The sequence below is a fragment of the Candidatus Alistipes pullistercoris genome (assembly GCF_027665465.1).
Lineage (GTDB): Bacteria > Bacteroidota > Bacteroidia > Bacteroidales > Rikenellaceae > Alistipes_A > Alistipes_A hominis.
In genome coordinates this window covers 1-57,671 of record NZ_JAQDED010000005.1, presented here as the reverse complement: position 1 = coordinate 57,671, position 57,671 = coordinate 1, and the positions used below count along the sequence as shown (strand labels likewise).

Below are 57,671 nucleotides of genomic sequence, written 5' to 3'. Positions count from 1 at the left end.
TGAAATCGGAATACAAGAACGTAACCATTCCCATCAACATCATATTATACATAGAGTCCGTGGACAACTACGTCAAGGTGCATCTTGCCGACGACTCATCGGTGTTCTCCAAGATTCCCCTGCGTGGCATGGAGGAACAGCTTCCTCCGGGAGAGTTCGTCCGCATCCACCGCTCCTTCGTGGTGGCACGCAACCGCATCGCCCGTTTCACGCACTCGGAAGTGACGCTGTCGAAGACGGGCAAGATCTTGCCCGTGGGGAAGAAGTATGCGGAGGAAGTGATGGCGATGCTGGGCGGGAATGGGTAACGAAGCAAGCAGAGCATTACGTAACGTCTCTCCCAATCTCTTCCTATATTGTGCGGGGGAAATGCCCGCCTGCGACTTAAAGAACTTGCCGAAAACGTCAACATTCCGTTTTTCGGATTTTTATTGTTACTATTACAGACATGGAAGCGTTATTTGAAAAAAGCAATATTGAGAAACCCGATGAAGTCTGCAAGTTGGTAAATCGTAACCCAATAATAGAGATTTTCACTGTAAATCACTATCTATCAATGGCTAATTTGTTTTAGTACGTTTTTCAAATAGAACAGGACTTTGAAAGTGCTTCTTGCCATAACTCTAAAGACTTTTTGCAATGATACATGACTTAGAGTTATTCGAGGTTATGAAAAACGATGCAAGAAACGGAAACCCAATACATTAAAAACAAGGTCCGGAAAGAGATTGCGGTAACGATTTGGCAACGCAACTCCTTCCGAATTTTGTCTTTTCACGCGGTTTTAACGCTTGACTATTTTTTGTTAAATATCGTTAAACAGCAGTAATAGTGTTGTTTACACTATTTCATACTCACCCTGTTTTTTAAGGAGACCCGGTTTGGTTATCCCGATAAAATGCCGTAATATTGTATGATAAAACTGCAAAAAGCATATGAACAACAACCGATACTGCATCATCATGGCCGGAGGCGTCGGCAGCCGTTTCTGGCCGATCAGCCGCCGTTCGACACCGAAACAATTCCTCGACATCCTCGGAACCGGAAAAAGCTTCATCCGGCACACCTACGAACGGTTCGCCCGAATCATTCCGCCGGAAAATTTCCTGGTCGTGACCAACAACAGTTATAAAGAGCAGGTATTGCGGCACATTCCGGAAATCGGAGAGCGCCAGGTGCTCGGCGAACCGGTGGGACGCAACACGGCCCCGTGCATCGCCTATGCCGCCTGGAGGCTGAAAACGGTCAATCCGGATGCGACGATGATCGTGACGCCGGCAGACCACCTGATCCTCAACGAGGACGAATTCCGCCGGGCGATCGTCGAAGCGGCCGAATTCGCCGAGAACAGGCGGGCAATGATGACCATCGGCATCCGGCCGAACCGCCCGGACACCGGATACGGTTACATCCAGGTCGACAACCGCTCCGAAACGGACGGCTCGCCGATCTTCAAAGTCAAAACGTTTACCGAAAAGCCGAACCTCGAACTGGCGAGAACATTCGTCGAAAGCGGCGAATTTTTCTGGAATTCGGGCATTTTCATCTGGAAGACCGAAACGATCCTCGAAAATTTCAGCGCCTTTCTGCCCGACCTGCAACAGACGTTCGGGTCAATCGGGGCCTACTACAATACCCCGCAGGAACAGCAGCACATCGAACGCATCTACCCCGAATGCCGCAACGTTTCGATCGACTTCGGCGTGATGGAAAAGGCGCACGACGTTTACGTCCGCTGCAGCGACTTCGGATGGTCGGACATCGGAACGTGGGGATCGCTGTACCAGCATTCGCCCAAAGACGAGAAAGGGAACGTGGAAAGCCGCTTCTGTATGCTGTACGACACGGAAGGATGCATCGTCAAAACGGACACGGATAAGTTGACCGTCATCGAAGGGCTGAAGGATTACATCGTGGTCGACCACAAGGACGTCCTGATGATCTGTCCCAAAGCGAACGAACAGAACATCAAAAAATTCATCGACGACACGAAATTCAAGATCGGGGACGAATTCATTTAAAAACGACCGAAACCGGCCGGTCTTTTACGGAACGGCGGCCGGAAAACGCCGAATCTCAACCGGAAACGACTTCATGGAACTTTACGACTTATATTGCAAATTCCCGCGCATCTTGACCGATAGCAGGCAGGTCGTCGCGGGAGGAATTTTCTTTGCGCTGCACGGGGAAACGTTCGACGGCAACCGCTATGCGGCGGCGGCGGTCGGAGCGGGAGCGGCGGCGGCGGTCATAGACGACCCGGCGGTAACGGACGGAATGTCCGCGGCGGAAAAGGCGAACTATTTCGTCGTACCCGATACGCTGAAAGCATTGCAGGAACTGGCCGCACGCCACCGCCGGCAACTGGGGATTCCGATCCTCGCGATTACGGGCAGCAACGGAAAAACGACGACCAAAGAACTGATCAGCCGGACGCTGAAACGGAAATACCGCGTAGCGGTCACGCAGGGAAATTTCAACAACCACATCGGAGTGCCGCTGACGCTGCTGGCGATGGACCGTTCGGCGGAATTCGGCGTCGTGGAGATGGGTGCGAGTCATTGCGGAGAGATCGCGCTGCTGTGCTCGATCGCACAACCCGATTTCGGACTGATCACCAACATCGGCAAAGCGCACCTGGAAGGTTTCGGCGGCATCGAAGGGGTTATGCGCGGCAAAGGGGAACTGCTCGACTACCTACAGACGCACGGAGGAACGGCGTTCTATTCCAGCGAAAGCGAATACCTCGCGCAGATGATCGGGAAACGAAAAGGATTGCAGGCGGTTCCCTACTCTACGGCGGGGATGACGGCAGCCGAAAAGGGAAACTACCTGACGGTACGGAAAGGTGCGACGGAAATCCGGACGCATCTGGTCGGGGATTACAACATCGGCAACGTGGCGGCGGCCATCGCGGTGGGCGGCCATTTCGGAGTCCCGGAACAGCAGATCGTAGCGGCTATCGAAAGCTACGAACCGGACAACAACCGGTCGCAACGGAAAGCGGGAGCGCGCAACACGCTGATTATGGACGCTTACAACGCCAATCCGTCGAGTATGCGGGCGGCGCTCGCCAATTTTGCGAAAGAACCCTCGGAACAACCCAAAGCGGTCGTGCTCGGAGACATGGGCGAGCTGGGAAAATACGCGGAAGCCGAACACGCCGGGATCGTGGAACTGTTGCAGCAACTCGGCATCGGCGAAGTCTACCTCGTGGGAAAGCTCTTTTCGGAAGCGGGACGCGGAATATACCCGGCTTTCGCGGATGCGGCGGCGCTGAACGAATACCTGCAGGAACATCCGATACACGGCCGCCTGATCCTCGTAAAAGGATCGCGCACGATGAAGCTGGAAAGCGTGGCCGAACGCCTTTAGCGAACAAGGAAAGCGCGCGGGTCGTTGAAAAATACGCAGAAGACGGGACGGTCAAACGCGCGGCCGGCGCAAATCCATATAAAACGCCTGCGCCGCCCGGATAATCCGGGCGGCGCAGGCGTTTTCGGCGGGAACGACTATACCGGAAGCGTCTCTCTTCGCCCCTACTCCGCCTCCCAATCGAAACCGTCTTTGCGGTCTTTGACCTTGATGCCGATCGCGGCCAGGCCGTCGCGGATCTTATCCGACGTGGCCCAGTCTTTGGCGTTCTTGGCCTCCATCCGGATATTCAGGATCATGTCGACCACCGAAGAGAGCATCTGCGAATTATCGCCGGCCAGATCGTCGCGCAACCCCAGGATATCGAACACGAACAAATCAACGACCCGTCGCAGTTCGGCCAGATCGGCGGCGGAAATCGTCTGCTTGCCGTCGTAAATCTGATTGATCGTCCGAACGCAGTCGAACAGTTCGGAAATCACCATCGGCGAATTCAGGTCGTCGTCCATCGCCGCCGTACAACGGGCTTCAACGTCCGAAATATCGACGGAAGACGCTTCCGACGGCTTGATCTTTTTCAAAGTCGAGACGGCTTTCATCAGGCGTTCGTATCCCTTTTCGGCTGCTTGCAACGCCTCGTTCGAAAAATCCAGCGTGCTGCGGTATTGCGCCTGCAGGATAAAGAAACGGATCGTCATCGGGGAGTAAGCCTGTTCGAGCAGCGGATGGGCGCCCGTAGTCAACTGCTCAAGCGTGATGAAGTTGCCGAGCGACTTGCCCATCTTCTGTCCGTTGATCGTAATCATGTTATTGTGCATCCAGTAACGGGCCGAATCGTGACCGCAGGCGGCCGTGCTCTGCGCGATCTCGCATTCGTGATGCGGAAACATCAGATCCATACCGCCGCCATGGATATCGAACTGTTCGCCCAGGTAGCGGGTGCTCATCGCCGAACACTCCATGTGCCAGCCGGGAAAACCGTCGCTCCACGGCGAAGGCCAGCGCATGATGTGTTCCGGAGCCGCCTTTTTCCACAGCGCGAAATCGAACGGATTGCGCTTATCGCCCTGCCCGTCCAGGTCGCGCGTATTGGCCATCATGTCTTCCAGTACGCGGCCGGAGAGCTTCCCGTAACGGAACTTCCTGTTATAAGCTTCGACGTCGAAATAAACGGAGCCGTTGCTGACATAGGCGTAACCGCGATCCAGAATCGTCCGCACCATCGCGATCTGCTCGATGATATGGCCCGAAGCGCGCGGTTCGATGCTCGGCGGCAGGACGTTCAACTGACGCATCGCATCGTGATAACGGTCGGTATAGTACTGAGCCACCTCCATCGGTTCGAGCTGTTCGAGCCGGGCTTTCTTGCTGATCTTGTCCTCGCCTTCGTCGGCGTCGTTCTCAAGATGTCCCACGTCGGTGACATTGCGCACGTAACGCACCTTGTAACCGGTCGCCCGCAAGTAGCGGAACAACAGGTCGAACGTAATGGCCGGACGGGCGTGTCCCAGGTGCGGATCGCCGTAAACGGTCGGGCCGCAGACATAAAGTCCCACGAACGGAGCTTTCAGCGGCACGAAGGCCTCTTTTTTGCGTGTCAGGGTATTATGGATAGACAAATTCGATTTCATGGCTGCGTTTTTTAACAACGCAAAATTAAAAACTTTCTCCGATAGTTCAGACTAAATTGCGGTTTCTTCCGTTATTTTTCTAATTTTGCAAGGATTATACGTTTTCCCGAAAAACGGCATTGAAAAAATAACCGACAGAAATCTGATGAACAATTCCTTTAAAAAAATCAATGTGATCGGAGGCTGGTTCTGCTTCGTCTTCGCGTCGATGGTCTACCTGCTGACCATGGAGCCGACGGCCAGTTTCTGGGATTGCAGCGAATTCATCGCAACCTCGTACAAACTCGAAGTGGGACACCCTCCCGGAGCGCCGCTGTTCATGATGATATCGCGCTTCTTCACGATGTTCGCCGGGCCGCAGCATGCAGCCCTGATGGTTAATGCGATGTCGGCGCTGGCCAGCGGAGCCACGATCATGTTCCTTTTCTGGAGCATCACGCACCTAGCCCGCCGGGCGATGCGTAAAAGAGAAAACGAACTGTCGATGCCGCAGACGATCGCCGTGATCGGCGCCGGACTGGTCGGCAGCATTGCCTATACGTTCACCGACACGTTCTGGTTTTCGGCCGTCGAGGGCGAAGTGTACGCGCTATCGTCGTTCTTTACGGCGATCGTATTCTGGGCGATCCTGAAATGGGAAAACGTCGCCGACGAACCGCATGCGAACCGCTGGCTGATCCTGATCGCCTACCTTACCGGGCTGGCCATCGGCGTACACCTGCTGAACCTACTGATCATTCCGCCGATCGTACTGATCTACTATTTCCGCAAATACAGCGTGACCAAATGGGGAGTCGTCAAGGCGCTGCTGGTTTCCGCCGCGATCCTCGTGGCGGCCATGTTCATCATCATTCCCGGAACGATCCAACTGGGCGCACTGTTCGACAGGCTGTTCGTCAACACGTTCGGTCTGCCGTTTAACAGCGGAATCACGGTCTACGCTTTCGCGCTGTTCGCCGCGCTGGCATGGGGCGTTTATCTTACGCATAAAAAAGGAAAGGTGCTGGCCAACACGATTCTGTTGTGCGTGACCGTAGTGATCCTCGGATACAGTTCGTACGCTTCGGTCGTGATCCGGTCGGCGGCGAACCCGCCGATGAACAGCAACGCGCCGAACAACCCCTACGGGCTGCTGTCGCTGCTGAACCGCGACCAGTACGGCGCAAGACCGCTGGTCAAAGGTCCCTACTATTCGTCGCCTCCGATAGCTTACAAAGAAAAAACGGCCTATTACAAGGGAGACAGCGGGAAATACGAATCGGCGCAGACGTTGGGCGGATACGAATACGATCCGCAGTTCGAATTCTTCTTTCCGCGCATGTACTCGGAAAAACCGTCCGACATCAAGGCTTACCAGAACTGGGTGCAGATCAAAGGACGTCAAATCCCGTTCGGCGATGAAACGATTACCGTGCCTACGTTCGCAGAGAACCTGAAATTCTTTTTCGCCTATCAGATGAACTTCATGTACTGGCGGTACTTCCTGTGGAATTTCGTAGGACGCCAGAGCGACATCCAGTCGACCGGCGAAATTACGGACGGCAACTGGCTCTCCGGGATCAACGCCGTCGACGAACTGTTCCTCGGCCCGCAGGACCACCTGCCGAGCGAGAAAGCGGCAAACAAAGGACGAAATACCTACTATTTTCTACCGTTCATCCTCGGTATCATCGGGCTGATCTACCAATTGAACCGAGACGGCAGAAACTTTACGGTCGTCATGGCCTTCTTCATCATGACGGGCGTGGCGATCGCCGTCTACCTGAATTCGCCGCCGGCCGAGCCGAGGGAACGGGACTACGTTTTCGCGGGATCGTTCTACGCGTTCTGCATGTGGATCGGATTCGGCGTACCGGCCCTGTACGAAGCGTTCAAACGCTGGTTCAAGAGAGATCACGTCTACACGGCCGTAGCGGCAACGCTGATCGGCGCAATCGTACCGGCCCTGCTGGGCGCTAAAAACTGGGACGACCACGACCGCGCCGGGCGTTTCGTAGCCCGCGACTTCGGGATGAATTACCTGAAATCGGCCCTGCCCAACGCGATCATCATGAACTACGGAGACAACGACACCTTCCCGCTGTGGTACGCACAGGAAGTCGAAGGGGTGCGCACCGACGTCCGCGTGATGAACATGAGCTACCTGGGCGCCGACTGGTACATAGACCAGATGAAATTGAAGAGCAACGACTCCGATCCCGTGCCGTTCACCCTGCCGCGCGACAAATACACCTACCGGAACGATTACCTGCCGATCAAAGAACGATTCAAATCGGCCACCGCGAAACAGGTGATCGACGAATGGATCAGGCTCGACGATCCGGTCACCAAAGTGACCACGCCGTTCGGAACGGAAGGGGACTACATTCCGACGCGGAAAATCGCGATCCCGGTCAACAAAGAGAACGCGATCGCCAGCGGCATCGTTAAACCGGAAGACGCGCACCTGATGGTCGACACGATCTACCTGACCCTGAAAGGCAGCATCGTCACGCGCGACCAGCTGATGCTGATCGATCTGCTGGCGCACTTCGACTGGAAACGGCCGATCTATTTCACGCAAGCCATTTCGCCCGGAGAACTCGGACTGAGAGATTACCTGCAGGTCGACGGATTCGTGTACCGGCTGGTGCCGATCGCAACCAAAGGGGACTATCTCAACATCGGACGGGTCGATGCGGATTACTTGTACGACAAGCTGATGAACGAATTCTCCTACGGAAACATCGACGATCCGAAGGTCTATGCCGATTATACGGTACATAACAATTTCTACTCGACGCAGGCGCGGACGCTGTACGCCCGGCTGGCGAAGGCCCTGCTGGAAAAGGGCGACACGACGCGGGCGATCGAAGTGCTGGATACCGGCATCCGGAAGATCCCGTTCAGCCAGATCCGGCACAACTACCTGTCGACCGTTCCGATCATCGAGGCCTATTATATGGCCGGAGCTTTCGACAAGGGAAACGAGGTGCTGGAAGAATATGCGAAAAACCTGGAGGAAAACATTACCTATTACCTGCGCTTTACAGGGAAATACAAAGACCTGACTCTACGGGACGTGAAGGAAAACGCAGAATACCTCTACGACCTTTATCAGATCGCGGGCATGTTCGGACAGACCGGGCAAGCCCGGCAGATCGAACAGTACCTCATCGACAAAGGAATCGTGGAAGATAAAAAGCAGGAAACGCCAACCGTTACGCCCATCGACACGGACAACGGGACGCTACTCCAATAAACCTACCGACCGCCGAGGGAGATGCTGAAAACCTGCTCACAGCACGAACTGGTCGAGGCCGGTTGCGACGAAGCCGGGCGGGGGCCGCTGGCAGGACCGGTGGCCGCCGCCGCGGTTATCCTGCCGCCGGAATGGAACCATCCGCTGCTGAACGACTCGAAACAGATGAGCGAGAAAAACCGCTACTTGTTACGGGACGTTATCGAACGGGAAGCCGTAGCCTGGGCCGTAGAGATGGTTTTTCCGGAAGAAATCGACCGGATCAACATCCTGAACGCTTCGTTCGCGGCGATGTCCCGCGCCGTCGAACGACTGTCGGTGAAACCGCAGTTGCTGCTGATCGACGGAAACAGGTTCCGGACAACGCTGGATATTCCGTACCGTTGCATCGTCAAAGGCGACGCGACGTATGCGTCCATCGCTGCGGCCTCGGTACTGGCCAAAACCTACCGCGACGACTACATGATGCGGATCGCCGAGGAATATCCGGTATACAACTGGCAGAAAAACAAAGGATATCCGACCCGGGAACACAGGGAAGCGGTCATGCGATACGGTCTGTCGCCATACCACCGCATGTCGTTCAACCACGAATTCGAACAGTTGCGACTGTTCGAGCGACCGGCCGAAAACCAAAAATGAACAACGATAAAATGTGAAACGACTATCGAAAGATTCAAAAATTGATCTTTTTGCCGATTTTTTTATTTCAATAATTAATTTCTTCACACAGAATAAAAGCAACTGATTAAACGCATCTTACATATCAAATAAAAAACCGGAGCCTCTCTAAAATTCCTGTTTTTTTGAAAAAAACGCCGTCTCTCTCTTGACAAAGGGGGAGGCGGCGTTCTATATTTGTACAGCGACGGCCCGGACCGGGCACTTTTCCGAACGGAAACGGCAAACGCGCCGGTCGGAGGAACGGAGAACGAAACGCCGCTCGCTTATTCCATATTCTATCGAATTATTTATTAACATTTCGGGGAGTTATCGATTGCAATTCGGGACATTTCGTTTCAGGTTATGAACACTCTTCACCGGTTCTGTCCCGCACAGTCTGTCGATAACCCGAATCAAAACCATCAGAAACCCATGTCGCAAGCAGTCCGAACAACCGGATCGGAAGCCGGAATCAGCCAACCGATCGAATCGCAACCTATTAAAAACAAAACCGATACAGATTCATATCGACTGATGACCGAAGCAATCGACTCTATCCGGCAGGCGGAAGAAGCCGTCGAACGGCTGGCCCGTTTCCGGCTGCAACAGAAAATGTCGAACAACCGTGCAAAAAGCGTTGTCCGGGAGTTGAAAGAGCTGGAAAAAGTGCTGTCGTTGTATATCAGCTAACCGTCTATTAACAGATTATACACACTAAAAACGGAGTTATCGACACATGACCACCGTAACGATCGACAATCGGAGCTATCCGTGCCCTTCCGCATGGAACGAAATCGGCTGGGAACAGTTTTTTACGCTGGCGGAATATGCTGGGCAGACGGTCGGCACTTCTGCAACGGAACGGAAAGCGGAGCGGGTACTGGAGCGCATTTGCGGAGTGGATCCGGGAACCGTTCGGAAGATCGACGGCCGGCAGCGAAAACAGTTCGCCGACTGCCTGGGCGAACGTTTTTTCGGGTTTCCGCCGCCATTTCCGGAGAATCCGGACGGAAACGACAGTACGGACGGTTTCGATTGGAACGGAATACGGATGCTGTTTCCCGCTCCGGCAGTCGATCCCGACGGCAGCGTCGTACCGCTAGCGCATACGACGGCCGTCGAACTGTGCGAAGCGACCGACCTGTACCTGTGCGACAAATGGCGGTACGCCCCGCTCGTCGTCGCGATACTCTGCCGTCCCGAAGGTGAACCCTACCGGGAACAGACATGCCGGCATCGGGCCTGGAGCATGAAAAAACTGCCGATGGACATCGTTCTGCGCCTTTACGACATGCTCCGGCAAGCACACCGCTACCTGAAACGCAATTACCCGCTCTGCTACGAAACTCCCCGGACGAACGGGGAAAAGACCGGACGCGAAGGACCGACCTGGAACGAGCTGCTGCTGTGGGCGGGACATTTCCGGATCGACGAGATCGAGCCGGTACGCCGAATGAATTGCCACGATTTTATGGATCTCGTGCAGAGCCGCATTAAAATGAACGGATAAACGGCTCTTTTCCGGACGATTTCGATGAAAAAACATCCTGTAAAACAAACTCAAAATGCCCAGAAATCAACTTTCGGCCCTGATCCGAAAAACCGCCGAGAAACTCGGCTATCACTTTTACGAAGGCTTCGAGTACCGCATGAACGAATGCGCGCTGAAATTTCCGGCCGTATGGCTGTCGCCGCCGAAAACGAGCCGTGTCGAAGGAAGGCGGGAACGGAAGATTACCTACCGCGTCGTACTGCAGCTGATGCAATGCAACCGCAAATTCGACGAATCCGCAAAAAATAGGGTATGGGACGGGCTGGAACGGGATGCCCTACGGCTCACCGACCGGCTGACCCCGCAGCAAAACGTCTTTTGCACGGAAAACATCTCGATGGCTCCGGCCGAATTCACGCTGACCCGACAGGGAGAACTATCGCTGCGGGTGGAATTCGACGTCCGCACGGACGATTGTCAAACCTCAACCGACGAATCCCTATGAAAATCACCAAAATCCCCGCGCCGTACTCCCCGGCTTACCGGGACGCGCTGTTCCGGATTTCGGCAACGGCCGACGAAATCGTGGAGCTCGACATTTTCGACCACGCAGGTACCGGAATCATCGGCAGAAAAAGGCTTTACGGGTCGACTGTATACGACGTGAACGTAGCCGGCTACGCACAGGGGCAGTTCGAAGTGGCCCCGCTGCGAACCGTGCAATGCACGTTCGTCGCCCCGCCGAAACGGATCGTGAACCTGACGGTCGGATCGGGCAGCACGCGCAGCACGACCCGGCTGAACGCGGGGATACGAACGATCTATTCCTACGAAAAACTATCGGCGTCGCCGGAAACCCGGACGATCGGGCCGGAAGAGAGCGACGAAATCGCCGTCATCGCGGAAGGCGGAACGCTGAAAGCGGTCGCGGTCGTTGCGGGCACTCCGGCGACGCCGGTCACGCTGGCTACGAAAAACGATGCCGACGGGTTGCACGTATTCGGGTTGAAAATGGCGGACATGCGGGCGAAACTCAGGGCTGCCGGACTGAGAGAACCGACCGAAGGAGAAATCGTAACAGTCCGCATCCTGGACGGCGAGGACGAAGAGATGGCCTGCCAGCGGTACCGGGTAGCGCCGACCGGCGAACAGAACGTCCGAATATGCTGGTGGAACGGATACGGCCAGATCGACTACCATACGATGCGGTGCGTCCTGAGCAACGGATACGACATCCGCAAAGAGCGCGTATACACGGCCGACGGCTACCGCACGACCGGTTGTAGCCGGGAAAACAGGCTATCGCTGGCCTCCGATTTCGTCAACCGCGAAACGATGGAATGGCTGAGCGGAATCGCCGTAGCGCCCGGAGTGTGGATGGAGCAGAACTATGCGTTCGTCCCGCTGGACGTCCTGACCGAAACGGTAACGACCGTGTCCGAAACGCTCTCGCAACTGCAATTGACCGTCCGCAAAAGCGCCCGGGAAATCTACCAACACCAGTAAACCATGATGAAACTGTTTATCGACGGCAAACAGGCCGATACCGACCAGACGACCGCCGTGTCGATTTCGCTCGGAATCGCCTCGATCACCAAAATCGAAACCGGAAGGACGGGATACTCGAAAACGATCCGCGTGCCGATGACCGCACGCAACCGACTGCTGTTCGGCAACCCGGAAGAGATACACGCGGCCGAGCAGTTCAACCAGCAGCCGCATACGGCACGCATCGAAGCGGACGGCTGCATGGTACTCGAAGGCTCCCCGATGATGACCCGGTGCGAAAGTACGCCGGCAGGAGAAGGATGGTACCGAATCAACATCATCGGGGCCGGCAAAGAGTGGGTGCAAAAAGCGGCGGCGGAGATGTTCAATGAAATCGGGATCGCTTTTGAACATACGATCACGGCGGACATGGTCAAACAAAGCTGGACATGGGACGAACCGGTGCGTTTTTTCCCCGTGCAGCGCGACCGGTTCGCCGTAGCATCCGACACCGTTCAGCAGGGCGTTCGGATGCTGACCTTTACGGACTACCATCCGTTCTTGAACGTACGGGCGCTGGTCGATGCGATCGCAGCCGCAGGAGGTTATACGGTCGCGTCGACGTTCATGGACAGCGCATTTTTCCGGGCGCTGTACATCAGCGGGCGCTATCCGGAAAAAGAAGTCGAACCGCTGGCCGAACGGATGGGATTCCTCGCCGGACGGTTCGCCGATGCAACGGCCGTAGCGGACCGGTTCGGCAGGGTTTACGCCGATCCGCTGACCACGATCTCGTCGGTCGGGAACATCGTCGACACGGCCGATCCGGACGACATCTCCGACGGAGTTTCCGTGGCGGGCGTCTACAACCGCAACGGCTGCTTCCGGAAAGACGGGCAGCGGGCGGCTTATTACCCGACGGAGAGCGTAGCCGTAGGATTCGAATACCGGCTCCGTTACCGTTCGGACTACCGGATCGCCAGCCGGACGGCCCTGAAATGCTTCGACCGGGTCTACCTCGACGACAACATCGAACACCGCTACCAGGTGACCAACCGCAACGAAGACCGGCGAGAAACGTATCGCGACGGATGGAGCTACCGGCTGATCGTCTTCGACCACGCCGAAGCGAACACATACCGGTTTACCCACGAACTCGCAACGGACGGAACAACCTCCATCGTGAAAACCTTTTCGTCGCGGAGCACCCTAATCGAACCGCAAACCGGACAGACGATATCCAATCCCCGGTTATGGATCCAGTCGGGCGGCACCTACCTGCCGTTCACCGGGGACTGGGCGCTGTACGACGGCTATGTCGCCGAAACCGGACAAATCGACATCGAACTGACGGTCAGAAGTTCGGCAGCGACGGCATCTCCATCGAACCCCCGCTATTTCCACCGGTTCCATTTCGGCGGAGCGGACGAAGGCATGGAGCTGACACTCGGCCGGGAGACGACGCTCAGGCCCGTTTTCATGCCGCATCCGTGCGAAGGGACGACCATCGGATTTGCCGACGTCGCGGCGCACGAGATCCGGCAGATCGCGCTGATCAATGCATTGAAACAGTTGTTCAATCTCTATTTCTACTCCGACACGCTGACCAGGACGCTCTATGTGGAACCGCGCGAAACATTCTACCGGAACGACGTCGTCGTGGATTGGAGCGAAAAAATCGACCGCAGCCGGCCCGTCGCGATCGAAGAACCCGGCGCAGACCTGGCGCAGCGCTTCACGCTGCGTTACCAGCCAGGAGACGGCAGCGCAGCCCGGTGGGACGAGTCCCACAAAGAGATCCTGGGACGCTGGAGCGCGCCGATCCTGAACCGGTTCGCCAAAGAAGGTGAACAAATTTACAGCAACCCGATCTTCACGCCGACCCTGAACAAAACCGGCGAGTATCCCGATGCGCCGGAAGCTTCGCTCGCCCAGGTCGGCGACCGCGACCGCAGCGGTAACGCGGAAGAGAATGAAAACCTGAATTTCCCACCGAAAATCGTCCGGTACTACGGTATGACCGCGCTGGACGGACATCCGTGGGGATGGCCGTCGTACGACAGCCAGTACCCCAAAATCGCGTTCCACGATCCGCAGGGGGAACAGCCGTTCACACTCTGTTTCGAAGACCGGGACGGAGCGGACGGATTGCACCGATATTACGACAAAACGGTGGAGCTATACAACCGGGGACGGAGAATCACGCTATACCTGTATCTGAAGCCGGAGGACATCGAACCGCTGATCGTTCCGAATACGCTGTGTCACGATTTCAGAGCCCTGTTCCAGCTGACGATCGCCGGGGAAACGCTGCTATGCCGGCTCGAAGAGATCTGCGACTACAATCCCGCCGGAGGACAATCTACGAAATGCATTTTTCTAAAAAACGTATAATCCATGAACACAGAACCCTATCGAATCTTCTGGGACGACGAGCTGTGGCTCGCCCGGCGGCTGCGGGAAGCGTCGGCAGACCCGGCCGGCGAAGACCGACGGCAAACGGCATCCGGAAAAAAAGACAGCGGCATCTCGCGGATAACGGACAGAAAATCTCCGAACGGGGAAAGCCGCGTTCCGCAGCCGTTCGCCGGAACGGAAGTTCCCGGTGAAAAGCGACTCCCGGCAGCGATTTCCCGCCAAACCGATCCCGAAACGGAAACGGCTTTCAACCCCGCAGGTCCCGAAACGAAGCATTCCGGATACGGACAGGCGACGGCGGCTTACGCACCTGCGACCGAACCGTTTCCGGCAATCCAGAAACCGGTCGATCCGACCCGTCGGCAAAACGGGTCGGAATACGGATCGCAAAACGAAACGTCACCGTACCCGCAACGAAGCGGGAACGACGATGAGCGCGGTTCCTCCCGGCTGTCGGAAGAGTCGCGCCGCGCAATCCGCGAAACCGTAAACGAACGGTTGTCGGAATTGAGAGTGTACGTGCTCGAATCGGACATCACCGAAGCGCAGCAGGCCGTTAAAAGCGTCGTGGAACAAGCATCTTTCTGAAAGCCATAAATCCGAAAATATGACACGTTACGAAAAAGAACTGATCCGCATGATCGGCATGCGGTTCGGAGAGCTCGCTCCGCAACAATTGGTCGAGAAACTGACCAGAATCGGCGTGATCGACATCACGCTGTGCAAAGTACTGACGATCCGGGAATTCGTAGCCGCACTGCAAAAGAACGGGATGAAAAAGATCGACGCGATGTGGATGGCGTCCGAACAATTCGCCTGCACCTACGAATACGTGCGCAAATGCATGTACTACTATACCGACGTAAACCTGTAACGAAAAGTCGGTTTTCGTAGAAAAAATTTCCGTGACGAACCGCGTACCTTCGCAGCACCATACAAACCACCAAACAATCAACCATGACAACGATCCGAGAACAATGGAACGCCCTACTGGGCAGGCTCGGCCTCGCTTCCGACACGGAGAACGGGGTGAGCGACAAACAACTGGAAACGCTGAACGAAGCGTTGGCGGAACCAGCCGACACGCCGGCCGAAGAGACGGCCGCCGGACAAACGGTAACGGCGACCCGAACGCTTCCGCACGAAGACCCATCCCCGACGGAAACGCCCCGTTCGGCCAACCAGGCGGCCTACGACAGCGATCTACGCAATTTCAGACGATAAGGCCGGACTGCGTAAAGTAATATTTACTTTATAAAAGAACACTAAAACATTTTTGTAAACTATAAAAATTATGGCAAAAATCGAAAACCCTAAAAACTACACCGGACGCGACCTCGAAACGATCTTTTTTCGGCCGATGCTGAGCGGGTCGGACGCCGTCGACCTGGGCATCAAAATCCTGTACAACACCCCCGTTCCGACGACGCTCCAATTCTGGAAACGGGCGGGGGACATCCTGCAAAAATACACGGCGAGCGGCTGGAACGGAGGAGAAAGCGCAACCAAATTTCAAAAGCAGATCCAACTGTCTAAAGTAAAGGCGGAAGTCGGATACTCGGCCGACGACTACTTCAACATGGTTTACGAAACGATTGCCGGACGCAGCGACGTCAACCTGGACGACCTGTCCGGGACGGAACTGGAAGCCGCCGAAACGTCCCTGTTCCGGGAAGCCGTCGCGGAAAGCATCCGTGCGACGATGTGGCTCGGGGACACCGAACGCAACGGGCAGTTGGCAACCTTCGACGGATTCGTCAAACGCCTGCTCGCGGACAGCGGGCCCGGTGAAAACGACGTACCCTGCTTCTACCTGCCGGAAAATTTTGCCGGCAACAGCGAAACCGACGCTGCCGAAAAAGTGTTCAAGAAGCTGTGGGAAGATGCGCCGGAAGTTCTGAAAGCGTTCAAACCGCAAGGCAATCTGGTTTATCTGGTAACGTCGGATATTTATGCCAGATACGAGGAAGAACTCGATAACGTGGTACTCGAATCGGCTTATCTCGCCAAGCAAAACGGACGCGAAGCGCTCTCATACCGAGGGATACCGGTAATCGACATCCAAGTAACGCCTTACCTGAAAACGTGCGGGGACATGCCGCAGACGTTCGCGCTGCTCACCGACCGTAGAAATCTGGCGATCGCGGTCAACACGGCCGACTTCCCGGGAACCGAAATCCGGATGTGGTACAATCCCGATCAGATGGAAAACCGACAACGGGCCATCTTTATGGCCGGATGCGACTACCTGCTCCCCGAAATGGTTTCGATGGCGGTCGGAGGCATCTCCGCGACACTGTCCTCGGACGGCATCGACGCTTCGGGCGGAGCGGTCAGCATCACCGTAAAAGGATACCGCGCCGTGAACAGCCTAACGGCGCAGGGACTCGCAAACGACGACAGCCCGGTAGGAGAAGCCGTCCCGCTGACCGGGGAACAGGGCGTTTTCGGCGGAACGCTGACCGGAAGCGGTATTGTCAAAATCCGCTGCACCGTCACCTACCTCAACGGGGAGAGCGGAGAATTCATCATCCAGTAATCAACCGATAAAACAGACCGATTATGTCATTGTCAAATTACGCCCGATCCAGAAGCCGACGAAACGGAGGGATCCGCCTGATCGGACTGGTCGAACAGAGCGACGTGGCCGAAGTGACCTACGCGAGCGCGGAGAAAGGATACTCCGCGATCCGGCTCGACGAAGACTGTTATTTTTCGAAATACGAATTCCGGGAAGATGAAGCCGAATACCGGGAGACCGTTTCGGTCGTCAACGGGGCGCAGGTCGTCACCCACGAGCTGATCTTCACGCTCGATAAGATGGGCAACGACAGCTCCCCGGCGATCACCTCGATCGCCGACGCCGCACGCAACGGGCTGATCGCCCTGCTGACGACTCCGAACGGGGATTCGTTCTTGGTGGGCTACTCCGTCGAGTTCGAAAAAGAACGGCCACTGAGACTCGTTTCGGCCAACGGAACGACCGGAAAACAGCTTGCCGAAGGAACGAACGAAGTCATCACGCTGCGCAGCCAAGACGTTTCGAAAGCCAAACCGTTCTTCGGGGATATGGAAACGCTGTTCTCCGCAGCCGGATAGCAATCGAAACCAACGGGAAACGGGAGCCGGCAACGAACGCTCTCCTGTTTCCCGTTGAAAAAAACTCATTCCGATGAAAACGAAAAATACATCCAGAAACCTGTATGTGCGCGGGAATACGGTCAATCCGTTCGCAGCGGCCGGCCCCGACAAGGCGGGAAACGAACGTTACTGGCGATGGGGATCGGACAACCTGTTCCCGAATGCCCTGGCGCTGATGTCGCGCCGGTCGCCCACACACCGGAGAATCATCAACGACAAAGCGGATTACATCTCGGGCAAAGGATTCACCTGCGATCCGGAACGCCGAACGCTGGCGGCCATCGCGGAACGGGCGAACGGGGCCGGAGAATCGCTGCGCGTGATCCTCAATAAACTGGCATTCGACAAATCGCTGTTCGGAAACGCATTTCTCGAAATAGCGACCGACCCGGACGAAACATCCCTGTCGCTGTTCCACCAGGACGCCTCGCGGTGCCGGGTCGCACGGGACGGAACGCACATCTTGCTGCACCACGACTGGACCGCATTCACATTGCAGCAGGCCAAATCGCTGCCGCTCTACCCGATATTCGAACCGGCCCCGGACGGGACGCTGCGGTCGATCGTTCATTATAAAGACTACGAACCGATGTTCGAACACTACGGACTGCCAGCCTACATCGCCGGACTGAACGTATCGGCGATCGCCTACAAGACCGACCAATGGAACATCAGCCGGTTGGACAACTCGTTCCAACTGTCGGGTATCATGGTGCTGGACGGAGACGTGGATAACGAACAGGACGCTTACGACATCATCTCGGCCGCAGAAAAACGATTCGCCGGAAAACCGGGACAGGTGATGTTCATGGTCAAAAACACCGAAGAGACGGACAACTCGAAATTCGTACCCATCGCCTCGGCCAACGAGGGAGACTGGAAACTGCTGCACGACCAGGCTACGTCGGACATCGTGGTCGCACATTCGTGGTTCCGGTCGCTGAGCGGACTGGACTATACGACCGGATTCAACGCCGAACGCATCCTGCACGAATATGAAATCGCCCTGAACACGCTGATTCTCGGAGAACAGCAGGAACTGCTGGAACCGATCCGGACGGTCATCGAACGCTGTCTGCACTGCGAGGCGTCGTCGTTGCAAGTCATCAACCGCCCTCCCACCCGATCGAAACCGCTGTACATGAAAGTGTGGGAAGCCCGCAAAAACGACGGGCTGAGCTACGACCCGGACGATCCGGAACAAAACCTCTACCTGGCGCAGATCACCAAATACGCGCTCCGCAACATCGACTAAACACGCAAAGACATGACCGACTTACTGATTACCGCCGCCGAAGTGCTGGAAACGGCCTTCCCGTCGAACGAATACGTTCCGGAAGGGATGATCGTCCCGGCCCGAATCGAAACGGCGCAACTGGGATTCCTGCGCCCGGTATTCGGCAAACTGTACGACAAACTGGGCGAAGAACCGTACGCGGCTTTTTGCCGGACGTATATAAAGCCCGCGCTGGCTTACTACGTACGCTACCTGATGGTAGACGAACAGTGCGCCGCGATCGGTGCGGCCGGCGTCCGGCAGAACAAATCCGCCTACACGGAAGCCGTCCCGGACAGCCGGCTGCACCGACTGCGCAGGCAGGCGCGCAACGATGCCGACACGCTGCTGGACAAGGCGATCGACTACGTGGAAAACAATCCGGCGATGTTCCCGGAATACGACCCGAAAGAAAATATCCGCCGCCGGGTCTTGATAAAAGGCGGATTCATTCTGTAAAAACGCCTCATATGAAACAAATGATCGGAACGATCTCTTCGGTCGCGGCCCTGTTCGCGCCGGTGCAACCGCTGGTATGCTGCGCGCTGGCATTCGTATGCGTCGATTTCGCAACGGGCGTCGCGGCGAGCTACAAACGCGCCGGACGCATGAAACGCCCGTGGGCCTTCGAAAGCGACAAGGCATGGAGAACCGTCTACAAGCTGGTCTTCGTCACGGTAGGCATCGCGATGACGTGGCTGATCGACACCTGCATCCTCCCGTTCGCAGGGCTGCGCCTGGCCAACCTGTTCACAGGATTCGTCTGCGGCGTGGAGCTGTGGAGCTACCTGGAGAATGCAGCCGAAATATCGGAACACCCGCTATTCCGGAAACTAAAAAAATACATGAAACAGGAAATCGACCGAAAACTCGAAAAAGATTCGCTATGATCTACGAAAACAAAGTCCCGCCGGCATTCGCCGGTAAAGTAAAACAAATCGCGGCCCGACTCAGCGTCAACCCGGATCACCTGATGGCGATCATGTGGAGCGAAAGCCGCCTCGATCCCTCGGCGCGGAATCCGCGCGGCGGGGCCGTCGGGTTGATCCAGTTCATGCCGGCTACGGCGGAAGGACTCGGAACGACCGCAGAAAAACTATTGAAAATGACCGGGGAAGAACAGCTCGATTACGTCGAACTGTTTTTCAGGCCCTATGCCGCACGCTGCCGGACGTTCGCAGACCTCTATCTGGCTTGTTTTTTCCCGGCCGCCATCGGCAAACCGGACGGATACGTCCTACAGACCCGGCGGCTGCCGGCCCGTGTGATCGCCCGGCAGAACCCGATTTTCGACACCGACGGAGACGATAGGATCACCGTCGGCGAATTCCGAGCAAAACTGAAATCGCTGATTCCCGATGCGCTGCATCCGTACCTTTTTTAAATGCGGTCTGCCGGTACTGCTGACGGCGACGGTCGCAGGGAGCGGCTGCAGGACAAGCAGGAACCTGCAATCGCACGACCGGCAGTCGCTGCGCGACACGACGGCGACCGTCCGATCGGAAAAAGACAAGGTTGCGGAACAACTGACCGACGACTGGGAAAACTGGGAGATCGTCCGTACCGAATACGTTTTGAAAGGCCGCGACACCGTCCCCGATACGATACGACGGATACCGGCGGGAATCAAACGGGTCACCCGCGTACGAGGTATCAGACACAGCACCTCGGTCAATAAAAAAGAAGAACAGGAAAAAACGGCGCAATCCGTACGACTCCGCCGGACGGAATCGCAAACGGAGACTGCGAAAACCGTAAAAAAATCCTCCGCCGGACGAATTGCACTGTATGCGATCGGGCTGGTCGCACTGTGGCTGGCGCTCCGTTCGATCGGAAAATGGTTATTGTAAAACCGGATCGAAATTCTAAAGCAAGCGATTCTCGGCAAAATACCGCCAAAGCGGAGCCGCATGCAACGCTTGTTTGACCCGGTCGGTCAACAGCAGATCACGGACCTCGTCCTGTGAAAGCAAGTGCACGGTCAGGTCTTCGGTCGCTTCGAGATGCTGCTCCGAAACGGGTTCGACATCCTCGGCGACAAAACAATGGGTCAGGTTGGTATGCGTAGACGGATTGGCCGAAACGGTCATCAGCTCGCGCCACGTTCCACGGCCGTAACCGGTCTCTTCAAGCAACTCCCGTCGGGCGGCGGCGAGCGGCGAGGCATCCTCCGGATCGCAAACCCCGGCACACAGTTCCATCAAGGCGCATCCCAGACCGTGCCGGTACTGACGAATGAAAACGAACTTCCGATCGCGGGTAATCGCAATCGTATTCACCCATTCCGGATATTCGAGAACGTAGTATTCGGGAACCGGATTCCCGTTAGGCAGCACGATGGATTCCCTGCGCACCGTAAGCCACGGACGGTTGAAAAGATACTCGCTCTGCAATACTTTCACTTTTTTCTCTTCGGACATTTTACACTCTTTAAACGCAACGGCAAGTTTACTCAAAATTTTCCGGGCTGCAAAACGATTTCAGGAAATCGGACAGACACCGGTAAGTCCGGAACAAAAAACGTGATACTGAGAGGAAAACCGCGACAAAAACAAAATTTGTCGCGGTTTTCCATTTATTTACGTATCTTTGCCGCAAATTTATGATTTGTCACTTGTATCGGAATTGCGTCGCCCTGACGCCATGACCTAAAAAATTTACATGTCGGTCATATTTTACACCACAATAACTATACATATACATGGTTCAATTAGAAGAATTCGGAGCGCTCGGACTGACCGATGTCACCCTCGAAGCCATTAAAGCGAAAGGCTTCGAAACCCCGTCTCCGATCCAGAAACTCACGATCCCCGTTCTGCTCGACGACGAAAAAACAAACGATATCATCGCACAGGCCCAGACCGGCACCGGTAAAACCGCCGCTTTCGGCCTGCCAATCCTCGAACGACTGCGCCCGCAGAAAGGAGCGACCCAAGCGCTGATTCTGGTTCCCACCCGCGAACTGGCCCTGCAGGTTACCGAAGAAATCCTGTCGTTCAACGCCAAACGCAAACTCGTCATTTCGCCGATCTACGGAGGAGCTTCGATGACCGAACAACTGCGGCGTCTGGGCAAAGGCATCGATGTCGTAGTCGGCACGCCCGGCCGCATCCTCGACCACCTGCGTCGCGGAACACTGGACATCAAGGCCCTGAAATACCTGATCCTCGACGAAGCGGACGAAATGCTCAATATGGGCTTTATCGAAGACGTCGAAGAAATCTTGTCCAATACGAACGACTACCGCCGCATCCTGCTGTTTTCGGCGACCATGCCCGAACGGATCATCCGCCTGTCGAAAAAATACATGCGCGACGTGGAAATCCTGCGCGTACCGGCACAAGAAGTCACCACCGAACTGACCGACCAGATCTACTTCGAAGTGCGCGACAGCGACAAATTCGACGCGCTGACGCGAATCATCGACGTCGAACCCGAATTTTACGGGATCGTCTTCTGCCGCACCAAGATCGGCGTGGACGAAGTGGTCAACAAGCTGACCGAACGCGGGTATGCGGCCGAAGGACTGCACGGCGACGTTTCGCAGGTACAACGCGAAAAAATCCTGAAACGATTCAAGAAAAAGCTGGCCAATATACTGGTAGCCACCGACGTGGCGGCGCGCGGGATCGACATCAACAACCTGACCCACGTGATCAATTATTCGCTGCCGCAGGACACTGAATCCTACGTGCATCGGATCGGCCGCACGGGCCGCGCCGGCAATACCGGTACGGCGATCACGTTCATCTCGCATTCGGAATACCGGCAGTTCAGTTCGCTGAAACGGGAAATCAAAGTGGACATCAAGAAAGTCGCCCTGCCGTCGGCGCAGGACGTCGTCGAGATCAAAAAGACCAAGATCAAGGACGACCTGATCGAAATCGTCGAAAGCGAGTCGTACCGCAAATATACCGAAATGGCCGGCGAGGTGCTGCAAAACCTCGACCCGGAAGTGGCGCTGGCGGCCCTGCTGAAACTGGCGTTCAAAAACGAACTCGAAGAGAGCAGCTACCCCGAAATCCGTTCGATCAACGTCGACCGCAAAGGAACGGCGCGGCTGTTCATCTCGATCGGCAAAATGGACGGTTTCGACGCCCGCAAACTGACCGACATGCTGAAACGCGAGTGTCGGCTGCCGGACAACAAGATCGACGACGTACGGGTGATGGATAGCTATTCGTTCGTAACCGTACCGTTCTCGGACGCCCGGCAGGCGATCCGCCAGCTCAACGACATCAACCGCGGAGGACGCCCGATCGCGGAACTCGCCAAAGACGGCGATTCCGGCGAAAACAAGGAACGTTCGGGACGGGACTTCCGGAAAGAGAAGCGCAAAGGCGCGCGGAAAGAGGATCGGAAAACGGAACGCAGGGACGCCGCCCGCAAATCCGGCGGAAATCCGAGAAAAAACGACTTCGACTGGAACAACGTCCAGTGGGATGCGGTCAATCCGGCAGCCGGCTGGGGCGGCAAAGCGGGCTTCGACAAACGGGCCGGCGGTAAGAAACGCGGCAAACGGTAACGCGCATACCGAAAACACACGGCCATTCATGTCAAAGTGACAGGGCAAACTGACAGAGAAAGGACTCCTTTGTCAGTTTTTTCGTTCGAAAACCTGACATTTCCCGTTTGGCATATTATGTGTAAAAGAATGGAACGTTTCCGTAAAAGGAATGTCCACCGGAAACGGCAAATGAAAACCAAACATTAACAAACTTAAAAAAATAACGACGTTATGAAAGTTAAACCATTAGCAGACCGGGTTCTGATCGAACCCAATCCCGCAGAAGAGAAAACGGCCGGCGGATTGTTCATCCCCGACACAGCCAAAGAAAAACCCCTCGCAGGTAAAGTGATCGCCGTAGGCCCCGGAACGGCCGATGTGAAGATGGAAGTGAAGACGGGCGACCAGGTCCTTTACGGCAAATACGCCGGCACCGAGATCAACATCGACGGTAAAGACTACCTGATCATGAAACAGGGCGACATCCTCGCCATCATCTAATCGTTCAACTCAGTATAAACCCAATTCAAACAATCAAGATTATGGCAAAAGAGATTAAATACAATACCGAAGCGCGCGAACAACTCAAGGAAGGCGTCGACGCGCTGGCAAACGCTGTGAAGGTAACGCTGGGCCCGAAAGGACGTAACGTTGTAATCGATAAGAAATTCGGCGCTCCGCAGGTGACCAAGGACGGCGTGACCGTAGCCAAAGAGATCGAACTCGAAGACCCGATCGCCAACATGGGCGCCCAGATGGTCAAGGAAGTGGCCTCGAAGACGGCCGACGACGCCGGCGACGGCACCACGACGGCTACCGTGCTGGCGCAGGCCATTGTCGGCGTAGGCGTGAAGAACGTAACCGCAGGCGCGAACCCGATGGATCTGAAACGCGGTATCGACAAAGCGGTCGGAACCGTCGTCGAAAACCTGCGCAAGCAGAGCCAAGAAGTGGGCGGCGACATTAGCAAGATCGAACAGGTAGCCACGATTTCGGCCAACAACGACAACGCGATCGGCAAGCTGATCGCCGAAGCGATGGGCAAGGTGAATAAGGAAGGCGTCATCACCGTAGAGGAAGCCAAAGGCACCGAAACGCACGTAGACGTAGTAGAAGGGATGCAGTTCGACCGCGGATACATCTCTCCGTACTTCATCACCGATTCCGAAAAAATGGAAGCCGTGCTCGAAAAGCCACTGATCCTGATTACCGACAAAAAGGTTTCAACGATGAAAGAGCTGATGGGCGTGCTCGAACCCGCCGCACAGAACGGACGTTCGCTGGTGATCATCGCCGAAGACGTCGACGGCGAAGCGCTGGCAGCCTTGGTTGTCAACAAACTGCGCGGCACGCTGAAGATCGCCGCCGTGAAAGCTCCGGGTTTCGGCGACCGTCGTAAAGAGATGCTCGAAGACATCGCCATCCTGACCGGCGGTACGGTGATCTCCGAAGAACGCGGCATCCGCCTGGATCAGGCTACGCTCGACATGCTGGGTTCGGCCGACAAGGTGATCGTCACCAAAGAAAACACGACCGTCGTAGACGGCGTTGGCAACAAGGAAGCCATCGCCAACCGCGTCGCACAGATCCGCAAGCAGATGGAAATCTCGACTTCGGATTACGATAAGGAAAAACTCGCCGAGCGTCTGGCCAAACTGGCCGGCGGCGTGGCCGTACTGTATGTCGGCGCTGCCAGCGAGGTGGAAATGAAAGAGAAGAAAGACCGCGTGGACGATGCGCTGGCCGCAACCCGCGCCGCCGTAGAAGAGGGCATCATCCCGGGCGGCGGCGTAGCCTACATCCGCGCCGTAGCAGCTCTCGAAAAGATGAAGGGCGACAACGACGACGAAACGACCGGTATCCAGATCGTGAAACGCGCGATCGAAGAACCGCTGCGCCAGATTGTAGCCAACGCCGGCGGCGAAGGCTCGGTAGTGGTCGCCAACGTCAAAGAAGGCAAGGGAGCTTACGGCTACAACGCCCGCGCCGACAAATACGAAGATATGTTCAAGGCCGGTATCATCGACCCGACGAAAGTGGCCCGCGTCGCGCTGGAAAATGCAGCTTCGATCGCAGCCATGTTCCTGACGACCGAATGCGTACTGGTCAACAAGAAAGAACCCGAAGCTCCGGCAGCGATGCCGCAGGGCATGGGCGGTATGGGCGGAATGATGTAATCGCCCGGCGAAACGGAAAAATCCCCGGCTTTGCAGCCGGGGATTTTTTTATGTCTGCCTCCGGAACCGCGTACGCTTCAACTTTTTCGACCGGACGGAAAAATTTCCCCTTACCGATTACGGGATGATCGCAGATGTTACCAAAACCATCTGCGATTTGACATTCAACAGGATACCACGAATATCCCCATATTCGTTTCATCATGCCTTATGGCGGCGGAAAGGTTTCCTTTTTCCATGACGGGCAGCCGTGACATGAACAAAGAACTGAGCAAAAAGCGGAATAGACATACGAGAACGCCTCTTGCCTATGGCAACCTTTTTAAAACCATGTGAAATATGTAAAAAGGTTGTTTTTTCTACCGATAGTCCTTTTTCTCCGGATCGGTCAAACTTATCAGATATAATAATGCAAAATCTTGATGAATAACTGTCTCGTAGTTCCTGACTGATTATTATTCTTATTCGCTGGCTTATTCGAATATACAGAACACAACATAAGCATTTCGGAACACTGTTGTCTACTGTACATTTGATAATTTCGCACACAAAATCAGAAAATGGACAAAAAATGGCTAAAATTAATCGGCTTGACCGGTTGTGCAATGCTGATGGCGTCAAGTATCAGGCACTATCGAACGTCTGTGCGTAAGCGAAGGCGAGAAAGTGCGCCGGGACAAGTTCTCTTCATCATCGACCAAGTGCCCTATAAAGCGGCCCTGCGGACAGCAACGGCGGACGTGGCGGCAGCCAGAGCGAACCTGAAAACAGCAGAACTGAACTTCAACAGCAGCAAGGAACTCTATGCGCAGAAAGTCATCTCACAGGTCAATCTGGAGATTGTCAGCGAAGTTGGCATATCTCCCCTCTCTGTATCTCTCCCCGCAAGGGACAATAAGCAGCTTCGACGGCGGCAAGGCTGCCAAAACCTACTCGGTGCCTGTTACCGCCAGTTGGGAGATAGATATTTTCGGTAAGTTACGTAACGCCAAGCGACAGTCGCAAGCATTGTATGCACAGAGCCAGGATTACAGACAAGCCGTACGCACGCAGGTAATAGCCGGAATCGCCAATACATATTACACGTTGCTGATGCTCGACGCCCAGCTCGAAATATCAGAGCAGACGAAAATATCGTGGAAGGAATCGGCTGATGCCACCCGCGCCCTGATGAACGCCGGAAGAGCGGATAACTCTGCCGTGTCGCAGATGGAAGCCGCTTATTACAGCGTGTGCGCCTCCGTACTTGACCTGAAAGAACAAATCAATCAAGTCGAAAACAGTATGTCGTTGTTGTTGGCTTCCACTCCTCATACCATAGAACGTGGCAAGTTAGACACCTTAAATATACCTACAAGCTTTTCTACCGGCATTCCAGTCCAACTGTTGTCAAACCGTCCGGATGTCCGGGCTGCGAAACGCTCCTTGGAACAGGCATTTTATGCCGCAAACCAGGCGCGTTCCGCTTTTTATCCATCCATAACACTGAGCGGAAGCGCGGGGGGGCAAATTCGGCAGGGAGTACGATTGTCAATCCCGGAAAGTTCCTCGCCTCGGCGGTAGGTTCGCTCCCACAACCGCTCTTTGCACGAGGGCAACTTACCGAACAGTTGAAAATAGCCAGCCAAGGCCCAGCAGGAAGAAGCTCAGCTCAGTTTCCAGCAGGCACTTTTGCAAGCCGGAACCGAGGTGAACAACGCCTTGACACAATATCAGACGGCGCGTGACAAGTCGGCACTGTACGAGAAACAGGTGGAATCCTTGCAGACAGCATATAAGAGCACTTCCCTTACCATGCAGTACGGCAATACGACCTATCTGGAGGTACTGACGGCACAGCAAAGCCTCCTGAGCGCCCAACTGACACAAGTAGCCAACCGCATCACTGAGATACAGGGGCTTATCAGTCTCTATCAGGCACTGGGTGGAGGATGTGAAGAGTGACTGTTTTAAGTCTATCCTCAAATATACATTTCATAAAGAAACTACATCCCAAAAGTTAGACACAAAACTTTTGGGATGTAGTTCAAAATGTGTTGCCGCCGAATTTTGAGACTACGTTACCCCTTTTTATCGCCTCCTTGCGGAGCTGTCAACAGAAAGTTTTTGAAGTCATAAATGAGTTTGGAGGCATTTCTTCTTCAAATGGGCTCTTACGAATATCCCAAGGAGCCTTTATTTACGTGACATCTATCAGTGTCATTCTCTCTCCGAGATTACGCGCACCTTGATCTTCCCCTGCCTAATCCATCTATATAACGTGGGCTTGGAAATATTGTATTTGTTGTAAACCTGAATCACCGATAAGAACTGACGCCCCCTCGGCTCCATTAACAATGGCTTGTCGTCTTGCTTCCTTTTTTCAAAGCATGTTTTTTACTGCGGAATGTTTCATCTTTTTTATCACTTTAACATCAATTCATGAATCAGGTAGATAAATCACGTCAAAATAAGTATCCCCACGGTTAATCCGAATAAAAAAAGTGGAGCGTAACTCGTTGAGATACGCTCCACTTCGTTATTGATGATTGTTTGACCTTACTTCACTTCTTCGAAATCCACGTCGGTCACGTTGTCGTTCGAGGTTTGTCCGGCTCCGGCGCCCGCGCTGCCCGAAGCGGAGCCTGCGCCCGCATCCGCGCCTGCGTCGGCGCCCGGGTTCGCCTGCGATGCTCCGGCGGCCTGCTGTGCGTTGTAGATGTCCTGCGAAGCGGCCTGCCATGCGTTGTTCAGTTCGGTCGTCGCCGAGTCAATGGCGGCAATGTCCTGCGATTTGTGCGCGTCTTTCAACTTGCCGAGGGCGGCTTCGATGGCGCCCTTCTTGTCAGCCGGGATCTTGTCGCCGTACTCCTTGAGCTGCTTTTCGGTCGAGAAAATCATGCTGTCGGCGGCGTTGACCTTGTCGACGCGTTCGCGTTCGGCCTTATCTTTCTCCTCGTTGGCTTTCGCCTCGTCGCGCATCTTCTGGATCTCCTGTTCGGTCAGGCCGGACGACGCTTCGATCCGGATCTTCTGTTCCTTGCCGGTGCCTTTGTCTTTGGCCGATACGTTCAGAATGCCGTTCGCGTCGATGTCGAACGTCACCTCGATCTGGGGTACTCCGCGCGGTGCGGCCGGAATGCCGTCCAGGTGGAACCGTCCGATCGTCTTGTTGTCGCGGGCCATCTGGCGTTCGCCTTGCAACACGTGGATCTCCACCGACGGCTGGTTGTCGGCTGCGGTCGAGAAGACTTCGCTCTTGCGCGTCGGGATCGTGGTGTTCGCGTCGATCAGGCGGGTGAATACGCCGCCGAGCGTTTCGATTCCCAGCGACAGCGGGGTCACGTCGAGCAGCAGCACGTCTTTCACTTCGCCGGTCAGCACGCCACCCTGGATGGCGGCGCCGATAGCGACCACTTCGTCCGGGTTGACGCCTTTGGACGGCGTTTTACCGAAGAACTCTTCGACCACTTTCTGGATCGCCGGGATACGGGTCGAACCGCCTACCAGGATCACTTCGTCGATCTGACTGTTGCTCAGTCCGGCGTCGGCCATCGCTTTTTTGCACGGCTCGATCGTCGCGCGGATCAATCTGTCGGCCAGTTGTTCGAATTTGGCGCGCGTCAGGGTCATTACCAGGTGCTGCGGAATCCCGTCCACCGGCATGATGTACGGCAGGTTGATCTCGGTCGAGGTCGAGCTCGACAGTTCGATCTTCGCCTTCTCGGCGGCCTCCTTCAGACGCTGCAGGGCCATCGGATCTTTGCGCAGGTCGATGTTATGCTGTTTTTTGAACTCGTCGGCCATCCAGTCGATAATCACGTGGTCGAAGTCGTCGCCTCCGAGGTGCGTGTCGCCGTTGGTCGATTTCACTTCGAATACGCCGTCGCCCAGTTCCAGAATCGAAATATCGAACGTGCCGCCTCCGAGGTCGTATACGGCGATCTTCATATCCTTGTTCGCCTTATCCAGGCCGTAGGCCAGCGCTGCGGCCGTCGGTTCGTTGATGATACGGCGCACTTTCAGACCGGCGATTTCGCCCGCTTCCTTGGTAGCCTGGCGTTGCGAGTCGGAGAAGTAGGCCGGAACAGTGATGACGGCTTCGGATACTTCGGTGCCGAGGTAATCCTCGGCGGTCTTTTTCATTTTCTGCAGGACGATCGCGGAGATTTCCTGCGGGGTATAGAGTCTGCCGTCGATATCGATGCGCGGGGTGTTGTTGTCGCCTTTGACCACTTTGTAAGCCGCCCGTTCAATGTCTTTGCCGACCTGATCGTAAGTCTCGCCCATGAAACGCTTGATCGACGTGATCGTACGCTGTGGGTTGGTGATCGCCTGCCGTTTGGCGGGGTCGCCCACTTTCCGTTCGTTGTTGTCCACGAACGCTACGATCGAAGGTGTCGTGCGGCGTCCCTCGCTGTTGGGGATCACCACGGGTTCGTTACCCTCCATCACGGCAACGCAGGAGTTCGTAGTACCTAAGTCAATTCCAATAATCTTTCCCATAGTCGTTATCTCGTTTAGTTGTTTTATGCTGAATTTTTTGTTTTCGAACTTGATTTATCAATCTTTATGCCAAGCGGCAAAACGGGCGGTTTGGCCGCTGCCGACTGCCAAAGAGGTTTCGATTGTCGGACATGCTGGCACGGAGTCTGCCATTTCGTCTGAAAAAATACCCGAATAAAAGGGTTCGTTGCAAATTTTGGGCCGCCGGTATTTTTTATGAAACGGAACGTCCGTTTTTTCTATATAAAGTTCTACATTTGCGCAGGATAAATACAACGATATTATGAAAAGGAATCTTGTTTTTGTATTGCTGCTGACGCTCTTCGGTACGGGGGCTTCGGCGCAGCTCAAGGTGGGCAAACTGCTCAAGGCGGGCGGCAATCTGATCAGCGCCGTTACGCTGACCGATGCGGACATCGCCGAAATGAGTAAGAGCGCGGTTGAGAAGATGGATCAGGAGAATCAGGTCGATACGTCGGATTACCACCGGCGGTTGCAGCGGTTGACCGAGAACATCTCCGTCGACGGCCTGAAGCTGAATTTCAAGGTCTACCTGACCAAGGACGTCAATGCGTTTGCCTGCGGCGACGGCAGCGTGCGGGTGTATAGCGCGCTGATGGATACGATGTCCGACAGCGAACTGATGGCGATCATCGGTCACGAAATCGGTCACGTGGCCCGCACCGATACGAAAGATGCGCTGAAAAACGCTTACCTGCGTTCGGCGGCCCAGAATGCGGCCGGTTCGGTCAGCGGCAGCGTCGCCGCCAGACTGTCCGAATCGCAATTGGCCGAGTTGGCGAACTCGCTGGCGCAGGCCCAGTATTCGCAGAAGCAGGAATACGACGCCGACGAGTACGGATTCGAGTTCTGCCTGAAAAATAATGTCGATCCGTATGCGATGTACCATGCGCTCGATAAACTGGCCGATATGTCGAAGACGAACCGCAACAACGCTTCGGCGATCGTGAAGGCGTTTGCGACGCATCCGGACAGCTACAAACGCGCTCAGCGCATGAAGGAAAAGGCCGACGCACTGCAGCATTGATCGGCGTAAACGGATAAAACTATGAAAAAACTTTTGGGAATTTTTCTTATCTGCATCTTGGGCTTTTCGTGCGCCAGGAGTGGGGAAAGTGCCGTACCGACCCGGGTGGACAGCATCGTTTCGAGATTGGAAGATCCGGATACTCGGTCGGTAATCGTGGTGGCCCATCGGGGCGATTGGAGGCACAGCGTCGAAAATTCGCTTCAGGCCGTTCAAAATGCGATCGATATGCAGGTGGATGTAGTCGAAATCGATGTCCGCAAGACTGCCGACGGCCGTCTGGTCCTGATGCACGACGCGACGATCGACCGGACGACCAACGGCAGCGGCAAGGTTTCGGAACTGACGCTCGATTCGATCCGGAACTGTTATCTGAAAGCCGCCGACAGTACGCTGACCGATCTGCGGGTTCCGACGCTCGATGAAGTTTTCGAGATAAGCAGAGACCGGATCATGCTCAATATCGACAAAGGGTACTGGATATTCGACGATGTTTACGCGCTGGCCGAAAAGGCCGGCACCACCCGCCAGATTATTATGAAAGGGGATCAGGCGGCCGATCAGGTGCTCGAAAGTTTCGGGCGTTACCTCGACAGGGTTTTTTACATGCCGATCGTCAATTTGAACAAAGAGGGTGCGGAAGAAGCGATTGCCGATTTTCAGGAGAAAATCCGTCCGGTAGCTTATGAGTTGTTGTATAAAAGCGATACCTGCCAGACGCCGCTCAGGGTCAAAAATCAGTTGGCCGGGAAATCGTTGATCTGGTACAATACGATGTGGAACGGGATGTCCGGCAGCCGTTATGACGACCGGGCGGTCGATGATCCCGACCGGGTGTACGGTTACCTGATCGATTCGCTGAACGCGCGGATCATCCAGACCGACCGGCCGGGGTTTCTGATCCGTTACCTCGTATCGCGCGGACAGCACTGATTGTTTTCGAAGGTGATAAAAGGCAGGGAGCGGAAAATTTTCCGCTCCCTGCTTTGTTTTCGGCAGATATCGTTTGTCGTTAGAACCGGATCGGATTGACGCCCGGATGCAGTTTGACGGTTTTGCCGTTCCAGACGAAATCGCCGGTCAATTGCCCCGGCAGAGCGACTTGTCCGGATAATATATCCCCGTCGCGTTGCAGTTCGACCGTGATGTCGCCCTGCGGATGCGGTACGACGCCTTTGATTTGTTTCAGGTGTCCCGGATGCGGGGCGATCCGCACCGTAGCGAATCCCGGCGAAGCGGGTTCTACGCCGCAGACCGTTGCCAGCAGGTCGTAATTCGGGCTCGAACTCCAGGCATGGCAGTCCGAACGGGTTGGTTCGGGGGTCTCGGCGAAGGTGGTGAGGCCGATGTCGATCATCTGCTGCCACGGCCCGAGCATTTCGGTATAACGGTCTGCCAGACCGACCTTTTTCAGTGCGCGGATCAAATAGAATTTGTAATAGAACGTGGTTTGCGTGAGCGACGGATCGCTGTCGATCCGTTCGAATACGGCGCGCTGGTCTTTGTGCGGAATGGCGTCGGTCAGGATGCCCATGATGTTGACGTGCTGGCTGTAAGTCGGACTGCCGATATAATCCCGCAGCAATCCTTTCGATGCGTCCCAGCACTTTTCGTAAACGTTTTTCTTCAGTCCGGCGGAGATCGCCGCATACTCTTTCGCTTCGGCGGGCCGGTCGTAGCGGCGCATCAGGTCGGCTGCGTCGTCCAGCGCGGCGGCCAGTTGCAGCGTGGTGATCGCCGAACCGGACGAGTCGCTTTCGGGCGCGATACCTCGTTCCCACGAGGTGGCCCAGTCGGTGAAGTTCCAGTGCGGAAGACCGTTCTTCAGCAGGCCCGTGTGCGGATCGATCTTTTCGGTGAACCACGACAGCACGGTGCGGATGCCGGGTAGGAAGCTTCGCACGAAAGCGTCGTCGCTGCGGTGCATCCAATAGTCGTGGATCATGCCGATCCAGTAGAGCGAAAAAGGCGGAATGTACTGCGGAATGTGGCTCGGGTAACGGCTGCAGGTGATTCCCTCGTACGAGCGCGAAAGGTCGTACATCCGGATCGCCTTGCGCACCAGCCGGTCGTCGCCGGAGACGTACAGCGAGATCAGCGCCTGGATCCGCGTGTCGCCGGCATACTGCAATTGTTCGTAATAGGGGCAGTCGAAATAGGTCTCGTGGGCGCAGAGTCGGGCGGTGCGCCAGCCCGTTTCCCAAATTTTCTCCAATGCAGGGTCGTCCGATTCGAAAGAGCCGCGCACTTCGAACGGATAGCCCGTGTAGATGCCGTACAGATCTTCGACGACGAGCGGCGCCGCTCCGGTTTCGATGTCGAGTTGGATATAACGATAGGTTTTGAACCACAGCGGGCGGAACAACCGTCCGTCGGCTCCGTCGGGCAGGAACTCGTCCGCGAATCCGCGGCACTCGCGGCCGTCGATTTCGTTGCGGTTTCCTTTGCCCCGTTCGTCGAACAGCGCTTCGGAATAGGTCAGTTTGATTTTGCTGCCTTTGCCTCCGGATACTTTCAGTTCCGGGTAGGCGGTGGTCAGGAATCCCTGGTCGAGCAGCACGGTGCATTTCGTGCGGGCCGGGATTTTCAGCGGCGACCGGCCGTCGATGAACGTCGGCAGCGATGCGAGTCCCTGTTGCCGGCGCACGGCGGTCAGGCGTTGTTCGGTCAGTTCCATCATCGGGATGTCGCGCGGGGTCAGAATCCAGTCGCTTTCGCCGTAACCGGGCGCGCCGTAGGTTTTACCGGGCGAAAAGCCGGTGGCCGCATACCATTTCGAATCGTCGAAGCCGACGGTTTCCCACCCCCACGGGTATTTCGTGCCGTCGATTCGGTCGTGGCCGCCGATGTAGCCGGCTTCCGGACAGTTGAACAGCGGCGAGAAGGATTCGTCTCGCAGGACGAGCCAGCTACCGTCGGTGTTGACATCGTCTTCGACGGACGAATTGCCCTGTACGATCAGACCGGTCTGCCGGCTGATCTGCGCTCCGGGGCTACGGGTTCCCAGGTTCCATACCGTGACGGCCAGCACGTTTTGGCCCGGTCGCAGCAGCGGAGCGATGTCGACCGTTTCGTAGTACCAGCGGTTCAGATCGCCGCGCGCCGGGCCCCAGCACGCTTCTTGTCCGTTGACCAGCAGCCGGTAGCGGTTATCGGCCGAGATGTTGATAACGAACCGCTCCGGTTTTTTCGGCAGGTCGAGACGTTTGCGGAAGCGGTAGACGCCGTAATCGTACGGAGAAGATCCTCCGTCACAGATCCATTGGGCGCTCCAGGTGCCGGTGAGCTGCCGTTCGCCGGGCTGTGTCGACGGCAGCGACGCTCCGGCCGACCAGCAGCCGACAGCCATCAGGAAGGTAAGTAACAAGCGAGTGTTTTTCATAAGAAGTTCTGTTAAATTCGGATAAACCCTCAAACGGATTGAGACTAACAAATATAGGGATTAAACGGCGATTCGGTCGTACACTTCGGGATATTTGTAGTCTAAACGGTCTAATTTATTCGCTTTCCAATATTTAGGCAGGGAATTTGATTTTACACGGAGAAAGTATCATTGCGGGGATGGCATGAGCCTTTCCGAAATTGCTACGGTAAGCAAATTTATCAAAATTCATGTCACTTTAATCTATTAATGTTATGAAGTACGTTTATTTAATTCTGGCCGCTGCGTTGTTGGCGACGTCGGCCTCGGCCCAAACGGGAATGACCCGGGAACAGATGGAAAGTCGTCACCAGGAACGAGTACAAATGCGCGATGCGCGTCATCAGACCGAGATCAAACAGATGGATTCGATCGTCCTGAACCGTTACTACAAGTTCATGCCGACCAGCTTCCAGCAGGAACCGGCCGGGAACATGCACCAGATCTATTCGATCATGTATTCGTTGGCGATGTACAAGGACTACGTGGACATCGATATCCCGTACATCGTAGGCGTGGTCGCTCCTTATCATTTGACGATCATGAACTACATTACGTTCGACATCCAGAAGTATACCGCCGTTCAGAACGAGGACGGGTGGACGATTTCTTTCTCGTCGAATCTCTATTCGGACAATACCTATACGTTTACGTTCAAAATCTACTCGATCACCCGCGAGGCCGTGCTGAACATCGCTTCGACCCTCTATCCGACGGTGACCTACTACGGTTCGATCCAGCAGATCTATTAAACTTCGGCGAAAAGACGTCATGAAAAAATGGTTGCTTTTTACGATGCTCGCCGCCGCGCTGACGGCCGCCGCGCAACAGCCCGACCGGCGCCAGCGCAGCGCCGCCGAACGCCAGTTGCGCCAGCAGCGTTTCATGGAGCGACTGGATTCGATGGTGGCGTCCGGAGATTTCCAGTTTCTGCCGGTGAGCATGGAGTGGGGGCCGCGGGGCGGCTCGCAGATCATCAACGACTTTTATTATTACATCGGGATTTTCAAAAACCGTTTGCAGGTGCATATTCCGGTGGTGATCGGCAGGGCAATGACCTATAATGCGGTCGTCAATTTCGACACCGACAAGATGACCGGCTTCCGGACGCAGCGCAACGACTCCGGATGGAAAGTGTCGTTCGCGGCTACGGATAATACCGGGACGGCCTATACGTTCGTCTTTACGATTTACGACCAGACCGGACAGGCCATACTGGATATGGTTTCGAACCGGAACCTGATGCAGTATTCGGGTACGATCGTCGCGAACGACAAACTGCCGGAATCTACCGATCCCGCGCCGCCGATGAAAAGGGGGCCGGACGGGAAACTGGTTCCCGAAGATATTTGACCGGGGGCGTGCCGGAACGTACCGATGCGGACCGCCGATATAAAAACAGCGGAGGCTTATAAAAGCCTCCGCTGTTTTTTGCGGATCGAAACGGGGAACGATCAGATTTTCGTCGTAGCTTTGATGTAATGGTGGTGCGCTCCGTAGCGGTCGAAAGCCGCGCGGTCGAGCGCTTCGCGGTGATCCGGATGCGCGACGCTGATAATCAGCCGCGCACGCTCCTGCAGCGATTTCCCGTACAGGTTGACCGCGCCGTATTCGGTGACGAACCAATGCACGTGCGAGCGGGTGGTCACCACGCCGGCGCCGAGGGTCAGTTCCGGGGCGATCTTGCTGATTCCCTTGTTCGTTACCGAAGGCATCGCGAGGATCGCCTTACCCCCCTCCGAACGCGATGCGCCGTAAATGAAGTCGATCTGGCCGCCTACGCCGGAGTAGAATTTCGTGCCGAGCGAATCGGCGCAGATCTGGCCGGTCAGATCGACCTGCAGGGCCGAGTTGATCGCCGTCACCTTCGGATTCTTGGCGATGACGAACGGGTCGTTCGTATAGCCGACGTCCATCATGGCGACGCCCGGGTTGTTGTCTATAAAGTCGTATACTTTCTGCGAACCCATCAGGAACGTGGAGACCATCTTGCCTTTGTCGATGGCTTTGTTGCGTCCGTTGATCACGCCGCTTTCGACCAGCGGCAGCACGCCGTCGGCGAACATCTCGGTGTGGATACCGAGGTCTTTGTGCCCGGTCAGTTGGGCGAGCACGGCGTTCGGGATCGCGCCGATGCCCATTTGCAGGCAGGCGCCGTCCTCGATCAGCGCGGCGCAGTGCTTGCCGATCGCCGTTTCGGTCTCGTTCGGGGTCGAGAAGTGAGCCTCTTCGAGCGGCTTGTCGTCCTGTACGAACAGGTCGATGTCGTCAACGTGGATGAACGCGTCTCCGAACGAGCGCGGAACGTGTTTATTGATGACGGCGATCACCGTACGGGCGCACTCGACGGCGGCCAGCGTGGCGTCGACCGAAGTGCCCAGCGATACGTAGCCGTGCGCGTCCGGGGGCGATACCTGAATCATCGCCACGTCGCACGGCAACGTGCCGCTGCGGTACAGTTTCTGGGTTTCGCTGAGGAATACCGGGATGTAGTCGGCGTAGCCCGATTGGGTCACCTTGCGGACGTTGCCGCCTACGAAAAACGAGTCGAGCTGGAAAATGCCTTCGAACTCCGGAGCCGCGTAGGGAGCGGGCCCTTCGGTGTGCAGATGGTGCACGTGCACGTGTTCGAATTCTTTGTTGCGTCCGCGGTCGCACATGGCGTTGATCAGGCACTGCGGCGCGCTGGCCACACTGCTCAGGTGAATGTGATCGCCGGTTTTGATCACTTTCACCGCTTCGGCGGCCGGAATGAATTTGATTTGTTTGGTCATTATAAATTATCGTAGTTAGTTAGACTCGGGACTTTTGAATAAAACGGTGCAAATTTAAGCATTAATTAATGGATAAAAAAGGCCTTTTGAGGATTTTTGATTTACTTTGCAACCTTTATGGTACGGCGCATTTGCTTATTTTCAGAGGATATGGCTTCTTTTTTCCGGGGAATCACACCGAAATACATCATTCTGACGGGGTGTCTGTTTACGCTTCTGTTCGCGTTTTTCAGCAACGAGGTATATCATCCGGACGAGCATTTCCAGATTCTCGAATACGCGCACATGAAGCTTTTCGGAACGCCCGTTCCGGCCGAACTGCCGTGGGAATACATCCTAATGATGCGCCCCGGACTGCAACCGATGATCGCCTACGGACTCGGATGGCTGTTGGATGCCGGAGGAATCTATTCTCCGTACCTGTTGTTCTCGCTGCTGCACGTATTGAGCGGGGCGCTGTCCATCGTGTCCGTACTCGCATTTTACCGCGTCGTTCGCGGGACGCTATCCGGACCGAGCGAGGAGAAGTGGCTGTTGTTGCTGAGTTTTTTCCTGTGGTTCATGGTGTATCTCCATGTGCGGTTCAGTTCCGAAACGTTCTCGGGGAATCTGCTGTTGTTGCTGGTCTCGGTCTATTTGTCATACGGGCAGCGGGAGCGGAAGCGCCCTTTCGTGTGGGGCGCAGGGATGGGATTGTTGGCGGGCGCGGCCTTTATTTCGCGCTACCAAGTGGGATTCGCGTTGTTCGGATTCGGGCTCTGGCTGCTGGTGTTCGCCCGGCGCTGGCGACTGCTCGCCGGCCTGGCTTTGGGAGGAGCCGCGATGCTGGGCGTCGGCGTGCTGGTCGATTACTGGCTGTACGGGACCTGGACCTGCTCGCCGGTCAATTACCTGAGAGAAAATATCCTGAATTCCCACATCGATAAGTTCGGCATCAAACCGTGGTATTTCTACCTGAGCGATACGGTCAGCAAGGGATTCGTCGTTTACGGCCTGGCGATTCTTGCGGCGACGTGCTGGTTTTTCGTTCGGAATCCCAAACACGTCATCACCTGGACGATGGTGCCTTTCCTGCTGGCGCACCAGTTGGTCGGCCACAAGGAGCTCCGCTTTTTGTTCCCCGTGCTGCCGTTTATTCCCTTTTTCGCCGTTTTGCTGGCGCGCGACCTGCCGCAGCGGTTGCTGCGAAACCGGATCGTCCGGTTAGTCGGCGTGCTCGCCGTCGTTCTGAACTTCGCGCTGATCGTTTATAATGTCATTCCGATCAAAAATACGGATATCTTTTTCTACCGGATGATGGACGACTACTGCCGCGGCAAAGAGCGGGTGTGCGTGCTGAACGTGAAGGATGAACCCACTTATTACAGCTACGGCGAATTCATGATCGGCCCCCGCGTGGTCACTGCCCGTTTTTACATGCCGCGCAATATGGAGCTTCGCTTGGCCGGTTCCATATCGGAACTGGAACGCGAGGCCCGGCGATTGCGCAGAACCTGCCCCGACGTGTTTATCTTGTCCGGCGACGAGCGCCTGCCCGAGCACACTGCGCTGCCGGTGGAGAAAGTCGCCTGGAATCCTTATCCGAAGTGGATTATCCGCTATTTCAATTTCAACGACTGGGTCAGCCTTAGTATCCGGCGTAAAAACCTCTACAAAGTCGGCGCGTCGGCCGGCGAAAAATAATCTTTTTTTACATAAGGGGGGCGTTTTGCCGCGGGCGGAGGCGTTCGCGTGGCGGACCGACCGTATTTGAGCTGGTTGCGTGGCGTCGTGCGGTATGAAAATGGAACCGGCTGCAAAAAAATAAAGAAAAGACAGCAGGGAGAATGATCTCCTCTACCGCTTTTCTCTCCTACTAACCTAAAACTACTAACCTAAAACTTCACTGCAAAGATAAAGATAAATCGGCCGCTTTTCCAAATTTTTATTAAATTTTTTTAATAATATTTGCATTTCGCTTTTCTTCTGTTGTGTTAATATCCATTTTATCAGTTGTTTAATGTTCGGTTTCCGATTCCGTTTTTTTCGGCCGGAACGGTTTGTAACGGGTATAAAAAAAGAAAAACAGCCGGCGGAATGGATCCGTCTACCGTTTTTCTTCCCTACTAACCTAAAAACTACTTATCTAAATGAACCTAAAACTTGAATGCAAATATAACGGTTATTTCATTTTCTTAAATAATTTTAAGATCCTTTCGATGTAGCATTTTGATTTAATGTTGTGAATATTTGATAACACATTGATTATTAATGTCTTGTCGTTTGTTTTCCCGATTGAAAACGGAGGCGGAATAACCGTTTGAAAATGACGTGTTTATTTTGCAAGGCGGTATTTTGCCGTTTCGGTCGCCGCGAAACGGACGGCTCGGTCCGTATTCCGTTTCGCGGCGAATGCGTCGGTTTCTCGGCGTGCGGGAATTCGGAAAACATCGCTACCTTTGCGCAGTTTCAAATCCATCGATCTATGAATAGAGACCGCCTCGTCACGCCGAGTTACTGCTGCATCCTGCTGGCTAATTTCCTGCTGTTTTTCGGCTTTTACCTGCTGATGCCGGTGATGCCGTTCTACCTGACCGAAGTGTTCGGGGCCGGGCGCGCTACGGTGGGCGTTGCGCTCTCCTGTTATGTGATCGCTGCGCTTTCGATCCGGCCGTTCTCGGGTTATTTGCTCGATACGTTTGCCCGCAAACCGCTTTATCTACTGGCCTATTTTGTGTTTACCGCTATTTTCGCGGGCTACCTGGTAGCCGGAACCCTGACGCTTTTCATGATTTTCCGCGTGGTGCACGGCTTTGCGTTCGGGGCGGTTACGGTGTCCGGGAATACCGTGGTAATCGATATCATGCCCTCGTCGCGCCGCGGCGAGGGGATCGGCTATTACGGTCTGGCCAACAACATCGCGATGTCGGTGGGGCCGATGGTCGGGTTGTTCATGCACGAGTCCTGCTCGTTCGAGACGATTTTCCTCTGTTCGCTCGCATCCTGCGCGTTGGGATTCGCGATGGCTTGCCTGGTGCGGACTCCGGCCAAAGAACCGGTCAAACGCGAACCGGTTTCGCTCGACCGGTTTATCCTGCTCAAAGGGCTACCGGCCGGTCTGGATTTGCTGTTGCTTTCGATCCCCTACGGAATGACCACGACGTACGTGGCGATGTATGCCGCGGAGATCGGGATTACGTCGAAAGTCGGGATCTTCTTTACGCTGATGGCCGTGGGGATGGCGATTTCGAGGATCTTTTCGGGACGCCAGGTCGATAAAGGGCGCGTGACGCAGGTGATCGCTTTGGGAATGTATCTGGTTTGCGTCTGCTTCTTCGTGCTCTCCTCCTGCGCTGCGATCGCGGTGTGGAATCCCGTGTTGTGCAAATACCTGTTTTTCGCTGTGGCGCTGTTTCTCGGCGTCGGTTTCGGGACGATGTTTCCGGCGTTCAATACGCTGTTCGTCAACCTGGCGCCGAACGGCCAGCGCGGAACCGCTACTTCGACTTACCTGACGTCGTGGGACGTCGGTATCGGCGCCGGACTGTTGCTGGGCGGGTATATCGCTCAGATCGGGTCGTTCGACAAAGCCTATCTGTTCGGCGCCTGCCTGACCGTCGTCTCGGCGCTCTATTTCAAACTGCGGGTGGCCCCGCATTTCGAGAAAAACAAACTGCGCTGAACGGGGAAGGTTCCCATCCGACGCAGTCCGGAACAAACGGTTGTGTCCGTCGGGGGTTAAAAAAAGAAATTGTTGGTTCCGACGGCTTCCTTCAGATAGACCTGCGTACTACCGCCTTCGTGTTCGAATTCGATCTTATCCTCGCGGGCCAGCCAGCCCAGCGCGGCGTTCAGATCGCGGTCGCGGAGCCGCAGTTTGTCGCGCAGTTCGTCGTAATTCCATTTCCTTCCGTCGCACAACAGGCCCCACACCATTCCGGCGTGCGTCCCAATGTTTTTTTTGCTCATTTCAGCCATTTGGCAACAAGATTAGTTGTGAATACATCCTATCTTTTCTACAAAAATCGGCAAAAATGGCGTGATATAGTGTCCTGATTCGCAGGATTGATGTCCTAAATGTCCGACGTGGAGCCAAGATATGACATTTTCCTTTCGGGACGGTTTTCGGGGGAGCGGCGCTCCGTTCCGCGGAAAATGTTAACTTCGCCCGTAATAAAATAACCTGAAGATATGTCGGAAGATATGGAATCGCTCCTCCGCGGGCATCGCCGTTATTTCGCCGAGGGTCGTACGCGCGACGTCCGGTTCCGGGCGGAGGCGCTGCGCCGGTTGCGGAAAGCGCTACGGGATCATACGGACGCTTTGTGCGAGGCGTTGCGGTTGGATCTGCATAAGTCGGCGTCGGAAAGTTACCTGACCGAGATCGGAATCGTACTGCAGGAGATCGCCCGCCATCTTCGCCGCCTGAAGCGCTGGACGGCCGGGAGACGCGTGCCGTCGCCGCTGACGATCTTGCCGTCCGGAAGCCGCATCGTGCCCGAGCCGCTGGGCGTGGTGCTGATCGTCGCGCCGTGGAACTACCCGGTGCAGTTGCTGCTGAATCCGCTGGTCGGCGCCTTGTCGGCCGGCAACTGCGCCGTGCTGAAGTCCTCGCCGCTGGTTCCGCATACCGAGGCGCTGCTGAAACGACTGATCGGCGAGGTTTTTCCGCCCGGTTACGTGTCGTTTCTGGAGGGAGGGCCCGAGGTCGTCGAAGAGGTGCTGAAACAGCGTTTCGATTCTATTTTTTTTACGGGCGGATCGGCGTTCGGACAGACGGTGATGCGGGCCGCGGCCGAACATCTGACGCCGCTGACGCTGGAGCTTGGCGGAAAAAGCCCTTGCATCGTCGGACGGGATGCGGATATCCCGCTGGCCGCCCGACGGATCGTTTGGGGAAAATTGCTGAATGCCGGACAGACCTGCGTGGCTCCCGATTACCTGTTCGTACACGCCGACCGTAAGCGACAATTGTGCGTCGAGATGGAGCGGGCCGTCCGTCGTTTTTTCGGCGACGATCCGCGCCTCAGCGACGATTATCCGCGGATCGTTTCGGTGCAGGCTGCCGAACGGCTGCAGCGGATGATGCATGGTTCGGGAAAGATCCTTTTCGGCGGAACTTGCGATCCGCAGCAGCGTTACGTGGCCCCGACACTGATCGACGAGCCGGACGACGACAGTCCGGTCATGCGACAGGAGATTTTCGGGCCGCTGCTGCCGGTCAAAGGGTTTCACGATATCGAAACGGTGATCCGCTACGTGAACGAGCGCGACAAACCGCTGGCGCTCTATTATTTCGGCGGACGTCGGGAAGCCGACCGGGTGCTGCGCTCCACTTCGTCGGGCGGGGCCTGCGTCAACGATACGGTCGTGCAACTGGCCAACGGCCGGCTGCCGTTCGGCGGTGTCGGGCGCAGCGGCATAGGAAAGTATCACGGACGGTTCTCGTTCGAACTGTTCAGCAACCTGCGGGCCGTCGTGCGTTCGCCCCGGTGGATCGATATTCCGTTGCGGTACGCTCCGTACCGCAGTATCCGGTTGTTTAAAAAGTTTTTAAAATAGAGTGAGGCGGAGTGTTTCCGGGGGAACGGCTTGGAAAACGACGGAACCGGTTGTTTGCCGATCCGTTTGCAGGGGACGCTGCCGTCGGACGGATAATTGCGGCGGTGTTTGGCGCGGATTGTCTGTTTTTTAAAAATTATATCGTATTTTTGTAGGCTGGAGGCGGAAGCCCGTTTCCGACTTGTGCTGAATCTGAAAAAATCTTCGAAATATGTTTGAAAATCTTACCGATAAACTCGAACGGTCGTTTAAGATCCTGAAAGGAGAGGGACGCATCACCGAAATCAACGTCGCCGAGAGCCTGAAAGAGATCCGGCGCGCGCTGATCGACGCCGACGTCAACTATAAAGTGGCTAAGACGTTCACCGACGAAGTGAAAGCCAAGGCGCTGGGACAGAATGTACTGACGGCGGTCAAGCCCGGACAGATGATGACGAAGATCGTCCGCGACGAATTGGCCGAACTGATGGGCGGGACGATGAGCGATATCCACCTGGAAGGTTCGCCGGCCGTGGTGCTGATCGCCGGGTTGCAGGGGTCGGGTAAGACGACCTTTTCCGGCAAGTTGGCCAACCTGATCAAGAGCAAGAAAGGCCGCCAGGTACTGCTGGTGGCGGGCGACGTTTACCGTCCGGCCGCCATCGACCAGTTGAAGATACTAGGGGATCAGGTCGGCGTGGAGGTTTATACCGAAGAGGGTAGCAAGAATCCGGTGCAGATCGCCGAAAATGCCGTTAAATACGCGCGGGCCAATCACATCAATACGGTAATCGTCGATACGGCGGGGCGTCTGGCGGTCGACGAACAGATGATGCAGGAGATCGCTGCGATCAAAAAGGCCGTTTCGCCGAGCGAAATCCTGTTCGTAGTCGATGCGATGACCGGTCAGGATGCGGTGAATACCGCCAGGGAGTTCAATGACCGGCTCGATTTCGACGGCGTAGTGCTTACTAAACTCGACGGCGATACCCGCGGCGGCGCGGCGATTTCGATCCGTGCGGTGGTCAACAAACCGCTGAAATTCATCAGTTCGGGCGAAAAGATGGACGCGTTGCAGGTGTTTCATCCGGAACGTATGGCCGACCGTATTCTCGGCATGGGCGACATCGTGTCGCTGGTCGAACGGGCACAGGAGCAGTACGACGAGGAGGAAGCCCGCAGGCTGAAGAAAAAGCTGGTCAAGGATCAGTTCAATTTCAACGACTTCCTGACGCAGATCACGCAGATCAAGAAAATGGGCAACCTGAAGGATCTGGCGTCGATGATTCCCGGCGTCGGCAAGGCGCTGAAAAACGTCGAGATCAACGACGACGTGTTCAAGCAGACCGAGGCGATTATTCATTCGATGACGCCGAAGGAGCGCGAGAATCCCGCGTTGATCAACGGCAGTCGCAAGCAGCGGATCGCGGCGGGCAGCGGGACGACCGTGCAGGAGGTGAACCGCCTGCTCAAACAGTTCGACGATACGCGCAAAATGATGAAGACCGTAGCCGGCGGTATGCCGCAAATGGCCAAGATGGCCGGACGGATGAAACGATAACGACTAAACACGTATACGATGCAGATAATAGACGGAAAAGAGGTGGCGGCCAGCCTGCGCCGGGAGATCGCGGCCGAAGTGGCGGCTTGGGTCGCCGGCGGGAACCGGACGCCGCATCTGGTGGCCATTCTGGTCGGCAACGACGGGGCGAGCCAGACGTATGTGGGACATAAAGAGAAGTGCTGCGGCGAGGTGGGGTTCCGTTCGACCGTGCTGCGGCTGCCGGAAGAGACGTCCGAAGAGACGTTGCTCGGCGAGATCGCCCGGCTGAACGCCGATCCGCAGGTGGACGGTTTCATCGTCCAGTTGCCGCTGCCGAAACATATCTCGGAACAACGGGTGATCGAAGCGATCGATCCGAAGAAGGATGTCGACGGTTTTCATCCGGTCAATACCGGGCGGATGATCTCCGGACTGCCGTCCTATCTGCCGGCCACGCCGGACGGGATTCTCGAATTGCTAAAATATTACGGGATCGAAACCGCCGGACGGCATTGCGTCGTGATCGGCCGCAGCAACATCGTCGGCCGTCCGATCGCCAACCTGCTGTCGCAGAAAGGCTGGGACTGTACGGTGACGCTGTGCCACAGCCGGACGAAGGATCTTAAAAAGGTGGTGCGCGGCGGCGACATCGTAATCGCGGCGCTCGGCAAGGCCGAATTCGTTACCGCAGACATGGTGAAAGACGGGGCGGTGGTCGTCGACGTAGGCATTACGCGCGTTCCGAGCGACAAGACCAAATCGGGCTGGAAGCTGCTCGGCGACGTCAAGTTCGACGAGGTGGCCCCGAAATGCAGTTACATTACGCCGGTTCCCGGCGGCGTCGGGCCGATGACGATCATCTCGTTGATGAAGAATACGCTGAAAGCCGCACGCAGGGAAGTTTACAAATAGATTGCGGCGGCAGGCGCCGTTCGATGCCGCCGCCGCGCGATCGTAAAAATCCCCTCCGGAATCCGGAGGGGATTTTTCGTGTTTCGACGGGCGTTTTCCCGGAAACCGGGTGGGCGCGTTGTTTTCCGTTTTGCCGAATCGGTCGTGGCCGTACCGGTGATCCGGCCGCTGTACCCCTCTTTTTGCTTGCAGCTGATGCCTACGGAGTGGTAACCGCCCACGAACGGTTGCAGGGCCGTCGCGCGTCCCAGCCGGAAATGGTAGGCGATCATCACAGGCAGTTGCAGGTACATCAGTGCGACCCTCGGGCGTATCTGCGAGGTGCCCGGAACGTCTTCGTAGGCGATATCCGGTTTGACGCCTTTGTTCGAGAGATAGAGCCCCGTCTCCAGGTAGAGCGGATACCGGCGCGACAGCAGGATCCGGTCGGATACTCCCACGTGGAAACTCGACCGCGGGTCGGAGATTTTTCCCCTTCCAGGTAGTTGCCCGTCATATCCGACAGGCTGTAACCGGCCCGTATGCCGAAGATATTCGTGCGGTACTGTTGCGCCGTGGCGACCGTGGCGAAGACCAGTAGCCCTTTAAAGAATGCCCTTTCAAGTTCCAGATTCTCGGTCGTCTTATGATTAGAGAGGTTCAATGCTACGTGATGATAACCGCGCTGAACGCCTCCTACATTTATAGCGGGGCGTACCTTGTTCGTCGTAGGTTGCTACAATCAGTACCGGCAGCGGAGCCAGTACCATTTTATTTCCATCCCATGAACATTCGAGTCGTTTCCGCGTCGTGGTGGTCGAAGAAGAGGCTCCTGCCCGTATCGAGCGTGGCGATGGCGGCCATATCCTCGTCGGCGAGCGAGAAGTCGAAGATGTCGATATTCTGCCGCATCCGTTCGATATGGGTCGATTTGGGAATGATAATTACGCCGCGCTGGATAAGCCAGCGCAGGGCGACCTGAGCTACGCTTTTGCCGTATTTGCCGCCGATTCCGGCCAACAGCGGATTCGTAAAGAAACCGTTGCGACCTTCGGCGAACGGTCCCCACGACATGATGCGCGTACCGAACTCCTCCATGATTTTCTGCGGCTCGGTCTGTTGGTCGAATACGTGCGTTTCCACTTGATTTACCGCCGGCACGATCTCCACGTTGCTGGCCAGGTCGATAAAGTGGTCGGGATAGAAATTCGAAACGCCGATGGCACGTAGTTTACCATCCTTATATGCCTCTTCTAATGCGCGATATGCCCCGTAACGGTCGCAGAACGGCTGGTGCAGGAGCATCAGGTCGATATAGTCCGTTTGCAATTTACGCAGGCTCTCGTCGATGGAAGCTTTCGCTTTTTCATACCCGTAGTTCGATATCCACACTTTCGACACGAGGAAAATCTCCTTGCGGTCGATACCGCTTTTGCCGACGGCATTTCCTACGCCTTCTTCGTTGTGGTATGCCTGCGCCGTGTCGATCATCCGGTAACCCACTTTCAATGCATCGCTTACGCAACGTTCGCATTCGGCGGGCGATACCTGATAGACGCCGTAACCCATCTGCGGCATTTCGACGCCATTGTTCAATTTTACTGTGTCCATACGCTAATTATTTTGTTTTTACAGTTGTGTAAATGTAGGCATATTCACATATGTTGCCAGTATAAAAAATACGGTTTGGATTGCATTTTTTGCGGTAAATTACATTGAAATTCAATCGTCCAGGATCGGACGATACAAAAACCGAGATAAGTGTAGTTCCAACCGAATTTATTGTAATTACGGTTTGAGGTTCTTCTCTAACTTTGCAATGTCGAACATGGACAACGTGGTTAAAGACAAATAATTGAAATTCGCATTAGCTATATTTATGGGACAGAACCAAACAGTAAAAGACAATCGTATTACCGTAATCGATGCCCTGCGAGGATTCGCCTTACTCGGTGTGGTACTGGTACACATGCAGCAACATTACAGCATTTTTAATTTCGGTGCATTTACGCCAACCGAACCTGCTTTCCCTGTTTTAGACGAGTGGATCGGTTGGTTGACCCGCAACGTACTCATGGGACGTTTTATAAATATTTTCGCATTTCTTTTCGGTATGAGCTTTTTCATACAAATGGATCGTGCTGCGAGAAAAGGAGTGGATTTCAGACAGCGTTTTATCTGGCGTATGGTAATACTCTTTTTGATAGGCGTAGTCGGAAGCGCATTTTATTCGGGAGATATCCTATCGTTTTATGCCCTATTCGGATTGGTGTTGGTATTATTGTATCCATTGAAGACCAGAGTACTTGTCGTAGTCGCATCCTTGATTCTGATAGGCGCTCCTCGTTGGATATCTTTCGGTTACGATAAAATCGCGGCTCCTCGGGAAACTACCGTAGTTGCCAATGCCCCCGAAACGGAACGCGTGCGTGCCGAGCGTCCGCGCCAAATGGCCGACGTCGCACAAGAAACTCCGTCACTTGCCAATACCATCAAAAGCAACCTCATGGATGGTCGAATGCGGACATTAAATTACCAGTTCAATTGGGGCGGTCGTGGTTATCTGACTTTTGCCCTCTTTATTTTGGGACTCGTCGTCGGGCGTATCCGCTTTTTCGAAACGGTACACCTGCACACTCGCCGCAACATCTCACTATTCGTATCGTTTGCTGCCGGAGCGTGGATTATCGGTCGAATGAACGGACTCCTGCCGCAAGAACACACCTCTTTCATGCAAGGTATTACCCCCTCTGCGACAGCGCTTTTCCGCATGACGTTGAACGATGTGAATATGGTTCTTTTCTCGGCAGCCATAACGATGGGATTCGTTATTCTGTATCATATGAAAGGTATAGGAAAATGCCTGAATCTATTGACTCCTTACGGGCGCATGGGACTTACAAATTACGAAGCGCAAGGCATTATAGGCTCCATCATATTCTCGCTTTGGGGTTTCGGCTCCATATTCGGCCGTTGGCATGCTACCGAATTATTTTGTTTGGGAATTGCATTTTATATAGTACAAGTCGTATTCAGTAGAATATGGCTCACTTATTTCAAATACGGCCCGCTGGAATGGTTCTGGCGTTCGGCGACCTATCTTAAATGGCAACCGTTTCGTAAATAATAGAAAATATGGAATACAGAACATTAGGATTGAGCGGGCTGAGGGTATCGGCCGTCGGGCTGGGCTGCATGGGCATGAGCCACGCCTACGGCGCTCCCGCCGACAAACGGGAAATGATGGAACTCCTTGCCGATGCCGTGGAAATGGGTTACACCTTCTTCGATACCGCCGAGGCGTATGGCACGGCCGACCGACCGCACGATAACGAAGAGTTGCTGGGCGAGGCCCTGCGTCCGTTCCGCGACCGTGTTGTCATCGCCACCAAATTCGGCATATCGTTCGACCGTCCCGAAGCAAGCGGCACGCACGCCGTGATCCCCGATTCGCGTCCGGCAGCCATTCGTCGTTCGCTCGAAGGGTCTCTCCGCCGTTTGCACACCGACCGTATCGACCTTTATTACCAACACCGTATCGACCCGGCTATCGAACCGGAGGCGGTGGCGGAAGTAATGGCAGACCTTATCCGGGAGGGAAAAATCCTGCACTGGGGCATATCGGAAACGACCGAAGAATACCTGCGCCGCGCCCACCGTGTCTGTCCTGTAACGGCGATACAAAACCGCTACTCGATGATGGTCCGCCGACACGAAACGTTGTTTCCCGTACTCGAAGAGCTGGGCGTGGGGTTCGTCGCATTCTCGCCGCTTGCCAACGGATTGTTGAGCAACCGTTATACAGCCGAAACTACGTTTGACCCGACAACCGACTACCGTGCCTCGATGCCGCAATACCGCAGGGAAAGTTTCGTGAAGAACCGTCCGCTGTTCGCCCTGCTCGAACGGTTGGCGGACGAACACCGCGCCACCGCCTCGCAGATCTCGCTGGCATGGATGATGAACAAACGTTCGTGGATCGTTCCCATTCCCGGAACGCGTTGCCTCTGTCGCCTGAAAGAGAACATAGGCGCAACGGATATACGCTTGTCTGCGAAAGAGGTACGGGCCATCGACGCCGAACTCGATACGATCGAAATGAGCGAGGTGTTCGGAGGTTCACCCATTATAGAGAAACCAAAAACCGAAGGAGAATAATGAAAAAAGTATGTATCTGCGTGCTGAGCATGGCGAGCCTACTGTCCGGCACATTAAACGCACAGGAAACTATGAAAGAGAACAAAACATTCGCTGCGGCCGATATGTCGAATTTCGAGAGCCACAACAACAACCCGTTCGGCTTGGTGTATGCCGACGCCATTACAGAGAATAAAGCGGGAGCAGTAAATATTCATCCTATTACCTACGACCTGAACGGCCTGAAAATCGCTGCCAACGTCTATACTCCTGCGGGCTACGATCCGGCGAAAAGTTATCCGGCCCTCGTCGTGGCGCATCCGAACGGAGGCGTTAAAGAACAAGTAGCAGGACTTTACAGCCAGCGCATGGCTGAACAGGGTTATATCTGTCTGGCATTCGACGCCGCCTATCAGGGAGCCAGCGAGGGCGAACCGCGCAACGCGGACAAGCCGGCCAACCGCATCGAGGACATCCGCCGGGCCGCCGACATCCTACTGCAATATCCGGGCGTAGACCCGCAGCGGGTGGGTATCCTCGGCATCTGCGGCGGTGGCGGCTACACGCTGAAAGCCGCGCAGACCGACAAACGGTTCAAAGCGGTGGCTACACTCAGCATGTTCAACACGGGACTGGTACGCCGTAACGGGTTTCTCGACTCACAGATAAATAGCGTGCAGGAAAGACTCGCCGATGCCTGCGCTGCCCGCCAAAAAGAAGCCGAAAGCGGCGAAATCGAATACGTCGGCGATATGAGCGGCGTGACGCCGGAACAGGCGGCCGCATTGCCTTTCGACCTCTACCGCGACGGCTACGAATATTACCTGCAAAGCCATGCGCATCCCAACTCCACGTTCCGTTACACCAAGAGCAGTCTGATCGACCTGATGGCGTTCGATGCCAGCGAGGGAATGTATCTGATCGAACAACCTTTGCTGATGATTGCCGGCAGCATCGCCGATACGTTTTACATGACCGAGCAATGTTACAGCAAGGCGACCGGCACGCAGCACAAAGAACTGTTCCTTATCCCCGGTGCGACGCATATCAAGACCTACTATGTACCGGAATATGTGAATCAAGCAGAGGGCAAACTGACGGAATTTTTCGGTAAAAACCTTGGATTATCGGAACGGATATGAAAACGAAATTGATGACACTGTTTGCCGCTCTACTGCTTTGTGCAGGGACGAATGCTCAGTCCGTCGCCACGAACGGAAGAACGACAAAAACGCTTGTCGCCTATTTCAGTTGGGGCGGCAATACGCAGCACGTTGCCGAACGCATCGCTTCGCTCACCGGCGGTACGCTGTTTCGCATCGAACCCGAAAAACCGTATCCCGCCGAATACAAGCCTTGTACCGAGGTAGCGAAAGCCGAAAAGGAAGCCGACGCCCGCCCGGCCATCAAATCGAAAGTGGAGAGTTGGGAACAATACGATACCGTATTCATCGGTTGTCCCGTTTGGTGGTGGACGGCCCCGATGATTATCAATACGTTCGCGGAGAGCTACGACTTCCGCGGGAAAACCGTCGTGCCGTTCTGCACCTATGCTGCCACCTACCGCGATGAAACGCTGGCGCGGATCAGGGAGTTGACCCCTGCCGCCGAACACCTGAAAGGATTCGGAACCACCGGAAAGGATACAAACGGAGTGGAAAGTTGGTTGCGGACGATTAATGTCATACGATAATCCGTCGGATAGTGTTAAAAACAGCAGGACTTGCAGTCGTGGTTCGCACGATTGCAAGTTCATTTCGGATTTATTTCTATTTTTGTATTTGAGGATAAACGGATAGGGCATGGAAGATCAGAAAGATATAATCGTCGCAGACAGGCTCGGCATCGTGAGGACGGATTGCGAGAAGGAGTATCTGGCTCATTTGCTCTGTCTGGGAGGAACGTGCCGTTATCGTTTCAACGGACGGCCTTTTGAACTGCACGCCGGAGACGTATCCATCGTACGTAAACGGAAAATGTTGGAGAAAATAGAACCGTCGGACGATTTCCGGTGCAAGATAATCTATGCGACTCCCGGTTTCATAAATTTGTGTACGCCGCAGAGCAATTACGGAATAAAAGGTTCGTTGGCGCTCTTTCTCAATCCCGTCATGCACCTTACTCCCGAGCAACAAATCGTGTGTCGCCGCGATTTCGACTTGCTGGAGCTACGCATCAAAGATACGGAGCACCGGTTCTACCGCGAGGTATTGATTAATGCTATGCAGGCGGCTATCCTCGACTTTTTCGATTTCCATGCCCGCATCTATGGCGAAAGCGACATCTCCACGCAGAACGCTTCCGTTATGAGCCGTTTCCTTAAGATGCTGGAAGAAGGAACGTACCGCGAGCACCGGGAAGTGACCTATTACGCCGACCGTCTGTGCGTTACATCCAAATATCTGTCGGAAGTGTCGAAAAAGGTAAGCGGGTATGCCGCCAACTACTGGATCAACCGTTATACGATACTCGACATTACCCGTCTGCTACGCGACAAATCATTGACGTTCGTCCAGATTTCCGATATGTTCGGCTTCTCGTCGCCCGCCTATTTCAGCCGCTACGTGCAGCAACATCTGGGTATGAAACCTACGGATTACAGGGAATAGTTATGGCATCGGATTATCTGTCTAATTTTTACGCAGTTGCAAAACAGTTGACGATTCCCCCGAAAACCATATTATTGGAAGAGGGTAAAGTTGCGGATAAACTCTATTTGATCCGTAAGGGTTGTCTGCGGCTGTTTTTCTATAACGACGGGAAAGACATTACTTTCCAATTCTTTTTTGAGGGGGATTTTGTCGCTTCGTTTGATAGCCTATATAAGCGCACGCCGAGCCTTTTCTACTTAGAGAGCATTGAGCCTGCCGAAGTCGCTGCGATAAAAAGGAATGATTTTTACGCCATTATCAAAGACGACCCACGGTGGAGGCAAGCGTATGAAGAAAAGCTCATCGACCGGTTTCACTCCTATCAGCAACTATTCCTGTCGCGGATAAAAAATACGCCGCAACAACGATATGAAGAATTGCTCAAGGAATACCCGAATATCATTCAGCGGGTTCCGCAACATTACATAGCCTCTTATCTCGGCATTACCCCCGTCTCCCTGTCCCGTATCAGAAATCGCCGTTAGGCTTCGATCTTTACAATTGTTATCGTCTGCATCCGATCGGAGTGGCGACCTTTGTCACATAGTATGAATCGGAAACAGATGAAAAAGATTTTTGTAATAGATTGGGGTCTAATTTTCACATTCGTTCTGTCTGCATGTTCGGGAATAGGATTACATATTGCCGGACACGGGAATGCCCACGAGGTGTGGCATAATTGGGCCGTATTTCACGTTTTAACAAGTTTTTTGTTCCTTATAACTGTAATATTCCATATAATTACACATTGGAGTTGGTATAGAGGAGTTGTAAAAAACGGGATAGGCAGAAAAAGCAGAGTTACGATGGCGCTATCTATCGTATTTTTATTCGTATCCGTTACGGGAATTGTTTTGCTTAATATTAATGGGGCGAACTCTCGAATAGGATTATGGCATTATAGGGTTGGAATTATCACATCGGTCCTTTCCATCGGACATGTCTTTAAACGCATTCCTGCCTTACGCAACTCTTTGAGAAGATAATTCAGGATAGACGGTGTCGCTTAATCGGAAAAAACTGCAGTTTTTTCCGATTTTTTTGTATCGACCGGTTTCGGGCTTCCCGCTATTTTTGCGAGTAGTAGGAACTTAACATCGGAAAGATATGAAATCAATAGCCATTATGGTATTTATGTTTCTGACCTTAACGGTCGGAGCAAAAGCGCAAGAGAATCAGAGAATATTTACAGCCGAAGAACAGGCGATAGTTGATTTATCGAACAGTAAGTGGGAATGGATGGCAGAGAAGAACGTGGAGAAGCTGGCGGAACTGTTTCACGAAAACTCGCAGTTCGTCCACATGGGCGGCTATTGGGGCAAACAGGAAGAGCTGAACACCATCCGCACGGGTGGCATCTGGTACAAGAAAACCGAGATACACGACGTACAGGTGAAGTTTGCGGCCGGAACGGCTACCGTTTACAGCCGGATTCATCTGCACTCGGTAGTCGGCGGCAACGCCGTGCACTTTCCGTTTATCGTTACGGAGGTATATGTAATGGAGAACGGCAAGTGGCAGCTATCTACGCTTGCCTTTACACGGACATTAGGAGAATAATCAAACAAAAAACGGATATGAGAATTAAGAATTTATTTTTAACAGCTATGTTATCCATATCATCGGTTATAATTTATGCGCAAACTGCGGAAACCTTCCGGCAGCCTTATTCGCTCGGCGAAAAAATATCCCCGAACCCCAATTTTACGGGCGAAGTATGGCTTGCACCTTTGACCGAAAAGGAAGAATTGAACGTCCCGATGGCAAATGTAACCTTCGAACCTGGTTGCCGCAACAGTTGGCACTCGCACAAAGCCGGCCAGTTGTTGATAGCCACCGCAGGCATCGGTTACTATCAGGAAAAAGGAGAGCCCGCCCGTCGGTTGTTTCCGGGCGACATCGTGGAAATAGCGCCGGATGTCGAGCATTGGCATGGGGCCGCACCGGACAGTTGGTTCGCCCATATAGCCATTACCGCCAATCCTCAAACCAACGCGGCGGCATGGCTCGAACCGGTAAGTGACGAAGAGTACCGTAAGGCCACGACTGAAGCGGAAAGCCGCTATGCCGAAGCGAACGAGGTGCTGACCGTCCATGAGCAAGCCATCGTCGCAGTGGCATCTTATACGGGTAAAGGCGATTTGGAACACCTGAAGCCGGCTCTTACGCAGGCATTGGAAACCGGTATGACCATTAACGAAATAAACGAAGTGTTGATTCACGCCTACGCCTATTGCGGGTTTCCGCGCAGCCTGCGGGCGATTCAGACTTTTATGCAGGTAGTGGACGAACGGAAAGCGGCCGGAATAAACGACCCGGTCGGTCGGGAAGCATCCGCAGTCAAGGACGACAGAAATCGCTACGAGCGGGGACGCGACGTGCTTGCCGAAATATCGGGTACGCCGGCCGATGCCCCGAAAGCCGGATATGCCATATTCGCCCCTACTATCGAGCGTTTTCTAAAAGAACATTTGTTTACCGATCTTTTCGAGCGAGACTTGCTGACCTGCCGGGAACGTGAACTCGCTACGGTGTCCATCCTTGCAGGAGTGAGCGGCGTGGAACCGATGGCTGTCGGCCACATGTCTATTTGCCTGCATCTCGGTATTACGCCCGAACAACTCTCGGCATTGCTGAACATCGTTGAAATGAATCTCGGTAAGAACTATTCGGAACCGCTTCGCAAAGTGTTGAATCAAATAACGGAAAAGAAATGAAGAAGATAATTTTATCGGTATTGTTGCTGTCAGTTACAGCAATAGCCGGAGCGCAAGAACCTGTTGCAATAGTCAAACAAGGTCACTTCTCGGTAGGAGGTACAACCACACAGCGGCCGGGAGCATACGACAACCGTAAATTCGTCGGTTGGGTGGAGCAGGAAGAAACCGGCCAGAGTTATCGCGCCGATCATGCCTTCGTGGATTTCCAGATACCCGCTGATGCGAAAAAGCTGCCGTTGGTCTATGTGCACGGCTACGGAGGCTCAGGCGTTTGCTGGCAGATGACCCCCGACGGACGGGAAGGCTTTGCTACGTTGATGCTACGCCGTGGCTGGAGCAGCTATGTGGCGGATCTTCCGGGCAGGGGGCGTGCCGGACGCACATCCGCAACAACGACGGTAAAGCCCGTCACCGACGAGATGTTCTGGTTCGATATTTGGCGCATCGGCATTTGGCCGAATTATAACGAGGGCGTGCAATTCCCGAAAGATTCCGTGTCGCTTTCTCAATTTTTCCGTGAAATGACGCCCGATTTGAGCGACCACAAAGAGGATGTACCTGCCCTCGGTGCATTGGCTGACCGTATCGGCGACCATATTCTCGTCACCCACTCGGCGGGCGGTTTTCCCGGCTGGATGTCTGCCATGCAAAATCCACAGGTCAAGGCGGTCGTTTCGTATGAGCCGGGCGGATTCGTGTTCCCCGAAAGAGAAGTCCCGGAACGTATCGACGGGCTGACGGGAGGCGTAGCCGGAACGCCAGTTCCGACGGAACAGTTCGAGCGGCTCACGGAAATCCCTGTCGTCCTCTATTTCGGCGACTATATTCCCGAAACGCCGTCCGAGAATCTCGGCGATGAGAACTGGCGCGTGCGGCTCCAAATGGCCCGCAAGTTCGTGGAAACGATCAATCGACACGGAGGCAATGCAACGTTGGTGGAATTACCCAAAATCGGTATACATGGCAATACGCATTTTCTGATGCAAGATCTGAATAATGACGAATTGGCCGATTTACTCAATAGATGGCTGCAAGAGCAATTGCTGGCACAATGACTTGTATTATAGTCATATATTATATAGAGTATAAAAACTACGGTGTCCGGAAGTTCTCCGACACTATCGGCGGTTTTGTGTCCCACAAAACCTATACTTGCTCCCCGGACGCATTCAGACATCGGCTGCCGTGCGTGCCACAGGACAGAACCAACGTTTTCCCACACAAGCAAGCTGATTCATCCGAAAAAAAAGCTTATGCCCCAAGTTCCCGTTTTAACCATACCGTCATTACAGGATCGGGAATGATAACTTGACGTTTTTCGATCTCGATAAGCTCTTTTTTTACCAACGCCCGTTTTACGATGCTGACATTGGCCGACGAGCCGAGTTGGTATTTACGTAGTACCTCCTGTGTGGTAAATTCACTATGAACCCCGTCTAAAATGGCTCGCAGGAAATTCATCTGATAGGTCGTAAGGCTCTCGGTCTGCTTCTCGAACAGCGGCGTGTTCTGGTCGATAATATCCTGATACGCTTCCTCGAAATCCCGTTCCGTAGCGATTTTGTCCGTATGAACCCATACCAGCCATGCCAACTGCTGCACATACGAAGAGTGATTGTCTACCCTTTGACAAATCTTTTCGGCCAGCTCTTTCGAGATCTGTTTGCCCGTAGCCTCGAAACGTCCGCAGATGTAGTCGATCCAATCCGTCGTTCCTATTTTCTGTAAATAAATGGCATCGCCGAACTTGTAAAACGGCAGGCTCTTTTTCTCGAACAGTTCGTTCATCAAATGTTTTTTGCTGCCGAACAGACAATAAGACACCGATTTTTGCAACTGCCATACGGAACGCAGCCGTTTCTGGAATGTCTTGGAATCCTTGAACTCGGCTATCTGTTGGAACTCGTCGATGCAGACGACGATATTGCAACCTTTCTTCTGCGCTATCTTTTCGGGGAGCTGCAGGATTTCATCACTATCGTTGCTCTTGGGATCTATTTCGAGCGATATGGAAAAATCTGTCATCGGATCTGCACCCATCGAGATTTTGGGGCTGATACGGGAAAGAAACAGTTTGATATTCTCCAGCCATTCGTCCACCTTCGAGGATGTTTGTTTGAGAACGGCGGAAGCAAAGGCATCGTAAAAATCCCGGTCGCTACGGCATGAGAAAATATCGAGATAAACGATTTTCAGTTTGTCGGACTGTGCCAGACGACAAGCTTTTTGCACCAAAGATGTTTTACCCCAGCGACGGGGCGAAATCAGCACCGTATTCACACCGTGCCGGAAATTTAGCAATAAACGCTCCGTTTCTTTCTCACGGTCGGTAAAGTTATCGCCCGATGTCGCAATGCCGAATATAATAAGGTTTGTTCTCCATAATCTTTAATTGTTGTTCCGCACAAAAATAAGTAATATATTTATTACTAACAATATTATTAGTAATAAAATTATTAGGAGCACGAGGATTTAGATCGAAACTCGTTTTTAGCTGTTGTCGCAATACGTCAATTTGTATAGTTACGATTGGACACTTATCGGCAATTCGCATCGTTGCAGGTATTAGTCATTTGCCAAAGCTATTTTTGTTCGGGCTTGCCCGTCTGCCACGGAACTAAGGGAGTGACCCCGACCGACATTCGTCGTCGAGAGAACTGCCATGTAATCTGCAAACAGAGGCAAAGGGCTTATCCAATACAAAGCGAATAGCGAAGAGGAAAACAAATATGCCAACCGGTGCTACGATTGACATAATAGTATTAAAGCGAAAAGGGGGAATAAAAAGGTTTGAAGTGTCAAACAAGCGGCAGAGACTAAAACATTCATGCTTTCCATGTTAGCAAAATGCCGTGATAACACGAAAAACAATTTAATTTAGTACGTTAGCCTCTATATATGCTAAAGTAAAGTAAAGTAAACTAAATTAAATAAGTAGGTAGGCATTTGCCTGCCTGTACGGTTATGGCTTTATGAAAATGATTACCATTGCAGAGGAACACGAAAAACTTGCTTTTCTTCTATGGAACACATGCATTGCCAATTTCTATATGTGTCCCTGTAATTCGTTCT

General features: G+C 54.4%; 52 protein-coding genes and 3 pseudogenes (2 of these 55 only partly in view). 45 read left to right on the top strand and 10 right to left on the bottom strand.

What is annotated here, in order from left to right; translation table 11 throughout:
- Positions 1-20: pseudogene (locus PGR91_RS13535) on the top strand (type I restriction endonuclease) (its annotated part extends 451 nt beyond the left edge of the window); the annotation flags it as partial.
- On the top strand, positions 1-308 hold the 3' portion of the coding sequence (locus PGR91_RS13530; protein ID WP_306345986.1) for a LytR/AlgR family response regulator transcription factor. The gene continues 4 nt to the left of window position 1, outside the view; the window shows 308 of its 312 coding nt (coding positions 5-312); its start codon lies off the left edge, out of view; it ends in the stop codon at positions 306-308. The pseudogene PGR91_RS13535 and the gene PGR91_RS13530, both read left to right, overlap by 24 nt.
- A 627-nt stretch (positions 309-935) precedes the next feature.
- Entirely contained in the window at positions 936-2,021 is a 1,086-nt protein-coding gene (locus PGR91_RS08435; protein ID WP_172970778.1) for a mannose-1-phosphate guanylyltransferase, read from the top strand.
- 73 nt (positions 2,022-2,094) lie between these two features.
- Positions 2,095-3,375: a UDP-N-acetylmuramoyl-tripeptide--D-alanyl-D-alanine ligase gene (locus PGR91_RS08430; RefSeq protein WP_118655783.1), complete on the top strand. Its 1,281-nt coding sequence runs from the start codon at positions 2,095-2,097 to the stop codon at positions 3,373-3,375.
- 164 nt (positions 3,376-3,539) lie between these two features.
- Here PGR91_RS08430 and cysS read toward each other — a convergent pair whose 3' ends face one another.
- Positions 3,540-5,006, bottom strand: a complete 1,467-nt coding sequence (gene cysS / locus PGR91_RS08425) for a cysteine--tRNA ligase (RefSeq protein ID WP_101573894.1) — start codon at positions 5,004-5,006, stop codon at positions 3,540-3,542.
- A 145-nt stretch (positions 5,007-5,151) separates the two neighbouring features.
- Here cysS and PGR91_RS08420 point away from each other — a divergent pair, with 145 nt between their 5' ends.
- From PGR91_RS08420 to PGR91_RS08340, 17 genes are all read left to right on the top strand, one after another.
- Positions 5,152-8,247: a DUF2723 domain-containing protein gene (locus tag PGR91_RS08420; protein ID WP_118655781.1), complete on the top strand. Its 3,096-nt coding sequence runs from the start codon at positions 5,152-5,154 to the stop codon at positions 8,245-8,247.
- A 21-nt stretch (positions 8,248-8,268) separates the two neighbouring features.
- A complete protein-coding gene (locus PGR91_RS08415) occupies positions 8,269-8,889 on the top strand; it encodes a ribonuclease HII (RefSeq protein WP_118458728.1) in 621 nt (206 codons plus the stop codon).
- Positions 8,890-9,444: 555 nt separating this feature from the next.
- Positions 9,445-9,600 (top strand): hypothetical protein, encoded by a 156-nt coding sequence (locus tag PGR91_RS08410; protein WP_153498141.1) that lies wholly within the window; start codon positions 9,445-9,447, stop codon positions 9,598-9,600.
- A gap of 46 nt (positions 9,601-9,646) precedes the next feature.
- The gene (locus tag PGR91_RS08405; protein WP_101573888.1) at positions 9,647-10,420 is read left to right on the top strand and encodes a hypothetical protein; all 774 of its coding nucleotides are present in this window, start codon (positions 9,647-9,649) and stop codon (positions 10,418-10,420) included.
- A gap of 55 nt (positions 10,421-10,475) precedes the next feature.
- Positions 10,476-10,907: a hypothetical protein gene (locus tag PGR91_RS08400; RefSeq protein ID WP_055205245.1), complete on the top strand. Its 432-nt coding sequence runs from the start codon at positions 10,476-10,478 to the stop codon at positions 10,905-10,907.
- On the top strand, positions 10,904-11,908 hold the full coding sequence (locus PGR91_RS08395) for a hypothetical protein (RefSeq protein WP_118655777.1): 1,005 nt from the start codon (positions 10,904-10,906) through the stop codon (positions 11,906-11,908). Before PGR91_RS08400 ends, PGR91_RS08395 begins: the two co-directional genes overlap by 4 nt.
- Positions 11,909-11,911: 3 nt before the next feature.
- Positions 11,912-14,284, top strand: a complete 2,373-nt coding sequence (locus PGR91_RS08390) for a hypothetical protein (protein WP_118655775.1) — start codon at positions 11,912-11,914, stop codon at positions 14,282-14,284.
- 3 nt (positions 14,285-14,287) lie between these two features.
- Positions 14,288-14,896, top strand: coding sequence for a hypothetical protein (locus PGR91_RS08385; RefSeq protein WP_118655773.1), 609 nt, complete (start codon positions 14,288-14,290; stop codon positions 14,894-14,896).
- Between the two features lie 19 nt (positions 14,897-14,915).
- The gene (locus tag PGR91_RS08380) at positions 14,916-15,182 is read left to right on the top strand and encodes a hypothetical protein (RefSeq protein WP_118655771.1); all 267 of its coding nucleotides are present in this window, start codon (positions 14,916-14,918) and stop codon (positions 15,180-15,182) included.
- Positions 15,183-15,265: 83 nt separating this feature from the next.
- Positions 15,266-15,532 (top strand): hypothetical protein, encoded by a 267-nt coding sequence (locus tag PGR91_RS08375; RefSeq protein ID WP_101573879.1) that lies wholly within the window; start codon positions 15,266-15,268, stop codon positions 15,530-15,532.
- A gap of 70 nt (positions 15,533-15,602) precedes the next feature.
- The gene (locus PGR91_RS08370) at positions 15,603-16,847 is read left to right on the top strand and encodes a hypothetical protein (protein WP_118655769.1); all 1,245 of its coding nucleotides are present in this window, start codon (positions 15,603-15,605) and stop codon (positions 16,845-16,847) included.
- A 23-nt stretch (positions 16,848-16,870) separates the two neighbouring features.
- Positions 16,871-17,407 carry a hypothetical protein gene (locus tag PGR91_RS08365; protein WP_055205238.1) on the top strand — a complete coding sequence of 179 codons (537 nt, stop codon included), beginning with the start codon at positions 16,871-16,873 and terminating at the stop codon, positions 17,405-17,407.
- Between the two features lie 73 nt (positions 17,408-17,480).
- Entirely contained in the window at positions 17,481-18,704 is a 1,224-nt protein-coding gene (locus tag PGR91_RS08360) for a phage portal protein (RefSeq protein ID WP_118655767.1), read from the top strand.
- 12 nt (positions 18,705-18,716) lie between these two features.
- The gene (locus PGR91_RS08355) at positions 18,717-19,184 is read left to right on the top strand and encodes a hypothetical protein (protein WP_118458710.1); all 468 of its coding nucleotides are present in this window, start codon (positions 18,717-18,719) and stop codon (positions 19,182-19,184) included.
- An 11-nt stretch (positions 19,185-19,195) separates the two neighbouring features.
- Entirely contained in the window at positions 19,196-19,615 is a 420-nt protein-coding gene (locus PGR91_RS08350; RefSeq protein WP_055205235.1) for a phage holin family protein, read from the top strand.
- Complete coding sequence (locus tag PGR91_RS08345) at positions 19,612-20,109, top strand: transglycosylase SLT domain-containing protein (RefSeq protein WP_118655765.1); 498 nt, start codon at positions 19,612-19,614, stop codon at positions 20,107-20,109. The genes PGR91_RS08350 and PGR91_RS08345 overlap by 4 nt, the downstream gene beginning before the upstream one ends.
- Entirely contained in the window at positions 20,084-20,575 is a 492-nt protein-coding gene (locus PGR91_RS08340; RefSeq protein ID WP_118655763.1) for a hypothetical protein, read from the top strand. Before PGR91_RS08345 ends, PGR91_RS08340 begins: the two co-directional genes overlap by 26 nt.
- Positions 20,576-20,590: 15 nt before the next feature.
- On the opposite strand, the gene PGR91_RS08335 is transcribed toward PGR91_RS08340, so the two are convergent.
- A complete protein-coding gene (locus PGR91_RS08335) occupies positions 20,591-21,145 on the bottom strand; it encodes an NUDIX hydrolase (protein WP_101573914.1) in 555 nt (184 codons plus the stop codon).
- 281 nt (positions 21,146-21,426) lie between these two features.
- On the opposite strand from PGR91_RS08335, the gene PGR91_RS08330 reads away from it, so the two are divergent.
- From PGR91_RS08330 to PGR91_RS08310, 5 genes and pseudogenes are all read left to right on the top strand, one after another.
- The gene (locus PGR91_RS08330) at positions 21,427-23,250 is read left to right on the top strand and encodes a DEAD/DEAH box helicase (RefSeq protein WP_118655761.1); all 1,824 of its coding nucleotides are present in this window, start codon (positions 21,427-21,429) and stop codon (positions 23,248-23,250) included.
- Positions 23,251-23,463: 213 nt separating this feature from the next.
- The gene (locus PGR91_RS08325; protein ID WP_055205230.1) at positions 23,464-23,733 is read left to right on the top strand and encodes a co-chaperone GroES; all 270 of its coding nucleotides are present in this window, start codon (positions 23,464-23,466) and stop codon (positions 23,731-23,733) included.
- Positions 23,734-23,774: 41 nt separating this feature from the next.
- Complete coding sequence (gene groL, locus PGR91_RS08320; RefSeq protein ID WP_055205229.1) at positions 23,775-25,409, top strand: chaperonin GroEL; 1,635 nt, start codon at positions 23,775-23,777, stop codon at positions 25,407-25,409.
- A 618-nt stretch (positions 25,410-26,027) separates the two neighbouring features.
- A pseudogene (locus tag PGR91_RS08315) lies at positions 26,028-26,248 on the top strand (biotin/lipoyl-binding protein); the annotation flags it as partial.
- Positions 26,214-27,353 (top strand): annotated as a pseudogene (locus PGR91_RS08310) (TolC family protein). The pseudogenes PGR91_RS08315 and PGR91_RS08310, both read left to right, overlap by 35 nt.
- A 255-nt stretch (positions 27,354-27,608) precedes the next feature.
- On the opposite strand, the gene PGR91_RS13595 reads toward PGR91_RS08310, so the two are convergent.
- Together PGR91_RS13595 and dnaK are read right to left on the bottom strand one after the other, a co-directional pair.
- On the bottom strand, positions 27,609-27,740 hold the full coding sequence (locus PGR91_RS13595; protein WP_118458702.1) for a helix-turn-helix domain-containing protein: 132 nt from the start codon (positions 27,738-27,740) through the stop codon (positions 27,609-27,611).
- A gap of 207 nt (positions 27,741-27,947) precedes the next feature.
- The gene (gene dnaK, locus PGR91_RS08305; RefSeq protein WP_081032614.1) at positions 27,948-29,894 is read right to left on the bottom strand and encodes a molecular chaperone DnaK; all 1,947 of its coding nucleotides are present in this window, start codon (positions 29,892-29,894) and stop codon (positions 27,948-27,950) included.
- A 283-nt stretch (positions 29,895-30,177) separates the two neighbouring features.
- Between dnaK and PGR91_RS08300 the strand changes: the two genes are divergently transcribed.
- Both PGR91_RS08300 and PGR91_RS08295 read left to right on the top strand, forming a co-directional pair.
- Positions 30,178-30,942, top strand: coding sequence for a M48 family metalloprotease (locus PGR91_RS08300; RefSeq protein WP_055205217.1), 765 nt, complete (start codon positions 30,178-30,180; stop codon positions 30,940-30,942).
- A 21-nt stretch (positions 30,943-30,963) separates the two neighbouring features.
- A complete protein-coding gene (locus PGR91_RS08295; protein WP_118655759.1) occupies positions 30,964-31,875 on the top strand; it encodes a glycerophosphodiester phosphodiesterase family protein in 912 nt (303 codons plus the stop codon).
- Positions 31,876-31,954: 79 nt separating this feature from the next.
- Here PGR91_RS08295 and PGR91_RS08290 read toward each other — a convergent pair whose 3' ends face one another.
- Positions 31,955-34,324, bottom strand: coding sequence for a family 78 glycoside hydrolase catalytic domain (locus PGR91_RS08290; protein ID WP_118655757.1), 2,370 nt, complete (start codon positions 34,322-34,324; stop codon positions 31,955-31,957).
- A gap of 254 nt (positions 34,325-34,578) precedes the next feature.
- On the opposite strand from PGR91_RS08290, the gene PGR91_RS08285 reads away from it, so the two are divergent.
- Both PGR91_RS08285 and PGR91_RS08280 read left to right on the top strand, forming a co-directional pair.
- Entirely contained in the window at positions 34,579-35,115 is a 537-nt protein-coding gene (locus PGR91_RS08285) for a DUF4251 domain-containing protein (protein ID WP_055205220.1), read from the top strand.
- 19 nt (positions 35,116-35,134) lie between these two features.
- Positions 35,135-35,716, top strand: a complete 582-nt coding sequence (locus PGR91_RS08280; protein ID WP_055205221.1) for a DUF4251 domain-containing protein — start codon at positions 35,135-35,137, stop codon at positions 35,714-35,716.
- Between the two features lie 101 nt (positions 35,717-35,817).
- Here the strand turns inward: PGR91_RS08280 and PGR91_RS08275 are convergent, their stop codons facing one another.
- Positions 35,818-37,137: an acetyl-CoA hydrolase/transferase family protein gene (locus PGR91_RS08275; protein ID WP_101573861.1), complete on the bottom strand. Its 1,320-nt coding sequence runs from the start codon at positions 37,135-37,137 to the stop codon at positions 35,818-35,820.
- 150 nt (positions 37,138-37,287) lie between these two features.
- Between PGR91_RS08275 and PGR91_RS08270 the strand changes: the two genes are divergently transcribed.
- Both PGR91_RS08270 and PGR91_RS08265 read left to right on the top strand, forming a co-directional pair.
- The gene (locus tag PGR91_RS08270) at positions 37,288-38,820 is read left to right on the top strand and encodes a hypothetical protein (protein WP_182424205.1); all 1,533 of its coding nucleotides are present in this window, start codon (positions 37,288-37,290) and stop codon (positions 38,818-38,820) included.
- Between the two features lie 781 nt (positions 38,821-39,601).
- A complete protein-coding gene (locus PGR91_RS08265) occupies positions 39,602-40,798 on the top strand; it encodes an MFS transporter (RefSeq protein ID WP_101573912.1) in 1,197 nt (398 codons plus the stop codon).
- Between the two features lie 56 nt (positions 40,799-40,854).
- Here the strand turns inward: PGR91_RS08265 and PGR91_RS08260 are convergent, their stop codons facing one another.
- Entirely contained in the window at positions 40,855-41,085 is a 231-nt protein-coding gene (locus PGR91_RS08260; RefSeq protein ID WP_055205419.1) for a winged helix-turn-helix domain-containing protein, read from the bottom strand.
- Between the two features lie 222 nt (positions 41,086-41,307).
- Between PGR91_RS08260 and PGR91_RS08255 the strand changes: the two genes are divergently transcribed.
- The 3 genes from PGR91_RS08255 (at position 41,308) to PGR91_RS08245 (ending at position 45,112) form a co-directional block, all read left to right on the top strand.
- Positions 41,308-42,678, top strand: a complete 1,371-nt coding sequence (locus PGR91_RS08255) for an aldehyde dehydrogenase family protein (RefSeq protein WP_101573857.1) — start codon at positions 41,308-41,310, stop codon at positions 42,676-42,678.
- Positions 42,679-42,889: 211 nt separating this feature from the next.
- A complete protein-coding gene (gene ffh / locus PGR91_RS08250; protein WP_055205226.1) occupies positions 42,890-44,218 on the top strand; it encodes a signal recognition particle protein in 1,329 nt (442 codons plus the stop codon).
- An 18-nt stretch (positions 44,219-44,236) separates the two neighbouring features.
- The gene (locus PGR91_RS08245) at positions 44,237-45,112 is read left to right on the top strand and encodes a bifunctional 5,10-methylenetetrahydrofolate dehydrogenase/5,10-methenyltetrahydrofolate cyclohydrolase (RefSeq protein WP_118655753.1); all 876 of its coding nucleotides are present in this window, start codon (positions 44,237-44,239) and stop codon (positions 45,110-45,112) included.
- Here PGR91_RS08245 and PGR91_RS08240 read toward each other — a convergent pair.
- Positions 45,103-45,552, bottom strand: coding sequence for a hypothetical protein (locus PGR91_RS08240; protein WP_182424204.1), 450 nt, complete (start codon positions 45,550-45,552; stop codon positions 45,103-45,105). The two genes, PGR91_RS08245 and PGR91_RS08240, sit on opposite strands and share 10 nt — an antisense overlap.
- Before the next feature lie 310 nt (positions 45,553-45,862).
- Positions 45,863-46,702 carry an aldo/keto reductase gene (locus tag PGR91_RS08235; RefSeq protein ID WP_118655749.1) on the bottom strand — a complete coding sequence of 280 codons (840 nt, stop codon included), beginning with the start codon at positions 46,700-46,702 and terminating at the stop codon, positions 45,863-45,865.
- A 244-nt stretch (positions 46,703-46,946) separates the two neighbouring features.
- On the opposite strand from PGR91_RS08235, the gene PGR91_RS08230 reads away from it, so the two are divergent.
- The 10 genes from PGR91_RS08230 (at position 46,947) to PGR91_RS08185 (ending at position 55,654) form a co-directional block, all read left to right on the top strand.
- A complete protein-coding gene (locus tag PGR91_RS08230; protein ID WP_259336711.1) occupies positions 46,947-48,218 on the top strand; it encodes a DUF418 domain-containing protein in 1,272 nt (423 codons plus the stop codon).
- A gap of 8 nt (positions 48,219-48,226) precedes the next feature.
- Positions 48,227-49,249, top strand: a complete 1,023-nt coding sequence (locus PGR91_RS08225) for an aldo/keto reductase (protein WP_118655747.1) — start codon at positions 48,227-48,229, stop codon at positions 49,247-49,249.
- Complete coding sequence (locus PGR91_RS08220; RefSeq protein WP_118655745.1) at positions 49,249-50,370, top strand: alpha/beta hydrolase; 1,122 nt, start codon at positions 49,249-49,251, stop codon at positions 50,368-50,370. The genes PGR91_RS08225 and PGR91_RS08220 overlap by 1 nt, the downstream gene beginning before the upstream one ends.
- Before the next feature lie 11 nt (positions 50,371-50,381).
- Positions 50,382-50,921: a flavodoxin gene (locus PGR91_RS08215; protein ID WP_270399324.1), complete on the top strand. Its 540-nt coding sequence runs from the start codon at positions 50,382-50,384 to the stop codon at positions 50,919-50,921.
- A 109-nt stretch (positions 50,922-51,030) separates the two neighbouring features.
- Positions 51,031-51,837 (top strand): helix-turn-helix domain-containing protein, encoded by an 807-nt coding sequence (locus tag PGR91_RS08210; protein WP_101573845.1) that lies wholly within the window; start codon positions 51,031-51,033, stop codon positions 51,835-51,837.
- 2 nt (positions 51,838-51,839) lie between these two features.
- Positions 51,840-52,364: a Crp/Fnr family transcriptional regulator gene (locus tag PGR91_RS08205; protein WP_055206262.1), complete on the top strand. Its 525-nt coding sequence runs from the start codon at positions 51,840-51,842 to the stop codon at positions 52,362-52,364.
- A 63-nt stretch (positions 52,365-52,427) separates the two neighbouring features.
- Entirely contained in the window at positions 52,428-52,865 is a 438-nt protein-coding gene (locus PGR91_RS08200; RefSeq protein ID WP_306345985.1) for a DUF4405 domain-containing protein, read from the top strand.
- Positions 52,866-52,986: 121 nt separating this feature from the next.
- Entirely contained in the window at positions 52,987-53,439 is a 453-nt protein-coding gene (locus tag PGR91_RS08195; protein ID WP_118655743.1) for a nuclear transport factor 2 family protein, read from the top strand.
- Between the two features lie 17 nt (positions 53,440-53,456).
- On the top strand, positions 53,457-54,596 hold the full coding sequence (locus PGR91_RS08190; RefSeq protein WP_182424203.1) for a cupin domain-containing carboxymuconolactone decarboxylase family protein: 1,140 nt from the start codon (positions 53,457-53,459) through the stop codon (positions 54,594-54,596).
- Positions 54,593-55,654, top strand: coding sequence for an alpha/beta hydrolase (locus tag PGR91_RS08185; RefSeq protein WP_101573839.1), 1,062 nt, complete (start codon positions 54,593-54,595; stop codon positions 55,652-55,654). The genes PGR91_RS08190 and PGR91_RS08185 overlap by 4 nt, the downstream gene beginning before the upstream one ends.
- A gap of 196 nt (positions 55,655-55,850) precedes the next feature.
- Here the strand turns inward: PGR91_RS08185 and PGR91_RS08180 are convergent, their stop codons facing one another.
- Complete coding sequence (locus PGR91_RS08180; protein ID WP_118655741.1) at positions 55,851-56,966, bottom strand: AAA family ATPase; 1,116 nt, start codon at positions 56,964-56,966, stop codon at positions 55,851-55,853.
- Between the last annotated feature and the right edge of the window lie 705 nt (positions 56,967-57,671).

What these genes read in the sequence shown, in the direction of transcription:
- PGR91_RS13595 (WP_118458702.1), bottom strand. Translation starts at nt 27,740, where the DNA reads ATGGAGCCGAGGGGGCGTCAGTTCTTATCGGTGATTCAGGTTTACAAC.
- PGR91_RS08350 (WP_055205235.1), top strand. Translation starts at nt 19,196, where the DNA reads ATGAAACAAATGATCGGAACGATCTCTTCGGTCGCGGCCCTGTTCGCG.
- PGR91_RS08375 (WP_101573879.1), top strand. Translation starts at nt 15,266, where the DNA reads ATGACAACGATCCGAGAACAATGGAACGCCCTACTGGGCAGGCTCGGC.
- PGR91_RS08195 (WP_118655743.1), top strand. Translation starts at nt 52,987, where the DNA reads ATGAAATCAATAGCCATTATGGTATTTATGTTTCTGACCTTAACGGTC.
- PGR91_RS08270 (WP_182424205.1), top strand. Translation starts at nt 37,288, where the DNA reads ATGGCTTCTTTTTTCCGGGGAATCACACCGAAATACATCATTCTGACG.
- PGR91_RS08200 (WP_306345985.1), top strand. Translation starts at nt 52,428, where the DNA reads ATGAATCGGAAACAGATGAAAAAGATTTTTGTAATAGATTGGGGTCTA.
- PGR91_RS08340 (WP_118655763.1), top strand. Translation starts at nt 20,084, where the DNA reads ATGCGCTGCATCCGTACCTTTTTTAAATGCGGTCTGCCGGTACTGCTG.
- PGR91_RS08335 (WP_101573914.1), bottom strand. Translation starts at nt 21,145, where the DNA reads ATGTCCGAAGAGAAAAAAGTGAAAGTATTGCAGAGCGAGTATCTTTTC.
- PGR91_RS08360 (WP_118655767.1), top strand. Translation starts at nt 17,481, where the DNA reads ATGAAAACGAAAAATACATCCAGAAACCTGTATGTGCGCGGGAATACG.
- PGR91_RS08295 (WP_118655759.1), top strand. Translation starts at nt 30,964, where the DNA reads ATGAAAAAACTTTTGGGAATTTTTCTTATCTGCATCTTGGGCTTTTCG.
- PGR91_RS08325 (WP_055205230.1), top strand. Translation starts at nt 23,464, where the DNA reads ATGAAAGTTAAACCATTAGCAGACCGGGTTCTGATCGAACCCAATCCC.
- PGR91_RS08430 (WP_118655783.1), top strand. Translation starts at nt 2,095, where the DNA reads ATGGAACTTTACGACTTATATTGCAAATTCCCGCGCATCTTGACCGAT.
- PGR91_RS08405 (WP_101573888.1), top strand. Translation starts at nt 9,647, where the DNA reads ATGACCACCGTAACGATCGACAATCGGAGCTATCCGTGCCCTTCCGCA.
- groL (WP_055205229.1), top strand. Translation starts at nt 23,775, where the DNA reads ATGGCAAAAGAGATTAAATACAATACCGAAGCGCGCGAACAACTCAAG.
- PGR91_RS08245 (WP_118655753.1), top strand. Translation starts at nt 44,237, where the DNA reads ATGCAGATAATAGACGGAAAAGAGGTGGCGGCCAGCCTGCGCCGGGAG.
- PGR91_RS08410 (WP_153498141.1), top strand. Translation starts at nt 9,445, where the DNA reads ATGACCGAAGCAATCGACTCTATCCGGCAGGCGGAAGAAGCCGTCGAA.
- PGR91_RS08420 (WP_118655781.1), top strand. Translation starts at nt 5,152, where the DNA reads ATGAACAATTCCTTTAAAAAAATCAATGTGATCGGAGGCTGGTTCTGC.
- PGR91_RS08265 (WP_101573912.1), top strand. Translation starts at nt 39,602, where the DNA reads ATGAATAGAGACCGCCTCGTCACGCCGAGTTACTGCTGCATCCTGCTG.
- PGR91_RS08190 (WP_182424203.1), top strand. Translation starts at nt 53,457, where the DNA reads ATGAGAATTAAGAATTTATTTTTAACAGCTATGTTATCCATATCATCG.
- PGR91_RS08280 (WP_055205221.1), top strand. Translation starts at nt 35,135, where the DNA reads ATGAAAAAATGGTTGCTTTTTACGATGCTCGCCGCCGCGCTGACGGCC.
- PGR91_RS08435 (WP_172970778.1), top strand. Translation starts at nt 936, where the DNA reads ATGAACAACAACCGATACTGCATCATCATGGCCGGAGGCGTCGGCAGC.
- PGR91_RS08400 (WP_055205245.1), top strand. Translation starts at nt 10,476, where the DNA reads ATGCCCAGAAATCAACTTTCGGCCCTGATCCGAAAAACCGCCGAGAAA.
- PGR91_RS08285 (WP_055205220.1), top strand. Translation starts at nt 34,579, where the DNA reads ATGAAGTACGTTTATTTAATTCTGGCCGCTGCGTTGTTGGCGACGTCG.
- PGR91_RS08300 (WP_055205217.1), top strand. Translation starts at nt 30,178, where the DNA reads ATGAAAAGGAATCTTGTTTTTGTATTGCTGCTGACGCTCTTCGGTACG.
- PGR91_RS08385 (WP_118655773.1), top strand. Translation starts at nt 14,288, where the DNA reads ATGAACACAGAACCCTATCGAATCTTCTGGGACGACGAGCTGTGGCTC.
- PGR91_RS08215 (WP_270399324.1), top strand. Translation starts at nt 50,382, where the DNA reads ATGACACTGTTTGCCGCTCTACTGCTTTGTGCAGGGACGAATGCTCAG.
- PGR91_RS08220 (WP_118655745.1), top strand. Translation starts at nt 49,249, where the DNA reads ATGAAAAAAGTATGTATCTGCGTGCTGAGCATGGCGAGCCTACTGTCC.
- PGR91_RS08370 (WP_118655769.1), top strand. Translation starts at nt 15,603, where the DNA reads ATGGCAAAAATCGAAAACCCTAAAAACTACACCGGACGCGACCTCGAA.
- PGR91_RS08260 (WP_055205419.1), bottom strand. Translation starts at nt 41,085, where the DNA reads ATGAGCAAAAAAAACATTGGGACGCACGCCGGAATGGTGTGGGGCCTG.
- PGR91_RS08275 (WP_101573861.1), bottom strand. Translation starts at nt 37,137, where the DNA reads ATGACCAAACAAATCAAATTCATTCCGGCCGCCGAAGCGGTGAAAGTG.
- dnaK (WP_081032614.1), bottom strand. Translation starts at nt 29,894, where the DNA reads ATGGGAAAGATTATTGGAATTGACTTAGGTACTACGAACTCCTGCGTT.
- PGR91_RS08290 (WP_118655757.1), bottom strand. Translation starts at nt 34,324, where the DNA reads ATGAAAAACACTCGCTTGTTACTTACCTTCCTGATGGCTGTCGGCTGC.
- PGR91_RS08355 (WP_118458710.1), top strand. Translation starts at nt 18,717, where the DNA reads ATGACCGACTTACTGATTACCGCCGCCGAAGTGCTGGAAACGGCCTTC.
- PGR91_RS08210 (WP_101573845.1), top strand. Translation starts at nt 51,031, where the DNA reads ATGGAAGATCAGAAAGATATAATCGTCGCAGACAGGCTCGGCATCGTG.
- ffh (WP_055205226.1), top strand. Translation starts at nt 42,890, where the DNA reads ATGTTTGAAAATCTTACCGATAAACTCGAACGGTCGTTTAAGATCCTG.
- PGR91_RS08345 (WP_118655765.1), top strand. Translation starts at nt 19,612, where the DNA reads ATGATCTACGAAAACAAAGTCCCGCCGGCATTCGCCGGTAAAGTAAAA.
- PGR91_RS08330 (WP_118655761.1), top strand. Translation starts at nt 21,427, where the DNA reads ATGGTTCAATTAGAAGAATTCGGAGCGCTCGGACTGACCGATGTCACC.
- PGR91_RS08380 (WP_118655771.1), top strand. Translation starts at nt 14,916, where the DNA reads ATGACACGTTACGAAAAAGAACTGATCCGCATGATCGGCATGCGGTTC.
- PGR91_RS08235 (WP_118655749.1), bottom strand. Translation starts at nt 46,702, where the DNA reads ATGGACACAGTAAAATTGAACAATGGCGTCGAAATGCCGCAGATGGGT.
- PGR91_RS08365 (WP_055205238.1), top strand. Translation starts at nt 16,871, where the DNA reads ATGTCATTGTCAAATTACGCCCGATCCAGAAGCCGACGAAACGGAGGG.
- PGR91_RS08225 (WP_118655747.1), top strand. Translation starts at nt 48,227, where the DNA reads ATGGAATACAGAACATTAGGATTGAGCGGGCTGAGGGTATCGGCCGTC.
- PGR91_RS08205 (WP_055206262.1), top strand. Translation starts at nt 51,840, where the DNA reads ATGGCATCGGATTATCTGTCTAATTTTTACGCAGTTGCAAAACAGTTG.
- PGR91_RS08395 (WP_118655777.1), top strand. Translation starts at nt 10,904, where the DNA reads ATGAAAATCACCAAAATCCCCGCGCCGTACTCCCCGGCTTACCGGGAC.
- PGR91_RS08255 (WP_101573857.1), top strand. Translation starts at nt 41,308, where the DNA reads ATGTCGGAAGATATGGAATCGCTCCTCCGCGGGCATCGCCGTTATTTC.
- cysS (WP_101573894.1), bottom strand. Translation starts at nt 5,006, where the DNA reads ATGAAATCGAATTTGTCTATCCATAATACCCTGACACGCAAAAAAGAG.
- PGR91_RS08185 (WP_101573839.1), top strand. Translation starts at nt 54,593, where the DNA reads ATGAAGAAGATAATTTTATCGGTATTGTTGCTGTCAGTTACAGCAATA.
- PGR91_RS08390 (WP_118655775.1), top strand. Translation starts at nt 11,912, where the DNA reads ATGATGAAACTGTTTATCGACGGCAAACAGGCCGATACCGACCAGACG.
- PGR91_RS08415 (WP_118458728.1), top strand. Translation starts at nt 8,269, where the DNA reads ATGCTGAAAACCTGCTCACAGCACGAACTGGTCGAGGCCGGTTGCGAC.